We start from the raw sequence: 55909 nt of genomic DNA, 5'->3' as shown, positions 1-55909 counted from the left end.
CGTGGTGCTGGCGCTCGCGCTTTGGGTGGTCAACCGCGGACCCACGGCGCTGTGGATCGCCTGTTGCCTGGCATTGCCGTCGGTGGCGTTGTCGATCGCCGCGGCCCTGCTCGGCAATCCGGCGATGACCGCCTGGGCGCAACTGCTGGAAAGCCTGTTGTACTTCTATACCGCCGGCAGCCTGATCGCCTACATGCTGCAGGACCACGTGGTGACCCGCGACGAACTGTATGCCGCCGGCGCTACCTTCACGCTGCTGGCGTGGGCCTTCGCGTTCGTCTTCGCGGCGTGCCAGCAATGGTTGCCGGGCAGCTTCACTGCGGCGGTGGATGCGGCCTCGCCGCGGACCTGGATGGAATTGCTGTATCTGAGCTTCAGCGTGCTCTCGGGCGTGGGCTTGAGCGACGTGGTGCCGGTGCAGCCGTTCGCGCGGGCGCTGGTGATGATCGAACAGTTCGCCGGCGTGATGTATATCGCGCTGGTGGTCTCGCGCCTGATTGGATTGAGCGTCACACGAAATATGCAGCGCTGAACGGGATGTAAAAAAAGCGCGCCAAAAGGCGCGCAGTCATGGAGCGATTATGTGAATTTCGTCGGCGGAGAGAGAGCCTGAATGCGTCGTCGCGGTTGGCGGCGGCGATGACTAGAGTAGAATCCGGTGACATGTCGCGCTTGGCGGCATCCGCTGCCTCGTTTTGCCGAGTTTGCTCGTTGGCCCTCGTTGCAGAGCCACACGCGGCTGCGTCGTCGCCGCATTTGCGACACTTTCGTCACGGCATTTTCTTCGTTGTCCTACATGTCTTCTCCATCGTCCGCCACACCGACGCTTCCGCAACGGATGCAGGTCGGCGATTGCCTGGTGCTGCTGTCCTTGCGGGAAGTGCACGCGCCGCGCGCGCGCCGGCCGCCACGGCTCACGCCCAAGGCGATGGGCGTGCTGCGCGTGTTGTTGGCGCAACCGGGACAGGTGGTGGAACGCGAGGCGTTGCTGGCGCAGGTCTGGCCGGACACGCAGCCGACCAACGACGTGGTGACCCAGGCCATCACCCAGTTGCGCAAGGCCTTCGCGGCCGGCGTGCGTGGCGAGGCGCCGGTGTACATCGAGACCCTGGCCAAGAGCGGCTACCGCCTGGTGGCGCCGGTGCAGGCCTTGCCCGATGGCGAGGCCGAGGCGGGCACGACCTCGGCCTCGCTCGTGGCGACGGACGCCGCAGCGGAAACGCTCGTCACCGTTGCCCCGTCCGTCGCCCCTGCCGCGCGGCGGCGTCCGCCGTCGTGGCTGGCCGCGGCCGCCGGTGCGGCCGCGATGCTGGTGCTGGCGCTGGCCTGCTGGTGGTGGTTCGCGCGCGATCCGGCGACGCCCACCGACAGCGCCGAGCAGGAGCGCGTGCTGGGCAGCCCGAAACGCCCCTATCGGCTGATCACCGCGCTGTCCGGGTTCAAGCTGGAGCCGGCGCTGTCGCCGGACGGCGCGCAGGTGGCCTACGCTGCACGTACCACCGGCAGCGACGGCACGCAGTTGCTGGTGCAGCCGACCAGCGGCGCCGCCGGCAGCACGCCCCCGCGTTCGCTGGGCGTCCCGGCCCGCGGCGAGTCCGACCGCCTGCCGGCCTGGTCGCCCGACGGCACCCGCATCGCCTTCGCCCGGCTCGGTGCCGATCGGCAGTGCCGGGTCATGCTGGTGCAGGCCGGCGGGCGTGCGCCCGCGCAGGAGGTCGCGCGCTGCGACGACAGCGAATTGCTGAGCTTCGACTGGACGCCGGACGGCCATGGCCTGGTATTCGGCAGCATGAATGGGCGGCCGGCGGCACGCGGCATCCGCGTGCTGGATCTGGGCAGCGGGCGCTGGAGGGCGTTGGACTATCCGGTCGCTGCCGGCGATTTCGACTACGCGCCGCGCTACTCGCCGGACGGCAAGTGGATCGCCTTCGTGCGCAATCCGCAGATGGGCGGGCTGTGGCGGATGCCGGCCGCAGGCGGCACCGCCGAGCCGCTGACCCATGAATTCGCCGAGATCCGCGGCTGGGACTGGGCGCGCGACGGGCGCGGCATCGTGTTCGGACGCCGGGTCGATGGCGAGACCCGGCTGTATCGGCTGGACACCCAGACCCGGCGCTTGCGCGACCTGGGCCTGAGCGACGCGCAGGCGCCACGCCTGGCCCGCGACGGCGGCAGCCTGGCGTTCGTGCACCGGCGCCCGCAGTTCGCCGTGTACCGCATCCCGGCCGGCGCGGCGGATGTGCGCCGCGAGCGCCAGCGGTTGTTCGCGTCCACCGGCCGCGACGGCCAGCCGAGCATCGCGCCCGATGGGCGCCAGCTCGCCTTCACCTCCGATCGCGACGGCAGCTACGCACTGTGGTGGGGCGATGTGAGCCAGCCGACGTCGTTGCGGCTGATCGAGGGCGTGCGGCCGGAGACCCGGCAGCCGCTGTCGTGGTCGGCCGACAGCCAGGCCTTGCTGGTCAGTGGGCGCGACGCGCAGGGGCGATCGGCGATCTACGAAGTGCGTCCGCAGTCGGGCAGCGTGACGGCCTTGCCGGTGCCGGCTGGCGAACCGCTGCAGGCGTCGTACACCGCCGATCCCGGTCAGTTGCTGGTGCTGCTGGGCGAGAACGGGCGCACCCGCCTGCAGTTGTACGACCGGCGCGCGGTGCCCTGGCGGCCCTTGGCGACCTTGCCGGACGTGTCCCAGGTCCGCACCGATCCGACCAGTGGGCAGATCCTGTTCACCCGGCTCGCGAGAAGCGGCCTGTGGCGCGCCGATGCCAGCCTGGACCTGGTCAGCGTGCGTGCCGTGGATGACAACCTGCCGTCGTTGTGGCGCTACCGCAGTTGGGCGCTCGGCCCCGATGGCGCGGTGCATTACCTGTTCCAGACTGGCGAATGCGCCAGCCGGATGGCACGGATCGGCGGTGGCCTCGACGCCAGCGTGTGCCTGGACCGCGATCACTTCAGCGCGGTCAACGGCTTCAGCATCGACCCGCGCAGCGGCGACGCCTACGTCGCCCTGGCGGTCGAGGACGGCAGCGAGATCGGCTTCATCCGCATCCACGATCAGCCCGAGTGGTTCTCCACGATCTCGCACAACTGGTTGTTCAAAAAGGAGAATTAGGCTTCGTAAGTTGTTCGTGATGGCATCGTGGCGAATTCGGACAAATATCGCCAAGTCTTCCTGACCTGCCGCCACATTCGGCAAAGACTGCGCACCGGTTTACGTCAAGCAGGTGCTCGGATGCGGCAATCTTTTCTGGTCGATCATGGACAACAACTGGTGCTGGACGCTGACGACGCGCCGGCGGGTCCCGCCTGCCTGGGCGCGGCACGCCTGGCCAGCGTGCAGGCGTCGGCGAATGCGTTCACGGTCTGGCTGCAGTTGCGCGGCAGTGCCTGGATCGAGGCCAAGGAGGGACGCTTCGCCCTGCGCCGCGGCCAGTGGTTGGCCTTCGAACGCGATTCGCGGCCGCTGCTGCAGACCGACCGCGATGGCCTGTGCATCGGCCTGAGCCTGGACAGCGAGGCGCTGAAGGCCTTGGGGCGGATGGCCGACGAGACCTTGTATGCGGGGCGCGGCGAACTGTCCTTGCGCGAGACGCGGACCGCCCTGCGCCTGTGGCGGCAGGCGGCAGCGCGGCCCGGCGATGCGTTGGCGATGCGGCCGGTATTGCTGCATCTGGCGTCCATGCAAGGCGAGTTGTCGCGCCGCGTGCAGCGCTGTCCCGGGCGCTCGCGGATGCGCAAGCGCCAGGTGTTCGGGCGCATGCAGCGCGCGCGGCTGTACCTGGACGGCCATCGCGACCGCGTGGTGCGGATCAGCGAACTGGCCGAACTGACCAACTTCTCCGGTTGGTATCTGTCCAAGACGTTCCAGAGCCTGTACGAGGAAAGCCCACAGGCGCTGTCGGCGCGCCTGCGCCTGGAACGCGCGGCGGACCTGCTGCGCGAGACCACGATGATGATCGGCGAGGTGGCCGCCGCCAGCGGATTCGACAACTGCTGCAGCTTCGCGCGGGCGTTTCGCGCGCGCTTCGGTGTCTCCGCCTCGCAATATCGGCATGGCAGTCCCGTGCCGCCAGAATCGGCAAAGTCTGCAGGCGACAGCGGCAAAGCAGCCGCGCTCACCGGAACGTAACGTGCCGAGGGCGTCTTAACACGCCCCTAACGTTACCCTGGAGAGATTGATGAACCTTCGCACTCCCGCAGTGCGGCTGGGCTTGCTGCCCGCCAGCATCGCGATCGCGTTGACGCCGGCGATTGCCGGCGCGCAAGAAGCCGCCGCCTCGTCCACCACCACGCTGGACCGGATCGAGATCACCGGTTCGCGCATCCGCAGCGCCGACGTCGAAACCCAGCAGCCGATCCTGACCCTGGACCGCCAGGCGCTGGAGCGCCAGGGCTACACCTCGGTCGCCGACGTGCTGCAGAACCTGACCTCGGCCGGCTCCCCGGCCATTTCGCGCGCCGATGCGCTGGCCTCTGGCGAAAACGTCGGCGGCTACTACGTCGACCTGCGCAACCTCGGTGCCGAACGCACCCTGGTGCTGCTGAACGGCAAGCGCCTGGGCGCCACCACCTCGGGCCTGCAGGACCTGAGCCAGGTGCCGATGGCGGCGATCGAGCGCGTCGAAGTGCTGAAGGACGGCGCCTCGTCGATCTACGGCTCCGACGCCATCGCCGGCGTGGTCAACATCATCACCCGCAAGCGCTTCGACGGCGCCGAGGTCTCGGCCGAGTTCGGCCAGTTCGGCGAAGGCGACGGCAAGACCTCGCAGTACTCCTTCACCATCGGCACCCAGGGCGAGCGCGGTGGCGTGGCGCTGACCGCCGAGTATTCCAAGCAGGATCCGGTGTTCGCCAAGAACCGTTGGTTCAGCCGCGACGGCAGCCGTGGCCCGAACTCCACCCCGGGCAGCTGGAGCCCGATCAGCCAGAACGGCAGCTGGTGCAACCCGCTGACCGTGGACTGCTCGGATCCGGACGTGGCGGTGTGGCAGACCCTGAACCAGGGCGGCAACCCGAACAACCCGGCCGACTACCACCCGCTGACGGCGGCCGAGCGCGCCAACTCCAACCAGCAGATGATGGTGCAGACCGGCATCGAGCGTAAGTCGGTGTTCGCCAACGCGAACTACGACCTGACCGACTCGATCGTCTTCAACGCCGACGTGCTCTACAACGAGCGCACTACCGACCAGCAGATCGCCGGCTATCCGTACCAGTCCGCCGCGTTCGGCACCCCGCTGGCCGGCGACAGCGCGTTCAACCCGATCGGCCAGGACATCGACTTCCGCCGCCGACTGTGGGAAGTGCCGCGCACCACCGAAAGCAAGCTGAAGACCACGCGCTTCGCGCCGACCATCAGCGGCTCCTTCGAGTTCGCCGACAAGACCTGGGACTGGGACGTCGGTGCGCTGTGGAACCGCAACGAGAGCACCAAGACCGGTCACGGCGACATGAGCCTGATCGCAGCGCGCCAGGCGCTGGGTTCGTCCTTCATCAACGCCAGCGGCGTCGCCCAGTGCGGCACCGCCGCCGCGCCGGTGTCGCTGAGCGCCTGCCGTCCGTGGAACCCGCTGCTGCCGTTCGGCGTGGCCGGCCCGGGCTCGCTGGCCGACCCGGAAACCCAGGCCTTCCTGTTCCCGTACTTCACCGACACGGGCCTGACCAAGACCACCAGCTACACCGCCAACCTGAGCGGCACGCTGGCGACGCTGCCGGCGGGCGACCTCGGCATCGCGGTCGGCTACGAGCACCGCAAGGAAGAAGGCCGCTTCTCGCCGGACGCCTTCGCGCAGTCGGGTGAGAGCACCGGCCTGGGCGCCAAGACCACCGCCGGCAACTACGATCTGGACGAGTTCTACCTCGAGTTGAACGTGCCGATCCTGGCCGACATGGCGTTCGCCAAGCAGCTGACCCTGAACCTGGCCAGCCGCTATTCGGACTACAGCAACTTCGGCGATACGGTGAACTCCAAGTTCGGCTTCACCTGGAAGCCGATCGACGAACTGCTGGTCCGCGGCACCTACGCCGAGGGCTTCCGCGCCCCGACGATCAGCGATCTGTACGGCGGCCTGAGCAGCAGCTTCGAGTCGTACGTCGATCCGTGCGGCGTGGGCGCCCCGAACAGCGTCAACGGCAATGCGGCATGCACCGCGGCCGGCGTGCCGGTCGGCTACACCCAGCTGGGCCAGGGCTACGTGCCGTGCACCACCTATCCGTGCCAGACCCCGGACGAGTTCATCAGCGGCTCCAACCCGAACCTGCGTCCGGAAACCTCCACCAGCAAGACCGCCGGTCTGGTGTGGAGCCCGCGCTGGGTGCAGGGCCTGGACATCTCGCTGGATTGGTACCGCTACGAGATCAAGGACATGATCATCGCCGATAGCGTGGACCGCATCCTGCGCGACTGCTACGTGCTGGGCAATGCCGAGCGCTGCGCCGGCGTGACCCGCGCCGCCGACGGCCACATCTCGGCGATGACCTACGGCGTGGCCAACCTCGGCCAGATGGAGACCGAAGGCTACGATCTGGGCATCCGCTACCGTCTGCCGGAAATGGCGTTCGGCAAGATCATGATCGACTGGCAGACCAGCTACGTCAGCAAGTACGACGAAGCCGGCCAGAACGCCGCGGGCGACAACATCACGATCGGCCGCGTCGGCGAGCCGGGCATCTTCCGCGTGCGCTCCAACCTGGGCGTGAACTGGACGATGGGCGACTTCGGTGTGAACTACACCCTGCGCTACTACTCCGGCATGAAGGAAAGCTGCATCTCGCTGGCCACGGACTACTGCGATGCGCCGGACCACTTCGCCAACGGCGAAGCCGATCCGCTGCGTCACACCGGTTCCAACACCTTCCACGACCTGCAGGTCAACTGGAAGGCGCCGTGGGACGCGACGATCGCCATCGGTGCGAACAACGTGTTCGACCACCGCGGTCCGCTGATGTACTCGGCCCCGGACAGCAGCTTCGCCTACTACGGCGGCTTCGACATCGGTCGCTACGTGTACATGAAGTACACCCAGCGCTTCTGATCGAGCTGTTCGCGTGACACGAAGACGGGCCGCAAGGCCCGTCTTTTTTTGTGTCTGCGCAGCGCTTGTGACGTGTCGTGCCGGGCGGCGGACAGGCGGTTGCCGTGGTATGGCCGGCGCATCCTCGCGTCCGCGGCCCGGCAACTGGTGGCGACGCGACGCCAGGTGTTGGCATCGAGCGCCTGCGGTCGCAGCGTTAGGGGCGCTTCGAGAACTTACTGTGCACACCAGCCGACCGAATGCAGTTGCCGCTCCTACCGCTGCGCGCTTCGCGTAGTTGCGAATGCCCCGAAGCCGTTGCTGTTGTTGCCGCTACGCGCTCGCCGGTGAGGGGCTCTCGGGGTGGCGCAGTCGTCGCGCCGCTGCAAGGGCGCGCGGCGGACCGTCGTGTGGATTGGGCGATGGGCGAGCCGCGATGCCGGCGCGAGATGCGCCGAAGACGTTTGCCAACGGCAGCGAGAAGGTCGGCGAAGTGCAAGCACTATTGATCGCGCACGGCGGCAGGCCGCGCGCGCCACGATGGACTTACGCCGACGTCAGCCCCATCAGGTTCTCGGCGTGCTCGCGCCAGGTCGGCAGTTTGCCGAGCATGCCGGTCTTGGAGAGATACTCCTCGTCGACCTCCGAGCCGCTGGCCAGGGCCATCGCCACGTGCACCGCGCCGGTGACCCAGAAGCTGCGGGTGCTGGAGCGCTGCGGCTGGCGATGGAAGGCCACCGCCTCGATGATCGGCATCGGCAGGCCCCACAGGCCCAGCAGGTAGGCGCCTGCTTCGGCGTGGCCCGGCCGGGTGTCGTCGGCATCGGTGGGCGGCTCGCGCTCGTCGCGCACGCCCGGCAGCAGCAGGCCGATGTCGGCCAGCAGTGCCGCGGTCGAGCCCAGCTCGACGCTGGAGGCCGGCAGCATCTTCGCGGCCAGCTTGGACGCCAGCAGCGAGCGCTGCTGCAGCGCGTTGCGCTCGGCGTTGGACAGCGCCTGCACCGAGAACACTTCGCTGGCCAGGACCAGGTCGCGCAGGGTAGCGGTGCCCAGGCGGGTCACGGCGGTGCGCAGGTCGGAAATGGTGCGGCCGTTGGAGAAGAACGCCGAATTGCACAGCTGCAGCACCTTGGCCGCGATCGCGGGGTCGGCCGAAACCAGCTTGGCCAGGTCGGCGGCGTTGCTGCCTTCGTCCTGCTCCAGCGCGTGCATCAGGCTCAGGTACAGATGCGGCGGCGAGGGCAGCTTCTCGATGCGGCCGATGCTGGAGCGCAGGCGCGGGTTGCCCAGCAGTTCCTGCAGTTCCTCTAGGCTGGTCACCGCTTCCAGCAGCATTTCCGGCGACAGCGGCAGCGGCAGGAACCGGTGCGCCACGCCGATGATCCGCGCCGGCGGCGCGCGGTTGCTCTGCTCGGCCTCGATCAGCGCGATGCGGATGGTTTCCGGGCTCAGCGTGCGGATCTGGCCGAGCAAGGTGGCGGTGGTCAGGTCCGGCAGCGTCGGCGCGGCGATCACCGCATCCAGGCGTACCGTGGCCGCCGCGGCGATCGCGGCATTGCCGTCGGCGACACTCTGGACCTGCCAGTCGTCGCCAAGATCGCGAATGTATTCAGTGACTTCGGACGGAAGGCTGGCTTCGTCGCCGACGAACAGGATGCGCAAGAGACTGTCCCCCAAGAAGAGCCGGGTCGCGGACGGACCGGGCTCGATGATGCCATGACGCAATGTACCGCAAACCCCGAAGCGCGGCGCCCCGGCAACGGCAAAACGTGAAACGGATCAGCCGCGGCGGGGCAGGCGCCCCGCCACGGCCGCGCGGCTCAGGCGCCGGCTTCGAAGCGGGCCACGGACTCGCGCAGGATGCGCTTGGCTTCCTCGGCGTTGCCCCAACCGTCGAGCTTGACCCACTTGCCCTTTTCCAGGTCCTTGTAGTGCTCGAAGAAGTGGCCGATGCGCTCCATCCAGTGGCCGGACACCTGGGCGATGTCCTCGATGTGGCCGTAGCCTTCGAACACCTTGGCCACCGGCACCGCCAGAATCTTCTCGTCGCTGCCGGCCTCGTCGCTCATCTTCAGCACGCCGACCGGGCGGCAGCGCACCACGCAGCCGGGCACCAGCGGCAGCGGCAGCAGCGCCAGCACGTCGGCCGGGTCGCCGTCGCCGCACAGGGTGTTGGGCACGTAGCCGTAGTTGCACGGGTAGCGCATCGGGGTGGAGAGGATGCGGTCGACGAAGATGGCGCCGCTGGCCTTGTCCACTTCGTACTTGACCGGCTCCGAATCCTTGGGGATTTCGATGACGACGTTGATTTCTTCCGGCAGGTTCTTGCCGGAGGTGACCAGTTCCAGACCCATGCGCTAGCTCCAGTGGAGTGGCTTCTAAAGAGGCAGGCATTCTAGTCGGTTGGCTGTTGCAATGCAGCGCACGGCGGTTCGGGGGATTCCTACAGCGGTTTCGGACTCCATACCGGCCCGCATGGGGCGCAATCCGATGGTACCGGCCGCGGGCGGCGGCGATCCTGTGCTCACTGTCCCCACCCAAGGAGCAAGACGATGAACGGAATCCGGCAATCGATGCTGCCGCTGCTGGCGGTACTGGTCCTGGCCTGCGGCACTGCGCAGGCGCAACAGGCGCAACCGGCCTACGTGGATGCGATGGACTATCCCGCCCCGGGCGAGGGCTGGGAGGCGTTCGCCGACCTGGAGCAACGGCTGGCGCACGACTTCGACCAACTCTGCGGCGACACCTTCTGCGAAGGCGACTACAGCGACTACCGGCCGCTGCGCTATCGCTGCTCGGTGCGCCAGCGCGACGGGGTGATCGGGGAGTGCATCTGGAGCTTCGGCGCCAGCGAGGCCAGCGTCGATCCGGACAGCGGCCGGGTCGTGGTCGATGCGCGGCTGTGGCACTGCCGGACCCCCCTGCAGCCGCAGACCCGACTGCACGCGCTGTATGCGGCGCTGTCGGGCGAGCGGCCGCTGTTCGCGCCGCTGCCGCGCAGCGAGCAAAGCATCAACGATGGCTTGATCGACTGCCTGTAGCGGCAGAGGACGCGCAGCAGGCGCCAGCATGTTGCCGACGCCTGCTGCACGTGTGGCTACAGCAGCGGCACCAGCAGCAGCGCCACGATGTTGATGATCTTGATCAGCGGATTGATCGCCGGGCCGGCGGTGTCCTTGTACGGGTCGCCGACGGTGTCGCCGGTCACCGCGGCCTTGTGCGCCTCGCTGCCCTTGCCGCCGAAATGGCCGTCCTCGATGTACTTCTTGGCGTTGTCCCAGGCGCCGCCGCCGGTGGTCATGGAGATCGCCACGAACAGCCCGGTGACGATGGTGCCGATCAGCAGTCCGCCGAGCGCGCGTGGGCCCAGCAACAGGCCGACCACGATCGGCACCGCCACCGGCAGCAGCGAGGGCACGATCATTTCGCGGATCGCCGAGCGGGTCAGCATGTCCACCGCGCGGTCGTACTGCGGCTTGCCGGTGCCCTGCATGATGCCGGGGATCTCGCGGAACTGTCGCCGCACTTCCTCCACCACCGCACCGGCGGCGCGGCCCACCGCTTCCATCGCCATCGCGCCGAACAGGTAGGGAATCAGGCCGCCGATCAGCAGGCCGATGATCACCGTGTGGTCGGACAGGTCGAAGGCGAAGGTGTCGGTGGGGTGTGCGGCGCGCAGGTTGTGGGTGTAGTCGGCGAACAGCACCAGCGCGGCCAGCGCCGCCGAGCCGATCGCATAGCCCTTGGTCACCGCCTTGGTGGTGTTGCCGACCGCGTCCAGCGGGTCGGTGACCGCGCGCACCTCCGGCGGCAGTTCCGCCATTTCGGCGATGCCGCCGGCGTTGTCGGTGATCGGGCCGTAGGCGTCCAGCGCCACGATCATGCCGGCCATCGACAGCATCGCGGTGGCGGCGATGGCGATGCCGTACAGTCCCGACAGCGCGAACGCGCCCCAGATCGCCGCGCACACCGCGATCACCGGCAGCGCGGTGGACTTCATCGAGATGCCGAGGCCGGCGATGATGTTGGTGCCGTGGCCGGTGGTACTGGCCGCGGCCACGTGCTGCACCGGCTTGTACTGGGTGCCGGTGTAGTACTCGGTGATCCACACGATCAGCCCGGTCAACGCTAGGCCGATCAGCGCGCAGCCGTAGAGCTTGCCGGCGCCGGCGGCGGTATCGCCCATCAGTTGCTGGGTCACCGGCCAGAATGCCAGCGCCGCCAGCACCGCCGAGACCACCACGCCCTTGTACAGCGCGCCCATGATCGAGCCACCCGGGCGCACGCGCACGAAGAAGGTGCCGACGATCGAGGCGACGATCGACACACCGCCCAGCACCAGCGGATACAGCACCGCGTTGCGTCCGGCCTCGGCGGCCATCAGCCCGCCCAGCAGCATCGTCGCGATCACCGTGACCGCGTAGGTCTCGAACAGGTCGGCGGCCATGCCGGCGCAGTCGCCGACGTTGTCGCCGACGTTGTCGGCGATCACCGCCGGATTGCGCGGGTCGTCCTCGGGGATGCCGGCCTCGACCTTGCCGACCAGGTCTGCGCCGACGTCCGCACCCTTGGTGAAGATGCCGCCGCCCAGGCGCGCGAAGATCGAGATCAGCGAACTGCCGAAGGCCAGGCCGACCAGCGCGTGCAGGGTGTCGGCGACGCTGTGCCCCAGCCACTGCAGCAGGCCGTAGTAGCCGGCCACGCCGATCAGGCCCAGCCCCACCACCAGCATGCCGGTGATCGCGCCGCCGCGGAATGCCACCGCCATCGCCGGCGCAAGCCCGCGCCGCGCCGCCTCGGCAGTGCGCACGTTGGCGCGCACCGACAGGTTCATGCCGATGTAGCCGGCGACGCCCGACAGCACCGCGCCGATCGCGAAGCCGCCGGCGGTGTACCAGCTCAGGAACACGCCGACCAGCACCAGCAGCACCACGCCGGCGATGGCGATGGTCAGGTATTGGCGGTTGAGGTAGGCGCGGGCGCCTTCCTGGATCGCATCGGCGATCTCCCGCATGCGTTCGTTGCCGGCGGGTTGCGCCAGGATCCAGCGCGTGGAGACGATGCCGTAGAGCACCGCCAGAGCCGCGCACGCCAATGCCACCGTGACTGCATATCGTTCCAGCATGACCCCTCCCAAGGATGTGGATGGCGCCCAAGCGCTGGACATACCCTGGGATCACACCGGAGGAGCTGAAGCATGCAACGACTCCGCGGCCACAACGCGCGCCGCTGGTGCGTATCGCAATGTCGACTGGCCTGAACGCGGCGAGTATGCGCCTGGCGCCGTGCTGCCGCCAGCGACCGGCACGCCATCGCACTTTTGGCGTGCGGTTCAGTCTTTGCGTGGCAGCGTGGCGCATCGCCTCCCAGGAGCCATTCGATGCACTCGACGATTTCCCCGCGGCTGCGCTTCCGCGCTTCGCTCCTTGCTCTCGGCCTGTGTGCGCTGGCGCCGCTGGCCGCCGCGGCCGCCGACCCGACCCCGGAACTGCAGCGCCCGGCCAGTGCGCCACAGGCGGTGGGCGTGGTGCATACCATCCGCCAGATCCCCGAGGCCTGCGTGCGTTTCGAAGGCGAGTACACCGGCGATGCGGCGCAGCCCTACCGATTCTCCGCGGTGCGCAGCAGCCCGACCTGCCAGCCGCGCGCCAAGCTGGTCGAGTTCGATCAGGCCAAGCCCAGCGAGGCCACCGGCTGGAAGTTCAACGATCTGATCCGCGTGCCCAGCGCCGCCTGTCCGTCGCAACAGGCGGTGGTGCGGGTGTGGCGCAAGCCGGTCGCGCTGAACACCGAGCGTGATGGCCAGGGCCAGTCGCGGATCTATCTGGAAGAGGCCAAGCAGCAGGCGGCCGCCGGCAAGGTCGCGCAGGTGCCGCAGTTCACCGCGCAGATGACGCTGGAAGGCAATGCCTGCCGTTGAGCCGGATGCGTAGCGACATTCCTTGCGGAATCAGCCGCTGAGCATGCCGCGTTGCCGATGCGGGGCAGTGACATCGGCTGGTCGGGCGAGTTTCCCTGACCGGCTCGATCGCTTGCACGCTCGTATCGGTCGCCATCATCGGCGCCGTTAGCGGCGTCGCCGAACGTAGGTTTCTCAGCCGCTGATGCACGTTGCCGTGGGCCGTCTCTGGTTCTCATCGAACGTATGCAGCATGCAGTTGCATGCAGACTTATCGAGTCGGTTCCGATCCTGTCTGCCGCCGGCGCAGCCATTCGTCGGCGACCTCGCCCATGTTCTTGGGCGCGCCGTTCTTGATCCACGCCATGAAGGCACGATCGAACGTGAAGTTGGCCGCGCATGCGCCGGCGAGGAAGCGGGGCACGGCCTGCGTATTGCGATAGCTGTCGTCCACCGGCGTTGCGCGGGTGATCGGGCCGTTGTGCCAATCGAAGCCCATTCTGTTTCCTTCTCGTTTCCTGCCAATCGTGTGCGCCGTTTCCGCTCTTGCCTTCCGCGAGGTTCCCCGCAATAGTGACGAACGCGCCAGAAGCCTGAGCATCCATCATGCGGTTTCAATCGATCGTCGGTAGCCTGCTCCTGATGACGGCGTCAGCCGCGAGTATGGCCGCGATGCCTTCCGCGGCGGCCTCGCCGGCGGCGGATGAGGCCGATGAAGCGAAGCGTGTTCAAGCCGCCAACGACCAATCCGTGCAGGATGCCATGCATGGCCGCTATCTGGATGCCTCGTTCGGCCTGCTGGCGCATCTCGGTGTCGCATCGGCGACCGACATCAAGGATGCGGACGTGTTCGACCAATGGACGCAGGTGATGTCGTGCATGACCGGTATGCCGACGTTCAATCCGGCCAAGACGGCGGATTTCCACGTGCCCAAGGAACAACTCGCCGACCTGCGTGGCGCGCACGGCGTTTCCGCGCTTGCGGAGATCGTCCGCCGCGCGCGCCGGACCAGCATCGTGATCCTCGACGAGAATCATCTCGATCCGCGCGGCCGCGCGTTCGCGCTGGAGGTCGCGCGCGCCTTGCGTCCGCTCGGCTACACGACGCTGGCGGTGGAGGCGTTGAAGCGCGATGCCGACGATGCCGTGTCGCGCGACAAGATGGCGGCGTTCTCGAAAGACGGCTATGTGCGGCAGCCGAGCGGCTATTACCTGCACGATCCGGTCTTTGCCGATTTCCTGCGCCAGTCGCTTGCACTGGGCTACCGCCCGGTGTCGTACGAAACCACGCGCACGGAGTATGCCGACGATCCCGGCCAGGCGCAGGCGCAGCGGGAACAGGATCAGGCCGACAATCTGGTCCGGCGCGCGCTCAAGCAGGCTCCCGCCGGCAAGATCCTGATCTATGCCGGCGAACACCATGTCGCGGAACGGCCGATCGCGGCCGAGGGCGGAAAGGTCGAGATGATGGCGCAGCGGCTCAAGCGCGCCACGGGAATCGACCCGTTGACCATCGACCAGGCGGGCTTGTCGCCGATCCCGATGAATCGGCCCGATGCCGACCTGTATGCCATCGCGGAGCCCAAGACCCATGGCCGGTCCGTGGTGCTGATGCGGCACGGCAAGCCGCTGACGGTAGGCCTGCTCGCGGGTTCGGTCGATCTGCAGGTGGTGCACCCGCGCACGACGCTCGTCGCCGGGCGTCCGCAATGGCTGGAGGGAATGGGCCGCAAGCCGAGTCCGATCCCGCAGGCGTTATTGCCGACGGCTAGCACGCGCCTGGTCCAGGCCTTCGTCCAGCGCGAGGGCGACGACGCGATCGCGGTGGACCAGGCGCTGGTCACGCCGGGCACCGCCGCCCCTGCGTTGATGCTGCCGTCGGTGCCGGTTCGCTATGCCGTCCAGGAACGCGACGCGCGCTAGGGCTGACGACCCGATTGGAATGGATCCATTGCATCCGCGTTAACCGGTGCCAGGCAGTCGCAAGGACGCGCGGCGCGGGCGCCCAGAACGGCATGGCGGGGACGGCAAGCGCGATGAAGTGAAGCCGCTGCGTTCGCTGCGGCGTTCGGCAACGGGTTCGCCGGCGGTGGCGTCATCCTCCATGCGCCACGCACGCCTCGGCTTGCGCCGCTGCGCCGCAGTGGCCGGTGCGCGCAGGCCGGGTCACCCCTCCCAGGCCGGCAGCTTCTTCTTCACCGCCACATTCTTCAGCGCCACGTACTTGGGCAGGCCATCGCTGCCGTACGGCAGCGGCGCCTCGCCGCGGATCAGCGGCTGCAGGTAGCGGCGCGCTTTCTCGGTGATGCCGAAGCCGTCCTTGCGCAGGAAGCCGGCCGGCATCTTTTTCTCGTGGTTGGCGACCTTGGCCAGCGGTGCGGCCTCGATCTTCCAGCGGTACGGTGCGTCGCTGCTGCGCACGATCGCCGGCATCACCGCGTTCATGCCCTTCAGCGCGAACTGCACCGCGGCCTTGCCGACCGCCTGCGCCTGCTCCCAGTCGGTGCGCGAGGCGAGGTGGCGGGCCGAACGCTGCAGGTAGTCGGGCAGGGTCCAGTGCACCTTGTAGCCGAGTTCGGCTTTGACCTTGCCGGCCAGGTAGGAGGCCACGCCGCCGAGCTGGCTGTGCCCGAACGCATCGGTGCCGCCGCCGGCATCGGCGACGAAGCGCCCGTCGGCGGTCTGGATGCCTTCGCTGGCTACGACCACGCACCAGCCGACCTTGTCCACCACCTTGCGCACCTGTGCCAGGAAGGCGGCTTCGTCGTAGGCGCGTTCGGGGAACAGGATGATCTGCGGCGCGTCGTCCGGCGATTGCGCAGCCAGCCCGGCGGCGGCGGCCAGCCAGCCGGCATGGCGGCCCATGGCTTCGTAGACAAATACCTTGGTCGAGGTCTCGGCCATCGCCGCCACGTCCAGCGCCGCCTCGCGCACCGACACCGCGGTGTACTTGGCCGCCGAGCCGAAGCCCGGGCAGGTGTCGGTGACCGCCAGGTCGTTGTCGATGGTCTTGGGTACGCCGATGCAGTGCAGCGGATAACCGAACGCCTGCGCCAGCTGCGAGACCTTCCACGCGGTGTCGGCCGAATCGTTGCCGCCGTTGTAGAGGAAGTAGCGCACGTCGTGCGCCTGCAGCACCTGCAGCAGACGCTCGTACTTGGCGCGGTCCGCTTCCAGCGACTTGAGCTTGTAGCGGCAGGAGCCGAATGCGCCGCCGGGGGTGTGGGCCAGCGCGGCGATCGCCGCCGCCGACTCCTTGGAGGTGTCGATCAGGTCCTCGCGCAGCGCGCCGAGGATACCGTTGCGCGCGGCCAGGACCTTGACCTTGCGCGCCCGCGCTTCGCCGATGACGGCGGCGGCGCTGGCGTTGATGACGGCGGTGACGCCGCCGGACTGGGCGTAAAGCAGGGTGCCTTGGGCCATGGTCGGGGTTCGCTCCTGGGGTGGGGACATTGCCGGGACATTGCCTGGATGCGGTAAGCTGGGGATCTTGCGGTGCAGCGCAGGCGTGGCCCCCGAGTCTAACGCCGCCGGCCGCGCACGGTACTTTCCTCGAGGAGTCAGGTTGATGCGATTGGTTCTGTTGGGACCGCCCGGATCGGGCAAGGGCACGCAGGCGGCCCGCCTGAAGGACAAGCTGCAGATTCCACACATCTCCACCGGCGATCTGCTGCGCGCCGAAGTCGCCGCCGGCCCCCCGCTGGGCGTGCAGGCCAAGGAAGTGATGGCGCGTGGCGACCTGGTTTCCGACGACATCCTGCTGGGCATGCTCGAATCGCGCCTCGGCCGCGACGACGTGCGCAACGGCTTCATCCTCGACGGCTACCCGCGCAACCTGGCCCAGGCCGGTGCGCTGGACGAACTGCTGGCCAAGCTCGGCCAGCCGCTGGACGCGGTGGTGCAACTGGACGTGGCCAACGAACTGCTGGTCGAGCGCATCGCCGGCCGCGCCAAGGCCGAAGGTCGCGAGGACGACAACCCCGAGTCGGTGCGCAAGCGCCTGCAGGTCTACACCGACTCGACCGCGCCGGTGATCGGTTTCTACGACAAGCGCGGCACCCTGGCGCGGGTCGACGGCGTCGGCTCGCAGGACGAGGTGCTCGCCCGCATCCTGGCGGCGATCGGCCGCTGACGCGGCACGGCACGCCGGCGCCCGCAGCGGCGCCGGACGTGCAGACGGCATGGCATCCCGGATGGTCGTGCGTCTCCAGTCACGACACCAAGCGCCCGTAGGAGCGGCTTCAGCCGCGACGGGCCTTCCCGGGAATGCCTGTCGCGGCTGAAGCCGCTCCTACGGCGGTAAAGAGACGTAAGGACATGTCCTGCTGCGCTGCGCACAGCGAGTGGCCGCCATGGGTGCGCGTCCCGCATGCCCTTGAGAGCCGGGATCAGGAAAAGAAGGTGCCAGCGAGCGGGCTTGCTCAGGGCCCCACGACATGAGCTCCCTTGGGGATGGTCTCTTGGGGAGTAGAACCACAGGGTGTCGAGGCTGGCCCGTTCATTTTCGGCGGCCGCTCCCGACTTGCCTATCGGGAACTTTCCCCAGCCCGTGTGGGGGATTCCCTACTTGACTGCGCAGTGGCGAGACGTGTCCAACTCCACCCCGTGCGGAGTCTGCCACGCCCAGCAGCCATGACGCCGCAGGTTTGCGTGCGCCGGGGGATCGGCGACAATCCGGCCATGAGCAAGATCCATATTCTCGGCATCGCCGGTACGTTCATGGGCGGTGTCGCCGCGCTGGCGCGCGAACTCGGCCATGCGGTCGAGGGCAGCGACCAGGCGATCTACCCGCCGATGTCCACGCAGTTGGAGCGCCTCGGCATCGCGCTGAAGCAAGGCTACCTGCCAGAACACATCGCCGCGGACTGCGACCAGGTGATCGTCGGCAACGCGCTGTCGCGCGGCAATGCCGCGGTGGAGGCGGTGCTCGACGCCGGGCGCGCCTACACCTCCGGCGCGCAATGGCTGAGCGAGCAGGTGCTGCCGGGGCGCGACACCCTGGCGGTGGCCGGCACCCACGGCAAGACCACCACCACCAGCATCCTGACCTGGCTGCTGCAGGCCGCCGGGCGCGAGCCGGGCTTTTTGATCGGCGGGGTGGCCGAGGATTTCGGCGTGTCCGCGCGGCTGGGGCGTGCGGCTGCCGAACCCTCATCCGGCGCTGCGCGCCACCTTCTCCCGGAGGGAGAAGGACATCAGGAGCCGGCCCTGGCGGGCCGGCCGCTGTTTGTGGTCGAGGCCGACGAGTACGACACCGCGTTCTTCGACAAGCGCAGCAAGTTCGTGCACTACCGGCCGCTGGTGGCGATCCTCAACAATCTCGAGTACGACCACGCCGACATCTTCCCGGACGTCGCCGCGATCCAGCGCCAGTTCCACCATCTGGTGCGGACCGTGCCGCGCCGCGGCCGGCTGATCGTCAACGGCGAGGATGCGCACCTGCGCGAGGTGCTGGCGATGGGCTGCTGGACGCCGGTGGAGCGCTTCGGCTTCGATCCGGCCTTCGAGTGGAGTGCACGCCTGCTTGCCGCCGACGGCAGCCGTTTCGTGGTGCTGCACCAGGGCCGCGAACTGGGCGAGGTGGAATGGCCGCTGCTCGGTCGCCACAACGTGATGAACGCGCTGGCCGCGCTGGCGGCGGCGCATGCGGTGGGCGTGGCGCCGGTGCAGGTGATGCCGGCGCTGGCGCGCTTCCGCAGCGTCAAGCGGCGCCTGGAACTGCTCGGCCAGGCGCAGGGCATCACCGTGTACGACGACTTCGCCCACCATCCCACCGCCATCCGCACCACGCTCGACGGGCTGCGCGCCAAGGTCGGCGCGGCGCGCATCGTGGTGGCGATGGAACCGCGCAGCAATTCGATGCGGCTGGGCGCGCATGCGCAGGCGCTGGCGCCGTCGCTGGACGCCGCCGACGCGGTGGTGTTCCTGCAGCGGCCGGAACTGGCCTGGGATGCGGGCAAGGTGATCGCTGCGGTGCGCGGCGATGCCTGTGCGGCGGCCGACGTCGACGCCCTGCTGGCGGCGCTGCAGGCGCAGGCGCGCGCTGGCGACCATGTGGTCTTCATGTCCAACGGCGGCTTCGACGGCGCACCCCGCCGCTTCCTGGCGGCGCTGCAATGAGGTTGGCCGCGCACGGCGGAGCCGGCGCGTGAGCGCGCAGCGGACCACGCTGCCGCTGTTCCCGCTGCACGCGGTGCTGCTGCCCGGCGCCTCGATCAAGCTGCGGGTGTTCGAGCGCCGCTATCTGGACTTGGTCCGCGAATGCGGGCGCACCGACAGCGGCTTCGGCGTCTGCCTGATCCTCGACGGCAGCGAGACCGGCGCCCCGGCGGTGCCGGCGGCGTTTGGCACGGAGGCGCGCATCGTCGATTTCGATGTCGGCGCCGATGGCGTGCTGGTGCTGAGCCTGCGCGGCGCGCGGCGCTTCCACGTGCTGCGCAGCCGGGTCCGCGACAACGGCCTGGTGGTCGGCGACGTGGAATGGCGCGAGGCTGACGGTGACGACGAACTGCGTCCGCAGCATGCGCTCCTGGCGACCGTGCTCGACAGCATCCTCGACCAGGCCGCCGCGGTGTATCCGCTGGCCGGTCCGCGCCAACTCGACCAGGCCGCCTGGGTCGGCTGGCGCATGGCCGAACTGCTGCCGCTGGACGAACGTCAGCGCCTGTCGCTGCTGCAGGAAGACGACCCGCACGCGCGGCTGGACCAGTTGCTGGCCTGGATTCCCTGATCGAGGCAGGCGAGGGCGGTGTCGCCGTCCTGGTCTGGCATAGAGCACGGCGGCCACTATCCGTGCGGCGCTGCGCCATCATCCGCCACGATCGCCGCGCGCGGTTCTCGATTGGTCACGCCCCATGCGGCCCACGCGCGTGCCGCAGACGGCATTCAGCGCGCCGCTAGCAGGCGCAGGCCACGCTTGGCAGTGATCGGCGGCCACGCCCGGCCGCCGGCAACGGCATCCCGCCACGGCGGCCTGACGTCCTATCCACGCACGATCGAGGACTTCGTATGAGGCGTTCCTTCCTGCTGTTGTTGCTGTCCGCCGGCGGCTGTCTGAGCCTGCCGGCCATCGCCGCCGAGACGGCACCCGCGCCCGCTGCCGCAGCCAGTCAGGCCGACTGCCCGCGCGGCTCCATCGCCCTGGTCACCGGCAATGCCGACCAAGTGTCGCCCAAGACCTGCCTGGCGCCGTCGATGAAGCCGTTCGCCCTGCAGCGCGGGCAACTGTTCGCGATCACCCTCTCGGAGAACGGGTCGACCGGCAGCGCCTGGGCATTGCGCAGCCTGCCCGCGCCACTGTCGCTGCTCGACATCGAGCATGCACCCGGCACGGCCTGCGCAACGGGCCGAATGGGCTGCCCCAGCAATGTCACCTACACCTTCAAGGCCACCGATCATGGCAGCGGCACGATCGATCTCGTCTACTCCCGGCATTGGGAGGATCGTGCCACCGACTCGCGTTCGATCCGGGTCGAGGTGAAATAACCGACATCGCTACCCGCCGGCGCCTGCATGAACGCTGCGCCGGCGCAGGGCCGATCGGTCCGAAGCGAAGGCGGGCCGCCGCCGCTCAGGGCGACGGCGGCGCGTCGCCGTCGCTGCGCACCAGCAGCACCGGGATCTCGCTGCGGCGGTGCATGTCCTTGCGCGTGGGCAGCGCGTGCAGCGCCTCGGTCACCGCGTTGAGCGCAGGATCGGCACCGCGCAGCGGCCGCCACAGCCCGATCAGGTTGAAGTGGCGTTCGTAGCGCAGGCTCTGCGCACTGCCCAGCCACAGCGGCACGTTGCCCGGCTGCAGGCGCGCCGGCGCCGGCCACAGGCGCAGCGCGTACAGCTCGTCCGGATTCGGGCCGGGGCGCAGCATCAGCAGCGATTCCACCCGCGTGTCCAGCGTCGCCGGCAGCACCGGCACCTGCGCGGGCTTGGCCTTGTAGTCGAGCAACTGCAGCGCCTGCTGCCACCCGGCCTGCGGCTGCACGCGCCAGCCAGCCGCTTCGAGCTGGCGCTGCAGCGGCGCCAGCGGCCCGGCCACCTGGATGTCCAGTGGCCAGCGCTGGTCGTCGTCGAACTCGTTGCGCCGCGACGGCAATTGCCGCCAGTCGCGCTGCCACCAGGCCGCGTCGGCCAGCTGCGTCACCTGCGGCGGCGGCGGTTCGAACTTGGCCAGCTTGCGTTCCAGCTGGCGCGGCGCGTACCACAGCGCGGCGATCGCGAAGCCGCCGTAGAACAGCCAGGCCAGCGGCTTCATCCAGAAGCCGCGGTTGAAGCGGCGGCGGTAGGCGATGCCCAGCACCAGCAGCCAGAAGATGCCGAACAGCATGCCGCCGACCACGTCGCTGAGCCAGTGCGCGCCCAGGTACAGGCGGGCGAAGCCGATCAGGGTCACCACCGCGCCGGACAGCAGGTACGGCCACACCCGCGAGCGCCCCGGCAGTTCGCGCGCGATCAGCACCGCGAAGAAACCGAAGCTGATGGTGGCCATGGTCACCGCCACCGAGGGGAAGCCGAAACCGCTGCTGGCCGCCGGCGGGCGCACCACGTGCACGGTGGCGCCGAGCAACTTGGTCAGGGCCAGGCCGAACGCCAGCGCCGCCAGCCAGTGCGTCGCGGCCATCCAGCGCCGGCGCCAGGCCAGGTAGAGCAGGCCCAGCGCGGTCGGCGGCACCAGCACCTGCCAGTTGCCGAGCGAGGCCAGCGCGGTCATCGGGTAGTCGGCCAGCGGGTTGCGCAGGGCCAGCATCAGATCGTGCACGGCCAGGTCCAGGCGCAGCGGCTCGCCGTGCGCGACCACCACCATCAACAGCGCGAACCAGCCCCAGCCCAGCGCCAACAGCATCACCGCCAGCATCGCCAGCGGCACCGACTCGCGCCGCTGCGGGTCGAACACCGCGATCGAATAGCGGCCCAGCACCGGATGCCGGCGCGACCAGTCCAGCGCCCGCGCCAGCAATGCGTCCATGTGCCCGGCCGACCAGCGGTAGCCGTACAGCACGATCGCCCACACCAGGCCCAGCGCCAGCGCCAGCAGGCCCAGCACCAGGAACAGGCGCCCGGCGACCGCGGCGACTGCGTCGTAGGCCTGGCCCAGCAGCCAGCCCGGCCCCAGGAACAGCAGCGACCAGGTCACCGCGGCCACGCTGCTGGGCAGCAGATAGCGCCGCAGCGGCATCTTCATCATGCCCGCCACCGCCGGCACGAACGGACGGATGGCGCCGACGTAGCGTGCCACCAGGATGCTCTTGAACGCGTTGCGCCGGAACATCGCTTCGCCGCGGTCGAGCAACTGCGGATAGCGCTTGAACGGCCAGTAGTTGCGGAGCTGATGGCCCCAGCGGTAGCCGACCCAGTAGCTGAGCGCATCGCCGATCAGCGCGCCGAGCGCGGCGCTGACCACCGCGTACGGGCCGGAGATCTGGCCCAGGCCGATCAGCACGCCGATCGCGAACAGCAAGGGCAGCGCCGGCACCAGGGTACCGAGGATGATGACCGCATCGCAGAACGCGATGGCGAAGATGACCGCGCCGGCCAGGATGGGGTGTGCTGCGATCCACTCCAGCGTGGCATCGGTCCATGAGGCATTCATCGGACAAGTATAGAGGGAGCGTGATGACGGTCCGTTAGCGCCGGGGTGCCGTGTCGGGCGACCGGCCTTGCGCAACCGGGCTGTCGGGCAGACCTGGTCCGCCGTCGGCACCTCGTGGTCGCCGTCCTGTGCCGGTCATGTCGGCGCCGCCGCGCCAAGGCCTGTGCATGGCGCCGCCGCGTCCCAGGGCGGCGGCCGATCCGCTGGTGCAGCATTCTGTGGCGCCTGGCACGACGCCCAGGTGACCCGCACCGGACCAGGTGCCTGCCTGGAGGTGGCGGGCGACCGCACAGACCGGTCAAACCGCGTCGCACCCTCTACACTGGCCGGATGCCTGCCGCCGTTCCCCGCACCGTCCAGATCCTCAAGGCCGACAGCTTCGGCCGCATCCTGCTGCTGGGCGAGGGCGACGCGCGCTTCGTGCGCCGCGACCTCACCGCCTCGCCGTGGTGGCTGCGGCTGCCGGCGTGGTGGCTGGCGCGGCGCGAGGCGCTCGCCTTGCGGCAGCTGGACGGGATGCCGGCGACGCCGCAGTTGTGCGGCTGGGACGGCACCTTCCTGGACCGCAGCTACCTGGACGGTGCAGCCATGTACCAGCGGCCGCCGCGCGGCGACCTGGCCTATTTCCGCGCCGCGCGACGCCTGCTGCAGCAGGTGCATCGGCGCGGCGTGGCGCACAACGACCTGGCCAAGGAAGCGAACTGGCTGGTGCTGGCGGACGGCAGCCCGGCGCTGATCGATTTCCAGCTCGCCGTGCGCGGCGCACCACGCTCGCGCTGGATGCGCCTGCTGGCGCGCGAAGACCTTCGCCATCTGCTCAAGCACAAGCGCATGTACTGTGCGCACGCGCTGACCCCGGTCGAGCGGCGCCTGCTCAAGCGCCACTCCTGGGTGCGCGAACTCTGGTTCGCCAGCGGCAAGCCGGTGTACCGCTTCGTCACCCGGCGCCTACTCAAGTGGGAAGACAACGAGGGGCAGGGGCCGAAGCCCTGAAGAGCCGGGAGTGGGGATTCGGGATTGGGGATTCGTAGAAGCGGGCGGCGGGTGTCTGACGCTGTCATGGCGGGGACGGCAAGGCGCTAAGCTTTGGCGAATCCCCAATCCCGACTCCCCAATCCCGTGACTCTAAAAGGTAAAACCCTCCTCATCACCGGCGCCTCGCGCGGCATCGGACTGGCGATCGCGCTGCGTGCGGCGCGCGATGGGGCCAACGTGGCGATCGCGGCGAAGTCGGCGGTGCCCAATCCCAAGTTGCCCGGCACCATCCACAGCGCCGCGGCGGCGGTGGAGGCGGCCGGTGGGCGCGCGCTGGCGCTGAAGTGCGACATCCGCGAAGAGGAGCAGGTGCGTGCGGCGGTGGCGGCGACGGTGGAGGCCTTCGGCGGCATCGACATCCTGGTCAACAACGCCAGCGCGATCTGGCTGCGCGGCGCGCTGGAGACGCCGATGAAGCGTTTCGACCTGATGCAGCAGGTCAACGCGCGCGGCAGCTTCCTGTGCGCGCAGGCCTGCCTGCCGCATCTGCTGCGCAGCGCCAATCCGCACATCCTGACCCTGGCGCCGCCGCCGTCGCTGGATCCCAAGTGGTGGGCGCCGCATACCGGCTACACCCTGGCCAAGATGGGCATGAGCTTCGTCACCCTGGGCCTGGCCGGCGAGTTCGGCCCGCGGGGCGTCGCCGTCAATGCGCTGTGGCCGCGCACGCTGATCGCCACCGAGGCGCTGAACATGATCCCGGGGGTCGATGCCGGCAACGGCCGCCGCCCGGAGATCATGGCCGACGCCGCGCACGCCGTGCTGACCCGGCCGGCCGCCGGGTTCTACGGCCAGTTCCTGATCGATGACGTAGTGCTGGCCGAGGCCGGCGTGCACGAGTTGTCCGGGTATGCGCTGGATCCGTCGCAACCGCTGCTGCCGGACCTGTTCCTGGACTGAGGTCCGGCGTGGCCGGCTGCGGCAGTCCGCAATGCGGCTGCACGCCTGGTGCGAGGGCGGCATCGGTCGGACGGTTGCGGTTGCTGTGAGCACACACGGCGGCGCGTCGCGAAAACGCTCTGTTCCATCCGATCGCGGTTGGTGCCGCAATGACGGCGCGCGGCGCGGCTATGCTGCCGGGGTCTTCATGCCAGCACCGCCCATGCCCGCTCCAGTCGCCGTCGCCTTGCCGCGTCTTCCCGAGTCCCGCCACGCCGTCCATGCCGATCTCAGCGACAACGAGCGGCACATGCTCGATCGCCTGCGCCTGGCCGGCACGGCCACCCGCGCCGACCTCAGCCGCAGTACCGGGCTGACCGTGCAGTCGGCGGTGCGCCTGGTCGATGCGTTGGCCGAGCGCGGCCTGGTCGCGTTCGGCGCCTCGCTGGCGCACGCGGGCCGCGGCAAACCGGGTGCGGGCATCGCGCTCAATCCCGGCTACGGCCACACCGTCGGCTATGCGATCGCGACCGATGCGCTGTCGCTGGCGCTGCTGGATTTCAGCGGGCAGATCCGCGCCACCGCCGAGCATGCGCTGCGCTCGACCGAGCCGGCTGCACTGCTGGCGCAGCTGCGCGAGGCCGACGCCGCGCTGACGGCCGCGGCGGGTGCCGGGCTCGGTCCGCGCCTGGGCGCCGGCGTGGCGATGACCGGCTTCTTCGTCGAGGACGGCGTGCACATGAACCCGCCCGAGCCGCTGCGCGCGCTCGGCGAACTGTCGATCGGCGACTGGCTGGCCGAGGCATTGGGGCTGCCGGTGTGGGTGGACAACGACGGCACCGTGGCCGCGGCCGGAGAAAGTCTGCTTGGTATCGGCCGCCAGTATCGCGATTTCGCCTATCTGCATTTCAACTACGGCTTGGGTGGCGGTGTGGTGATCGACGGCACCTGCCTGCGCGGCGCGCACGGCAACGCCGGCGAGTTCGCCGGCATGCTGCCGCAGCAGGGCCTGGAGCGCGGCACGCTGGAACTGTTGCGGCAATTGCTGGCCGAGGACGGCATCGCGCTGCCCGACATCCGCGCGCTACTGGCGGCCTACGATCCGGCGTGGCCGGCGATCGAGCGCTGGATCGCGCGGGTGGCGCCTGGCCTGTCGCTGATCGTGTCGGCGATCGTGGCGATCTTCGATCCGCAGGCGGTGGTGTTCGGCGGGCGCATGCCGCGCGAGCTGGCCACGCGGCTCATTCCGCATGTACGCATCGACAACCAGCCGCGCCGCGGCCAGGCGCGGCCGTTGCCGCTGCTGCTGCCGGCCGCCGCCACCGCCGATGCCAGCGCGGTGGGCGCGGCGGCGCTGCCGTTGAAGGCCTGCTATTTCCGCTGAACCGGTCCGGATGCGGCGTCGCCATGCCTGCACGCCGCCGGCGCTACCCTATGCGCCCTTTCCGCGCGCCACCGCGGCACGGCGCGCGTCCCATCCCCCACCCTCGGAGCTGTCACGATGAAATACCTGCACGCCATGATCCGCGTCCACGACCTGGAGAAGACCAGCGCGTTCTTCACTGAAGGTCTGGGCCTGCACGAGACCCGTCGCATCGAGAACGAAGCCGGCAAGTTCACCCTGGTGTACTTCGGCGCCCCGGAGAACCCGGAAGCCGAGGTCGAGCTGACCTACAACTGGGGTTCGGACGAAGATTACGGCAGCGCCCGCAACTTCGGCCACCTGGCCTTCGAGGTCGACGACATCTATGCGCTCTGCGCGCACCTGCAGTCGCTCGGCGTGACCATCAACCGTCCGCCGCGCGACGGGCGCATGGCCTTCGTGCGCAGCCCCGACCTGATCTCGATCGAACTGCTGCAGAAGGGCGAAGCGCTGGCCCCGGCCGAGCCGTGGGCGTCGATGCCCAACACCGGCGTCTGGTGAGAGCTCAGGGCGCGGTCTCGGGCAATGCCTGGCCGCAGCCCCGGCAATAGCCGGCGTTGCGGTCGTGGCCGTGCAGGCCGCAGCGCGCGCAGGTGCGCCGATCCGGCGCGCGGCTGCGGTCGGCGTCGCGCAGGCTGTTGGCCAGTTCGGCGGTGTAGATGCCGGTGGGCACGGCGATGATGCTGTAGCCGATCAGGATCAGCACCGAGGTGATGGCGCGGCCCAGCGGCGTGAGCGGGGCAATGTCGCCGAAGCCGACCGTGGCCATCGTCACCACCGCCCAGTACATCGCGGTGGGGATGCTGGTGAAACCGTTGGCCGGGCCTTCGACCACGTACATCAACGCGCCGAAGATCACCACCAGGGTGATCACCGTGAACAGGAACACGAACACCTTGCGCCGGCTGCGCCACAAGGCGTCCACCAGCAGGCTGCTTTCCTCGACGTAGCGGGTCAGCTTGAGGATGCGGAACAGCCGCAGCACCCGCAGCACGCGCACCACCAGCAGCGTCTGCGCGCCGGGCAGCAGAAACGAGATGTAGGTGGGCAGGATCGACAACAGGTCGATCACGCCCCAGAAGCTCAGCGCGTAGCGCAGTGGCCGCTTGACCGTGGCCAGGCGCAATGCGTACTCGGTGGTGAACAGCGCGGTGAAGCCCCATTCGAGCACGTACAGGGTGCCTGCGTGGCGGGTGTGCAGCGCGGGCACGCTGTCGGCCAGGATCACCGCGACGCTGGCCAGGATCGCCGCGACCAGCAACAGGTCGAAGTTGCGCGAAGGCTTGGTGTCGTGCCGGTAGATGATGTCGAACCAGCGGCGCCGCCAGCCGTGTTCGGTCGCCGGGGCGAGCTGGGAATCGAGGAAAAATCGCATGCGCCCATGCTACCCGAGCCGCATGGCAGTCGCGGGCCCACCCGGCGCGGCAGGCGGCGCCCTGATCGGATGCGACGCAGCTGCTGGAGAAGCCCCTGTGGGAGGGGCTTCAGCCCCGACGCCGTAGCGCTGAAGCGTCGGGACTGAAGTCCCTCCCACATGTCGAGCAACGGCGTGGTGGGGTTACTGCGGCACGCGCGCGGGCGGCGGCGGTGTGGCGCAGCAGCAGGCCGACCCGTCGGTCCAGGCGGCGGCCAGCAGTCCCCGGCTGTGCGCTGCCGGCGGTCTTATAATCGGCGTTTTCCCCGCAGGACTGCCTCGATGACCGCTTCTTCCGCCGCGGAGCTGATCGCCCTCGGCCAACGCTACGCGCTGCCGATCTACCGTCCGCGCCAACTGGTGCTGGAGCGCGGCCAGGGCGCGCGGGTGTGGGACAGCGAGGGGCGCGACTACATCGACCTGTCCGCCGGCATCGCCGTGTGCGGGCTCGGCCACAACGATCCGGATCTGCATGCGGCGCTGCTCGAACAGGCCGGCAAGCTGTGGCACACCAGCAACGTGTTCTACAGCGAGCCGCCGCTGCGCCTGGTCGAGGAACTGGTGGTGGCCTCGCGCTTCGCCGACAAGGCGTACCTGTGCAATTCCGGCGCCGAGGCCAACGAGGCGGCGATCAAGCTGGTGCGCAAGTGGGCCAGCGCCCAGGGCCGGCCGCCGCAGCAGCGGGTGATCGTCACCTTCCGCGGCAGTTTCCATGGCCGCACCCTGGCCGCGGTGACCGCCACCGCGCAGCCCAAGTACCAGGAAGGCTACGAGCCGCTGCCTGGCGGTTTCCGTTACGTCGACTTCAACGACATCGTGCTGCTGGAAACGGCGATGGCCGGCGGCGACGTGGCCGCCGTGATGCTGGAGCCGGTGCAGGGCGAGGGCGGCGTGATGCCGGCGGCGCCGGGCTTCCTGGCGCAGGTACGGGCGTTGTGCGATCACCACGGCGCGCTGCTGGTGCTGGACGAGATCCAGTGCGGCATGGGCCGCACCGGCACCCTGTTTGCGCACTGGCAGGATCAGGTGACGCCGGACATCGTGACCCTGGCCAAGGCGCTGGGCGGCGGCTTCCCGATCGGCGCGCTGCTGGCCGGGCCCAAGGTCGCCGAGACCATGCAGTTCGGCGCGCACGGCACCACCTTCGGCGGCAACCCGCTGGCCGCGGCGGTGGCGCGGGTGGCGCTGCGCAAGCTGTCCTCGACAGCGATCGCTGCCAACGTGTCGCGGCAGTCGGCGGCGCTGCGCAAGGGCCTGGCGGCGCTCAACGACGAATTCGCGCTGTTCGCGCAGGTCCGCGGCCGCGGCCTGATGCTGGGCGCGGTGCTGGCGCCGGCGCATGCCGGCCAGGCCGGTGCGATCCTCGACCACGCCGCGGCGCATGGCCTGCTGACCCTGCAGGCCGGCCCGGACGTGCTGCGCTTCGTGCCCGCGCTGAACCTCACCGATGTCGAGCTGAGCGAAGGCCTGGCGCGCTTGCGCAGTGCGCTGCGCGCCTACCTCGCCGCACGCTGAAACCGCGGTTCATCCCAGCCCGTGCCGTGCCAGCGCGCGGCGCAGGGCACGCGCGCCGCTGGCGGTTTCCGCGGCCATGCCGATCGCGCGGGCGCCGCGCACGTTGACGAACAGGTCGTCGATGAACAGCGCCTGCCGCGGCGCGACATCGAAGTGGGCCAGCGCCTGCCGGTACACCGCCGCATCCGGCTTGCGCCCGCCCAGGCGGCCGCTGCACAGCACGCGCCCGCGCAGCAGCGGAAACAGCGCCGGCACGATCTGCGGCATCGCCTGCGCCATCAGCGCGCCGTTGTTGGTCAGCACGCCGATGGCCACGCGCTCGGCCAGTGCCAGCACCTGCGCGACCACGCCCGCATCGGCGCGGCTGGCTGCGACGCGTGCGGCGATCCACGCGGCCGTGTCGACCGGGGCACCCAGGCCTGCGCTCAGCTGCTGCAGGTAGGTGGCGGTATCCAGTTCGCCGCCGTCGTAGGCGGTCTCCAGCCCGGAACCGAACAGCACTTCGCGCACTTGCGCCGCCTCGCAGCGGCAGTGCGCAGCCAGCGCTGCGATGCGGGCGGCGCGCGTGTAGTTCGCCAGCACGCCGTCGAAGTCGAGCAACAGCAGCGTCGGTCGAGCGCGGATCAGTGCAGACATGCGTGGGCCTGCGTGGACGGCGCCGAGTGCAGTGGGCATGGCGCGGGATCGGCGCCGATCGAGCAGCGTCTGGCCGTCATCGCCGCGCGCCTTGGCGCGTGCCGATGATGCAATGCGCCATCGCTTGTCGTTGACAAGCCATTGCGCGCGAGCGGACAGTCGGGACACCCCGCCGCGCGCGCGACCTGGCGCGGCGCAGTGTTGTCTTTCTTGTCGAGGAATCCATCTTGAACACCAAGTTTCCGTCCCTGCTGCTCGTCCTTGCCGGTCTCGCGTTCGCGCCCGCCGCCTGGGCCAAGACCTGCGCGGTGACCATCACCGGCACCGACCAGATGTCCTTCGACCAGAAGGAGATCAAGGTCGCGGCCGATTGCACCGAGGTGGCGGTGACGCTCAAGCACAGCGGCAAGCTCGCCGCCGCGGTGATGGGCCACAACTGGGTGCTGACCAAGACCTCGGATTTCCAGGCGGTGGCCAATGCCGGCACCAGTTCCAGCCTGGCCGACAACTATCTGCCCAAGAACGATCCGCGGATCATCGCCCACACCAAGGTGATCGGCGCCGGGCAGTCGGACACGGTCAAGTTCTCCACCGCCAAACTGAGCAAGGGCGGCGACTACACCTTCTTCTGCTCGTTCCCGGGGCACTGGGCGGTGATGAAGGGCAAGTTCGTGTTCGGTTGATCCAGCGTAGCGACGCGGCGCCAGCGATCGGTGCCGCGCGTTGTCGTCCTGCCATGGCCGCTGCGCCGGCATCTCAGCCGGCGGCGACCACCGCGAACGCCTCGCGCGCCGCGGCCAGGGTGGCCTCCAGCACGTCCTGGTCGTGCGCACTGGAGACGAAGCCGGCCTCGTAGGCCGAGGGCGCCAGGAACACGCCGCGCGCCAGCATCGCGTGGAAGAAGCGGTTGAACGCGGCAGTGTCGCAGGCGGTGGCCTGCGCATAGGTCTCGACTTTCTCGGTGGTGAAGAACAGCCCGAACATCGCCCCGACCTGGTTGGTGGTGACTGCGACGTCGGCCGCCGCGGCGGCGGCTTCCAGGCCGGTGCACAGCTGCGCGGTGGCCGCGTCCAGGCGCTGGTGGAAACCCGGTGCCTGGATCAGCTCCAGCATCGCCAGTCCCGCGGCCATCGCCACCGGATTGCCGCTGAGCGTGCCGGCCTGGTAGATCGGCCCGGACGGGGCCACCTGCCGCATCAGTTCGGCGCGTCCGCCATAGGCGCCCACCGGCATGCCGCCGCCGATGATCTTGCCGAAGGTGGTCAGGTCCGGCACCACGCCGTAGTGCGCCTGCGCGCCGCCCAGGGCGACGCGGAATCCGGTCATCACCTCGTCGAAGATCAGCAGCGCGCCGTGCTGCGTGCACAGGTCGCGCAGATGCTGCAGATAGCCCGGACGCGGCGGAATGCAGTTGGCGTTGCCGACGACCGGTTCGATGATGACCGCGGCGATCTCGTGGCCGATCCGTTCGAACAGTTCGGTGGCGGCCTCGGCATCGTTGTAGGCCAGGGTGGCGGTGAGTTCGCTCAGGCCGGCCGGCACGCCCGGCGAGGTCGGCACGCCCAGGGTCAGCATGCCGCTGCCGGCCTTGACCAGGAACGAGTCGCCGTGGCCGTGGTAGCAGCCTTCGAACTTGACGATGCGGTTGCGCCCGGTGGCGCCGCGCGCCAGGCGCACCGCCGACAGCGTGGCTTCGGTACCGGAGTTGACCATGCGCACCATCTCGCAGGACGGCACCAGCCGGGTGATGGTCTGCGCCATCGTCACCTCGGCCGGGCACGGCGCGCCGAACGACAGCCCGTCGCCGATCGCGCGCTGCACCGCCTCGCGCACCGCCGGATGGTTGTGCCCGGCGATCATCGGCCCCCACGAGCCCACGTAGTCGATGTAGCGGTTGTCGTCGACGTCGTACAGGTAGGGGCCATCGGCGCGCTGCACGAAGAACGGCTCGCCGCCCACCGACTTGAAGGCGCGCACCGGCGAATTGACGCCGCCGGGAATCAGCGACTGCGCTTGGGCGAACAGGGCGTGCGAGCGGGAATGGGTCATGAGCGGAAATCCTTGGCGATGCTGGCCAGGCCGACCGGCCGGGCGCGGAGCGAGGCCGTCTATTGTCGCGGCTGCCGCCGGTGTGCGCCATGTTGCCTGCCTGCCATGGGCAACTGCCCGTCTTAGCCAGCGCCGCGCGGTATTTGGGGTGCATGACGCTGCGCCCGTACCCTCATCCGCCCCTGCGGGGCACCTTCTCCCGAGGGGAGAAGGGAGAAACTAAAGCCCCTCTCCCGCCGGGAGAGGGGTTGGGGTGAGGGTCCGGCGCGCAGCGGCTCGCGGTGGTTGGGTGCGCGAGGCTGCGCCCGTACCCTCATCCGCCCCTGCGGGGCACCTTCTCCCGATGGGAGAAGGAACGGCGCTGCCACCTCAGTCGAAGCAGGCGCGGTACGCCGCCAGCGCCACGCGCGGATCGGGCGCATCGAACACGCCACTGATCACCGCCAGCAGGTCGGCGCCGGCCGCGACCAGCGAACGCGCGTTGTCCGGCGTAAGGCCGCCGATCGCCACCCGCGGCAGGCCCAGTGTCGCCGCCTCGCGCAACAGCTCGGGCGCGGCGCGGCGCGTGGTGACCTTGCTGCGGGTGGGGAAGAACGCGCCGAAGGCGACGTAGCTGGCGCCGGCCGACGCGGCGCTGTGGGCCAGCGCCAGGTCGTCGTAGCAGGACGCGCCGATCAGCGCCTGCGGCCCCAATGCGGCGCGGGCCGCGGCCACGTCGCCATCGTCCTCGCCCAGGTGCACGCCGGCCGCACCCACCGCCTGCGCCAGCGCGACGTCGTCGTTGACGATCAGCGGCACCCCGGCCTGCGCGCACAGCGCCTGCAGCGCCGTGGCCTGCTGCCGCCGCTGCGCTGCGTCGGCGCGCTTGTTGCGGTACTGCAGCCAGGTCACGCCCTGGTCCAGCAGCGGCGCCACCCGCGCCAGCAGGCGCGCGCCGTCGGCCTCGTCGGGAGTGATCAGGTACACGCCGCGCGGCGCCGGGGATGCGTTCATGGCCAAGCCTTCCGATGCGTCGACGGCGATGGGACAATGCCGTTCCGTCCGACTGTGACCTGCGATTATCCAATGAGCGACGCCACCGCCACCACCTATCGCACCTGGATGTGCGTCGTCTGCGGGTTCATCTACAACGAAGCCGACGGCCTGCCCGAAGAAGGCATCGCCCCCGGCACCCGCTGGGACGACGTGCCCGACACCTGGACCTGTCCGGACTGCGGCGTGACCAAGGACGATTTCGAGATGGTGGAGATGGAGTGAGGACCGGGAGTGGGGAGTCGGGATTGGGGATTCGCAAAAGCGGCTATCCGCAATGTGCAGACCCTCCTGGGCGACTTTAGCCCGGAAGCCCTTAAGAGAAATCAGCGTTGCTCAGCGACGCGTCAGGTCACGCCGCAGCCGCTCTTGCGAATCCCCAATCCCGACTCCCAAATCCCCGCCGTCAATGCATCCGCTGCGCACGGGCGCTCAGTTCCACCAGGCGCTCGCGGATCGGCAGGGCGTCGGAGGCCTCTGGGTTCAGTTGCAGGTAGCGGCCCAGGTCGCGGCGCGCGCCGGGCACGTAGTCCATCTGCAGGTAGGCCATGCCGCGGTCGCGCAGGGCTTCGGGCTGATCGGGCATCAGTTTGAGCACGCGGTCGGCGCTGCGTGCGGCGCGGTCCCACTCGTCGCGTTCGGCATACACGCCGTGCAGGTTGCGCAGCACCCGGGTCAGGATCGCGCGGTGCGGCGCCGGATCCAGGATCTGCAGCAGGGCGCGGTCGTCCGGGCTTTCGCCACCCATGTGCGGCCGCGCGCGTTCGCGCAGTTCCTCCACCGCCAGCGGACGCCCGCCGTTGAACGGGTCCATCACCAGCAGGCCGTCGTCCACCGGCAGGCGCACCAGGAAATGCCCGGGGAAGGACACGCCGTCGAGCGGGATGTCCAGGCGCCGCGCCACTTCCATCTGCACCAAGGCCAGCGAGATCGGGTTGCCCAGGCGCCGCTCGAACACCTGGTTCATGTAGCTGTTGCGCGGGTCGTAATACTCGTCGTGGTTGCCGCTATAGCCCAGTTCTTCGAACAGGTGGCGATTGATCGCCGCCATCTTCAGCGGCCAGGGCTCGATCATCGCCACCTCATGCCGCAGGTGGTCGGCGTGGCTCTGCGCCAGGGTGTCGTAATGGGCGGCATCCAGTTCCGGATACTCGTCGCGGGCGATCAGCAGCGCGGTCGCCAGCAGCGGCAGGGCATCGTCGTCCAGAGCGGCCAGGGTATTCCAGCTCGGCAATGTCAATCGGGCGGCCATGGCCCAAGACTGGCGGCAAAGCCGGGCCCGATCAAGTCCGGCCGTTCCCGACAACGGTGTCGGGTTCAGCGCCGTGGTGGCGAGGCGTTTCCCCGACCCCGGCCGGTGTTGCGGGCGATCAGCGGCCCTGCGGAATCCCCGGACCGAAGCGCAGTTCGGTGCCGTCCTGCAGCTTCAACTGCTCGGCCTGGCCGGCATTGAGTTCGAGCACGTAACGCGCCGGCGCGTTGCTGGGGTAGGGCGGGCAGGCATCGCCGGCCGAGCACGGCGGCACGTCGCGCTGCTGCGCCACCAGCTTGCGCTGGTTGTCGAAGTACAGGATGTCCAGCGGGATCTTGGTGTTCTTCATCCAGTACGCCTGCGGTTCCTCGCGGTCGTGGATGAACAGCATGCCGTGGTCGGCTTCCATCTGGTCGCGGAACATCAGCCCGCGCGCGCGCGTCGCATCGTTCTGCGCCAGTTCCACGTCGTAGCGGTGTCCGCCCAGTTCCACCCAATGGTCGCCGCCGGCACTGGCGCAGCCGCTGAGGGCGAGCAGGAGAAGGACGCACAGCGCGCGGATCAGAGACATGGCGAGGCCGGGGCAAGGAGGACAGCGCGCACCTTGTTGCATGGTGCGCGTGGCGTCAAGAGCGGGATTAGTGATTGGAGATTGGGGATTCGTAAAGCCGGGATCCACGCTTTTACGAATCCCCAATCCCGACTCCCCAATCCCCCGCGCGCGACAGCGCGCGCCCTACAGGACGCGCGGAGGCTCGCCACCGACGATCACCACGTCGGCCGGGCGGCGTGCGAACAGGCCGACGCAGACCACGCCCGGGATCTGGTTCAGTTCGCGCTCCAGCGCCACCGGATCGGTGATCGACAGGTGGTGCACGTCCAGCACCACGTTGCCGTTGTCGGTGATCACGCCGTCGCGCCACACCGGCTGGCCGCCGGTGCGCGCCAGGATCTCGCGGGCGACCAGGCTGCGCGCCATCGGGATCACCTCGATCGGCAGCGGGAACGCGCCCAGGGTCTGCACCTGCTTGCTCGGGTCGACGATGCAGATGAAACGCTCGCTGGCCTCGGCGATGATCTTCTCGCGGGTCAGCGCGGCGCCGCCGCCCTTGATCAGGCACTTGTTCGGATCGCACTCGTCGGCGCCGTCCACGTACAGCGACAGGTTGCCGGTGTGGTTCAGTTCCAGCACCTCGATGCCGTGCTGGCGCAGGCGCGCGGTGCTCTGCTCGGAACTGGACACGGCCCCCTTGATGCGGTGGCCGATGCGGCCCAGTGCGTCGATGAAGTAGGCGACGGTGGAACCGGTGCCGACGCCGACGATCATCCCGTCCTGGACGTAGTCGATGGCTTTCTCGGCGGCAAGACGTTTGGCTTCTGACATTGGGAGAGCTCGGGATTGGAGATTCGGGATTGGAGATTCGTGCAAAGCGGGTCGGCGGGCGGGAGCGGGCGAATCCCGAATCCCGAATCCCCAATCCCAGCTATTCGAGCGACAGCAGCAGCTTCCACTGTGCGGCGCTGACCGGAAACACCGACAGGCGGTTGCCGCGGGCGACCAGCGGGAAGCCCTCGCCCAGCGCGTCGGCGTGCTGCTTGATCTCGTCCAGGGCGATGGTGCGCGCCAGCTTGCGCTCGAACGCCACGTCCACCAGGTACCAGCGCGGCTGCTCCGGGGTGGCCTTGGGGTCGTGGTAGTCGGAAGACGGGTCGAACTGGGTGGCGTCCGGATAGGCCTGGCTGGCCACGCGGGCCACGCCGACGATGCCCGGCACCTTGCAGTTGGAGTGGTAGAACAGGATGCCGTCGCCGACCTTCATGCCGTCGCGCATGAAGTTGCGCGCCTGGTAGTTGCGCACGCCGTTCCAGGGTTCGGTGCCGACGCGCTGCAGGTCGTCGATCGAGAAAGCGTCCGGTTCGGACTTCATCAGCCAATAGCGGGTGCGTGCGGTCATGCGGGAGAATCGTGCGCGGTCGACAGGGTGAGGGATTCGGTGCAGACCGCGTCCAGCGCCACGTCCCAGGCCGCGAGCGGCAAGGCCGCGACCTGCTGTGCGTCGAAGGCGGCCCCGACCAGCCAGGGCGGCGGTGCCTGCCGCTGGCGGAAAGCGAAGCTGCGATCATACCAGCCGCCTCCCATGCCCAGGCGGCCGCCGGCGGCGTCGAAGCCGACCAGCGGCGCCACCACCAGCGCCATCTGCGCCGGCGCCAGGGTCGTGGCGGGGTCGACGTCGGGTTCGGGGATGCCGTAGCGGTTGGCGCGCAGCGGCTGCCCGGGGCGCCACGGCGCGAAACGCAAGGTGTCGCCGCTGAGCATCGGCAGGCAGTACTGCACCGCGTCCGGCAGCGACAGTTGCCAGCGATGCAGCGCGATCTCCCCATCCATCGCCCAGTAGCCGCCGACATGGCCCTGCTGCGGCGCGAACGGCAGCTCCAGCAAGCGCTGCGCCAGCGCATCGGCGGCGGCCAGGCGGACGGACGCCGAGAGCGCGCGGCGGCGCGCGCGCAGATCCTGGCGCAGGGAGTCGCGGTCGTCGGCGGTCATCGGGCAGGCGGGGCAAGGGAGGGCGCTATTGTCGGCGTCGGCGCGCGCACTGACCAGCGGGTGTCCTCCATCCCCCGAGTACGCCGCGTCGGGCACCCGACGGGCCGCGGTTGCACGCGCCCGTGGCCGCGTCATCGCTCGGGCGTGGACGCATGTCCACTTCCTCGCGCTTCCTTGGCTCGGGCACACGGAATCGCGGCGCGACCTGCCCGGGAATTGGTGGCGACAGGCCCTAGGGATGGAGGACACGCCCCGGGCCCGGTCGCTGCTGCGGCGATCACGCGTAGAGCGCTACCGTCTGCCGGCCCCACAGCACCAGCCGCCCGGCCGTGTCCCAGATCTGCATATCCTGCAGCGAGTAGCCGTCACCGGCATGGCGGCTGGCCGAGCGCAGCAGGAACCAGTCGCCGGCGCTGGCCGGTTGCGGGAAGTCCAGGGTCCAGGTCATCGAGCTGACCGGCGCCGGCTTGGTGAAGCAGGTCATCGCGGCCGGCGGCAGGCAGTCGCCCAGCGCGACCAGGACCACGCCCGGGTCCACGCCACCGGCGTCGCGATGGCGTGCCCAGACCAGCAATTCCGGGTCGGTCGCGGCGGACACCGGCAGCGCGCCGCCGGCTAGGCGCATGTCGAAGTTGGCGACGAAGGCCGGAGTTGCGGGACTGTCGGCGATCGGCGTCGCGTCGTCGGGGCCGACCACCGCCGGCCGCGCCGGCAGGAAGTCGTGGGCGATGCGGCTGGGGCGCGGCTGCGCGAACAGCAATGCCGCGCGCAGCGCGACCTGCCCGTCGGCCAGGCAGTCGACGCCCACGGAGGTGGCGGACTTGCCCTGGCGCAGCACCTGCGCATCGAAGCGCAGGCTGCCGTCGGCGGGGCCGATGAAGCCGATGTGCGCCGACTTCAGCGGCGGTAATGCGGACGGCGCCGTGCGCAGCGCGGTCTGCAGCGCCAGCGCCGCGGACAGCCCGCCGAACGCGGTGCGGCCTTGCCGCCAGCTGGCGGGCACGTCGAATCCCGCGGCGGGGTCGAAGCGGTCGAGGAGTTGGGCGAGCGTCGGCAATCCGGGATCTCCGTGGTGGGGGCACCAGTATCCCGGGTTTCGGCCGGTGCGAGAGCGCGTGGCGCCTGTGCTGCGCCGTCGACGACGGCGTGGGGCGCGCAAGTTGCGGACGCGCAAAAAGGAAACGGCGCCTTGCGGCGCCGCTTCCTGGAAAAATTGCATTCTCCGCCGTGACGATGCGTGCGAAACGACCTTGAACCCGGGGTTCAAGTGGGATGGCTGGAGAATCATCGGGCTTCCCGCTACGAGGCGGACCTGCACTCCCGATTCCGTCGCCACCCCGTGGTCGTCATTAAGGGACAAGGCGAATGTTTGCACACGCTGTCGTTCACAGCAGAGAACGCAGGTGGAGTATAGCGCCGTGATCGCGCTTGGCTAGTCCGTTCGTCGGTGTTTCGGTGCGGTGCAATTCACGTTGATGATCGCAGCGCCAATGACGGATTAGCGTGTCGTATCGACGACGCTGTCCAGGCGCCGGTTGAGATCTGCGAGTGTGCGCGCCATCTCGCGGTCGCGCTTTGCTTGTTCGTCGCGCAGTTGCTGCAACTCGTGCGCCAGGTTCAGCGCCGCCAGGACGGCGACGCGATCCACGGCGGCCATGCGGTTGCTGCCGCGCACCTCGCGCATCTTCGCGTCGAGCAGGCGCGCCGCGGCGAGCAGGCCGTCGCGCTCCTCGGCCTCGACGCCGACGGTGTATTCGCGGTCGAGGATGCGGACGCTGACCGGCTCGCTCACGTGTGCTGCTCCAGGGACTTCAGCCGGGCGATCATCGCTTCCACGCGCGAACGCGCCTGTTCGTTCTTGGTCAGCAACTGCGAGCGCTCGCCGATCAGGTGTTCCTGTTGCTGGCGCAGGCTGCGGTTCTCGTCGGACAGGCGCTGGCAGCGCTCGACCAGCGTTTCCACGCGCGCGGCAAGGGCGCGAAGCTCGGCGAGGGTGTCAGGGCTGTCCATGGCGCTCACGATAGGCATGCGCCCGAGGGGCGGTCAAGACGCCGCGTGGCGGCGCCATGGCCGGCGCTCAGGCAGGCAGCCGCAGCGGTTGCTGCAACAGGCGCAGGCAGGCGTCGGGCTCCAGCGCCGGCGCCACCAGATGGCCCTGGATCTCGTCGCAGCCATGCGCGCGCAGGAACGCCAACTGGCCGGCTTCTTCGACCCCTTCGGCCACTACCTTCAGCGCCAGCGAGTGGCCCATTGCGATGATCGTGCTGGTGATCGCCTCGTCGTCCGGGTCGCGGGTGAGGTCGCCGATGAATTCCTGATCGATCTTCAGGGTGTTGATCGGCAGCCGCTTCAGGTACGCCAGCGACGAATAACCGGTGCCGAAGTCGTCGATGGCCAGGGTCAGCCCCAGCGCGCGGCAGGCGCGCAGCAACTCGGCGTTCTTGCCGACCTGCGACATCACCACGCTTTCGGTCAATTCCAGTTCGATGTTGGCGGCGGGCACGCCGGTCTCGGCGAGGATGCCGGCCATCAATTCCGGCAGATTGCCGCGTTCGAGCTGGATCGCCGAGACGTTCACCGACATGCACAGGTCGGTCAGCCCCATCCGCCGCCAGTCGCGCAACGCGCCGCAGGCCTGTCGCAGCACCCACTCGCCGATCTCCAGGATCAGCCCGGTCTCCTCGGCCAGCGGAATGAACTGGCTGGGCGAGACCGGTCCGAAATCGGCGCTGTGCCAGCGCAGCAGCGCTTCCACGCCGACCACCCGCTGCGTGCGCAGCGAGTAGCGTGGCTGGTAGACCAGCTTCAGTTCCTGGTCCAGCGGGATCTTGCGCAGCGTGCTGGCCAGGGTGGCGCGGTGGCGGGTGGCCTCGTCCATGCGCGCCGAGTATACCTGCGCGTTGCGGCGCCCGGCGGCCTTGGCCTGGTACATCGCGGTGTCGGCGTGCTTGAGCAGTTCGCTCGGCAGCAGCGCGTGCTGCGGGAACAGGGAGATGCCGATGGAGGTGGACACCGCGACCTCGCGACGTTCGTCCAGCCGCAGCGGCGCCTCGAACGCGGCCAGCACGCGTGCGGCCACCGCCTCGGCCTCGCCCTGGCTGACGATGTCCTCGACCACCACGGTGAATTCGTCGCCGGCCAAACGCGCCACCGTGTGCTGCGGCCCCACCGCCTGCTGCAGGCGTTCGGCCACCGCGCGCAGCACGCGGTCGCCGACCGCGTGGCCGAGCGAGTCGTTGATGTCCTTGAAGCGGTCCAGGTCCAGGAACAGCACCGCGACCGAGCCGGCCTGGCGCCGCGCCCGCACGATCGCCCGCGCCAGGCGTTCGGACAGCAGTGCGCGGTTGGGCAGGCTGGTCAGCGTGTCGTAGTTGGCCAGGTAGCGCAGTTCCTGCTCGGCGCGCTTCTGTTCGGTGATGTCTTCCAGCACCACCACCTGGAAGCTCTGGCGGCCGTCGGCGTCGACCACGGTGTTGCGGCGCAGGTGGCAGAGGATCTCCTGGCCGTCCTTGCGCCGTTTCCAGGCCTCGCCGCGCCAATGCCGGCCGTGGTCGGCTACCGGCGCCGCCGGCGTTTCCGGTGCGTGGTCGATCAGGGTCATCGACTGGCCCAGCACCTCGCGCTCGCTGTAGCCGGTGATACGGGTGAAGGCCGGGTTGACCGAGATGAAGCGGCGGTCCTCGTCGAACACGGCCACCGCCTCGCCCATGCTGCGCAGTACCTCGGCGGCGATGCGCCGTTCCAGGTCGGCCTGGCGGTGCGAGGTGATGTCGCGTGCGGTGCCGGCGAGCCGGCGCGGTGCGCCGCTGGCGTCGTAGTCGACCACGCGGCCGCGCACGCGCGCCCAGTGCCAGACGCCGTCGCCGGCCAGATCCACCCGGTACTCGGCGGTGTAGATCGCGGTGAGGCCCTGCAGGTGTTCCTGCAGCACCTGCCGCGCCTGCGCCATGTCGTCGGGATGGATCCGCAGCGGCTCGTTCTCGCGGATCACCAGGCCGATGTCCTGCGCATGCGGCGTGGCCTCGTCGGCGCGCATCAGCCGCAGCGTGCGCTGTTGCAGGTCGTAATCCCAGAAGTGCTCGCCCGAGGCCCACAGCGCCAGCTTCAGGTGCTGGTCGCGCTGCTGCAGTTGCGCGTGCCGTTGCAACTGCTCGCGCAGGCGCCGACGGGAGCGCAGTGCGAACAGCGCCGCCGCCCCGCCGGCGGCCAGCGCGGCGAGCGCCACCAGCGGCCATGCGGCCAACAGCGTCTGGCCGAACAAGGCTAGGCCGGTCCCTTCCGCAGCTCCTGCAGCGACGTGCTCCAATGGCATGGCGGAAAGTGACTTCTGTCAAAGAACGGGTGGTGGAGTGTAGGCGCGTGCCGGAAGCCTCCACAAGCGGCGGCGCGCACGCGATTGCTACACTGCGCAGTCCCGATTCCGCTGCAGGCCTCGACAGGCCCGTGGCCAGCGCCCGACAGGCTTCGCTCCATGACCGAACTTCCCACTGCCGACCAGATCGCCGATGCCAGCCGGACGCTTGGCCTGGCTGCGTCGGCGGCCGAACTGCACGGCGCCCTGTGCGGCTGGCTGGCCGGCGGCGGCGCCGAGTTGCCGGCATGGCCGGCCGCCGTGCTGGCCGACGCCAGCGTCGCCACGCCCCGCCCCGGCGACGCGCTGGACCGCCTGCGCGAGGCCACGACTGCGCAACTGAACGACCGCGATTTCGGCTTCGACCTGGTGCTGGCCGATGCCGGCGCGCCGCTGCCCGAGCGCGCCGACGCGCTGTTCGACTGGTGCCGCGGCTTCCTCGGCGGCTTCGGCCTGGCTGCGCGTGCCGCGCCGCCGCTGTCCGAGGAAGGGCAGGAGGCGCTGCAGGACGTGGCGCGGCTGGCCCAGGCCAGCGCCGACGATTTCGACAGCGGCGACGAGGACGAGGACGCGCTGGCCGAGATCGAGGAGTTCGTGCGCGTGGCGGTGCTGCTGCTGCACAGCGACTGCGTGCTCGGTCCACGCCACCGGCAGCGCCTGAACTGATGAAGCGGCTCACCGGGATTTCCGCCGGCGAGTACGCGCGCCGGCGCCGGCAACTGATGGACATGGCCGGCGAGCAGGCCATCCTGGTGCTGCCGAGCGCGCCGGAGCGGGTGCGCAGCCACGACACGCATTACCCGTACCGGCAGGATTCGGACTTCTGGTACCTGTGCGGCTTTCCCGAGCCGGACGCGGTGCTGGTGCTGGTGCCCGGGCGCCGCCACGGCGAGGCGCTGCTGTTCTGCCGCGAACGCGACCCCGAACGCGAAGCCTGGGATGGCCCGCGGGCGGGCCAGGAAGGCGCGGTCGAGCGCTACGGCATGGACGATGCCTATCCGATCGACGACCTCGACGAGATCCTGCCCGGGCTGCTGGAAGGCCGCTCGCGGGTGTACTACCACTTCGGCCGCGACGTCGATTTCGACCTGAAACTGATCGGCTGGGTCAAGCGCGTGCGCGAGCAGGTGCGGCACGGCGCGCAGCCGCCGCACGAGTTCCTGGAACTGGGCCATCTGCTGCACGAACAGCGCCTGTTCAAGTCGCGCGACGAGATCGCGCTGATGCAGGTGGCCGCCGACCTGAGCGTGGCCGGGCACCGCGCGGCGATGCGGCTGGCGCGGCCGGGCGTGCACGAGTACCAACTGCAGGCCGAGATCGAGCGCGAATTCCGCGCCGGCGACGCCTGGCCGGCCTACGGCAGCATCGTCGGCAGCGGCCACAACGCCTGCGTGCTGCATTACCGCGCCAATGCCGCGCGCCTGCGCGATGGCGAGCTGGTGCTGGTCGATGCCGGCGCCGAGTACCGCGGCTATGCCGCCGACATCACCCGCACGTTCCCGGCCAACGGCCGCTTCAGCGCCGAACAGCGCGCGCTGCATGACCTGGTCGGCGCCGCTCACGCCGCGGCGCTGGCGCAGGCGCGCCCGGGCGTGGCCTACGAGGCCGGGCACCTGGCCGCGGTACGGACCCTGACCGAAGGCCTGCTGCGGCTGGGCCTGCTCAAGGGCAGCCTGGAGCAGAACCTGGCCAGCGGCGACTACCGACGCTTCTACCGGCACAAGACCGGGCACTGGCTGGGCCTGGACGTGCACGACGTCGGCGACTACCGGCTGGCCGGCGACTCGCGCCTGCTCGAGCCGGGCATGGTGTTCACCATCGAACCCGGCCTGTACGTGTCGCCGGACGACAAGGACGTGGACCCGAAGTGGCGCGGCATCGGCATCCGCACCGAGGACGACGTGCTGATCACCGACGACGGCCACCGCGTGCTCACCGATGCGCTGGCGCGCAGCGCAGAGGAGATCGAGGGTTTTATGGCTGGGAATGGGGAATAGGGAAACGGGAATCGGAAAGCGCTGCCCGCGCGCGGAAAGGTCAGCTAGCGGACCCGGCGCTTTTGCTGTTGCGAATCCCCAATCCCGACGGTGGCCATCAGGCCGCCGCGATACTGACGCCACCCCTTGCTTGCGCGTGGCCGGTTGCGCACAGTGACCGGCTGAAAAAGGGGGATTCATGAAGATGTGGATGCGATGCCTGCTGGCGGCAGGACTGTGCCTGGCCGTCGCGGTGCAGGCGGGTGCGCAGCAGGTGGCACCTGCCGCGGTGCCCACCGATGCGCCGCCGGTTCCTGCAGCGGCGGCAACGCCAGCTCCCGCACCGGCCGCGGTGCCGACACTGGCGCTGGATGATCTGCAGACCTTGCTGTCGCTGCGCTCGGCGCCGGAGGCGCGCGCGCAGATGCTGGCGCAGGTGGTCACGCTGGCAGGCAAAGGTGACGGCGCCTCGGCCTACGTACTGGGCGTGCTCTATCGCAATGGCGAGGCGCATCCTGCGCATCTGGTGCCGCGCGACCTGGACACGGCCCGCTACTGGCTGGAGCGCTGCCTGGGCATGCCGCGCTGCCCACTGCTGGCGTTGGCCTCGCTGGCCGAGCTGGAACTGTCCGCCGGCAATGCCAAGCCGGCGCTGCAATGGGCGCAGGGCTGGGTGGCGATGGACCGCGAGTTCACGGAGCGGGCGCGGGAGATCGAGGGCCGGCACGTGCGGCCCAGTCAGCGTGGAGCGCTGCTATGCGGCGATGCCGGGCGGCAACCGCGACGCGATCGGCCTGGCCTGGTTCAATGCGTTCCGTGTGCAATGGGGCCGGACACTGGACCGGATGCTGTTCGCGCAGCTCGATGCGCTGCAGGCGCAGGATGGCGACGATGCTGGCGGGCTGACTGCGCGTGCCGAGAATCAACGGCGCAAGACCGTGCTGGACAGCCCGATGGACCTGCCGGTCACGCCGGCGTTGAGCCTGTTCCTGATGCGCGGCGATCCGCAGGGTGGACGCCCCGAGTCCGCGCTGGTGCTGGAGGCGCTGCCCTCGCCGAACGCGGCACGTGGCCTCGAAGCGCTCGCACGCGATTTCAAGACCGCGCCGTATCCTGCGGCAGCCGGTCAACGCCGCTACGACCTGATCCCGATGAGCTTCAATCGCGGCCCCTATGCGCTGACCGGCAAGTGACCATAGCGGCGGCTCAGGCCGCCGCCGCAAACACCGGCCGCGTCAGGTTCTCGGGGGCGTCCTCGGTGCACACCACTTCGTCCTCGATGCGGATGCCGCCGTAGGGCTTGAACTGTTCCACCCGCGCCCAGTCGACGCTGCCGCCATGGCCGGCCTGCTTGAGGTCGTCTAGCAGCATGTCGATGAAGTACAGGCCGGGCTCGATCGTCACCACCATGCCCGGTTCCAGGGTGCGGGTCATGCGCAGGTAGGGGTGGCCGTCGGGGCGTTCGATGCGGCCGCCGCGGTCGCTGGCGGCGAAGCCGGCGACGTCGTGCACCTGCAGGCCGATCGGGTGGCCCAGGCCGTGCGGGAAGAACGCGGCGCTGACGCCGGTGGCGACCGCGGTTTCCGGCGACACGGTGAGCACGCCGGCGTCCTTCAGTACGCCCATCAGCGCCAGGTGCGCATCCAGGTGCAATTGCCGGTAGTCGACGCCGGCGCGTACCTGTTGACCCATGCGCTGCTGCGCGGCGTCCACCGCGTCGATCAGGGCCTGGAATTCGCTGCTGGGATCGGCGGCGTAGGTGCGGGTGATGTCGCTGGCGTAGCCGTGCGCGGAGGCGCCGGCGTCGATCAGGAAGCTGCGCAGCGGCGTCGGCGCCTGCCGCTGCAGTTCGGTGTAGTGCAGCACGGCGCCGTGTTCGTTCAATGCCACGATGTTGCCGTACGGCAGTTCGTTCGCGTCCTGCCCGACTGCCGCGCAGTAGGCCATGTGGATCTCGAACTCGCTGCGGCCGTCGCGGAACGCGGCCTCGGCGGCGCGATGGCCGCGCACTGCCGAGTGCTGCGCCTGGCGCATCAGCGCCAGCTCGTAGGGCGTCTTGTAGGCGCGGTAGTACTCCAGATACTGCAGCACGCTTTCCGGATTATTCGGCACGTAGGCGCCCAGCGCGCTCTGCGGCTCGCCCAGGATCGCGCTGCGCGCCGCATCCGGCAGCAGCGCCAGTGCCTCGTCCGGGGTGCGGATCAGGTGGATGTCGCAGTGCTCCGCCCACCAGCCGCTGGGCGCGTCCGGCACCACGTGCCAGTAGTCGCGCGGTTGGTGGAAGATCACCTGCGGCCGGCGCCCGGGCGTGTACACCAGCCAGCTGTTCGGCACCCGGGTCAGCGGCAGCCAGGCCTTGAACTGCGGGTTGACCGCGAACGGGTAGTCGCGGTCGTCGAACACCTGGTAGTGCAGACCGCCGCTCGGCACCACCAGGTGGTCGAAGCCGCCGCGCGCCAGCGCCTCGTCGGCGCGTTGCGTCAGCGTGCGCAGGTGGTCGGCATACAGGGCGCTCGGGTCGTGCTGGGACATGGCAGTGGCTCGTTCGGCGATGCGGAAACGGGGGCGCCAAGTGTGCCGGAAACGGTGTGGGCGTGCGGACGTGGTGCGCAGGGCACGCGGTGTCACGGCAGCCTTTGTAATCCCTCAGGGCCTTCTTCTTGGTCGGGGCGCGCGCCGGATGTTGATCGCTGCCGTAGGAGCGGCGTCAGCCGCGACGGGCACTCTCGGTAACGCCCGTCGCGGCTGACGCCGCTCCTACGAGGGCCACGACGTGTTCCTTCGAGAGGCCCTGAAGCCGCTCCTGCGGGATTGGCAGCGCTAGCCGCCGCTGGCGGCGTTGATCCACTGCCGCAGCAGCTCGCGATGCGCAGGGGAAATGGTCAGGAAGCGAAAGCCGGCCCAGGATTGGCCCGGTGCGTGCGAGGGTTCGCTCCACAACAGGTGTGCGCCGACGTCGATCTGCACCTCGCGGTCGGCGTGCGGCATCGCGAAGCGCAACTGGTACAGCGCGTCTTCGTGCAGCGGCGCCGAGGCCAGCAGCAGCATGCCCTGTTCGGAGACGTTGCCGAGGCGGCCGACCACGGCGTCTTCCATCAGGTCCAGCACCGGCACCATCTCCGGGACCTGGCGGCGCGGCGAACGGCGGGCGTCGACGCTCATGCGCCCTCCATCGCGTCGTCGGCCGCAGGCGCCCCGGCCAGGGTGCGCAGCGCGCGGACCGCGGCCTGCCAGGCGCGGTCGATCAGGCGGGCGCGGTCTTCGCTGACGATACGGGCCTGGCCCTGCGCCAGCAGCCGCGACAGCCCGTCGAGGGTGTGTTCTGCGGCCTTCTGTCCGCGCTGGTTGACGAACAGCGCGCGATCGGTGATCGGGCTGTACCAGGACAGGCGCTGCCGTTTCAGGTCGCCCTGCTGATTGACGACGAATTCGAACCAGGTGCCGAACGGCAGCGTGCGCAGCCGCGCATAGGCGGCCTGTTCGGCATCGTTGCGCGGTGGCAGCGATGGCCGTTCGCCGTCTTCGCCCTGGTCGCCGAGCCGGCTGCGCGCCTTCAGCCGTACGCTGAGTTCGGTGCGCGAGGTGGTGGCGTCGGTGCCGCCGGGCGTGGACAGGCGGCGGGCGATGGCCTCGGCTTCCTGCTGGTGGTAGCCCACCTGCAGCAGCGCCTGGCACACGCGCTCGGCCAGGGCGGCATCGGAGGCGCCCTCGTTGCGGCAGGTGACTTCGGCGATGCGCTCGGCCAGGGCGATGCGCTCGCGCCAGGTCTCCGAGTCCTCGCCCTGGCGCAGCAGGGTCAGCACCAGCACGTCGGACCAGGCCTGCTGCAGCAGGGTCTGCACGAAGCCGGGCGGTTGCCGGGCGCTGCACAGCGCCTCCAGGGTGGCGTTCGCGGTCTGCTTGGCCAGTTCCAGCCGTTCCTTGCCGCGGGCGGCCTCGACATGCCGGCGCTCGGCGATCTCGGCCTTGTGCGCCAGGCTGCGCTGCTGCGCCTGGATATCCTGGTGAGCCTGTTCGAAGACGACCTCGTCGCCTTCGTATTCCTCGACCACGCGGTCCACGGCCTGGTTGAGCTTGAGCAGCAGCGTCGGATCGCTGTCCTCTTCGCCCAGCCAGGTCGCGCCCGATTCGGCGACGGCGTTGAGCAGTTCCCGCGCCGGGTGTCTGCTGCGCGCGAAGAACGCCGGATCCTGCAGCGCGGCGCGCACCAGCGGCACCTGCAGGCGTTCCAGCAGCGCTGCGGCGGGCGCATCGGGACGCACCTCGCGTTCGATCTCGCCGTCCAGCAGGCCGAGCAGGTCGAAGGTGTCGGCCTGCTGCGCTGCCAGCGTCGCCTGCGCACCATGGGTGGCGCGCAGCGCCTGCAGCAGGGCGGTCTGCACGTCGCGCATGTGGCGGCGTCCGCGCAACCCGCCGAGCGTGCTGTGCGCCGGCGGCTGCGCCTGCAGTTCGCCCAGGGCCTCCAGCAGGCTGGCGGTCGGGACTGGGGCCGTGCCGGCGTTCGCCGGCAGCGGCGGGAGCGTGGCGGTACCGGCGGTCGTGGCGGCGGGTGTGGCATGCGCGCGCGCGGCCGTGAGCAACTGGCGCAGCGTGGCCAGATCCGGGCCGCTGGCGGCTGGCTCGGCAGCGGCCGCCGCCGCCGCACCCAATGGCGGTAGCGGCGGCGCGGCGGCCGGCGCCGACGCGCTGCCCATCGCGGGCATGGCCTGGCCGGGGGCGGTGCCGTGATCCCTGGGCCCGTTTGCGGCAGCGGCTGGATCGGCTCCTGCGGGCATGCGCGCGACGCGGCGCGCGCCCGGTTCCACGCTGGTGCTGCGCGCCACGTAGGGCAGGTAGATCAGGCCCGGCAGCACCCCGGCGTGGGTGAGCATGACGTTGGCCCGTTCCACGATCTCGCCGTAGCGCGACAGCGCCTGGCGTTCGAAGGCGCGGTACAGCGCCAGTTGCGTGTCCAGGCCCAGGCCCAGTATTTCGCCGGCATCGCGCAGCAGCCGGCACAGCGTGTGCGGCCCCAGCGGCAACTGCTCGATCTCGAAGGCCGGCCGCGCCGCCAGCACGCCGAAGCGCTGGCCGAGCAGTTGCAGCGGGATATTGCAGCGGGTGGCTTCGCGGCGGGCGATTTCGTGCAGCACGATGTCGCGGTCGATATCCACGTCGGCGACCAGGGTCAGCATCTGCGCGGCGGCACCGGCTCTGGCCGCGCGCGGCGCGGCGGCGGCCGCTGCCGGGCTGCGGATGCCGGCCAACTCGGCCTCCAGGTGCGCCTGATAGAACGGCGCGAAGCGCGCGCGCTGCGCACGCAAGCGCTGCGCTTCCTGGTAGATGTCCTGCTGCACCTGGCCGTTGCGGGCACGCTGGGCCTGCTCGAACAGGGTCTGCTCCAGGTCGTCCAGGGTCGCCTGCAAGGGCGCCTCCAGGGCCTGCCACAGCAGGTCGTTCAGGGCCAGCAGGAGATCGCGCACGCGCGCCGGCAGGGCGGCGCTGGCAAGCGTCGCCGGTGGGGCCGACATGGTCGCAGACAGGGGCATCCTGTGATCGCCGTTATACTTTTCTGCGCGGTATGTAGCACGAACCGCCGCCGCAACCAAGGCGTGCGGCGTCGCCAGGGCGCGCCCTAGGCAAGGAACAGGGCGACCACGTCATTGGTGAAACGCCGCCCCAGCTCGGTCGGCACGGCGTGGCCGGCGTCCACCCGCAGCCAGTCGCGGGCCTGCGCGGCGTCCAGGGCAGGGGCGATCGCCTGCAGCGGCAGGCCGGTGCGGGCGCTGAAGTCGCGCAGCGCGAAGCCGTCGTTGAGGCGCAGCGCATTGAGCATGTACTCGAACGGGCGCCGCTCCGGCGCGATCCATTCGTCGCCGCCGATCGCCGCCGGCGTCCCCGCCGTGTCCAGGAACGCCTGCGGGTGCTTGTGCTTCCAGCGCCGCAGGATGTTCTGCTCGGCGCCGGAGCTGATCTTGCCGTGGGCGCCGGCGCCGATGCCGAGATAGTCGCCGAAGGTCCAGTAGTTGAGGTTGTGCGCGCAGCGGTAGCCGGCGCGCGCATAGGCGCTGACCTCGTACTGCGCGTAGCCGGCCTCGGCCAGCAGCGCCTGGCAGCGCTCCTGCATGTCCCAGGCGTCGTCATCCTCGGGAATGCCCTGCGGCGGCCGCGCGGCGAATACGGTGTTCGGTTCCAGGGTGAGCTGGTAATGGCTCATGTGGGTCGGCTGCAGCGCCAGTGCCCGCACGATGTCGCGCGCGGCCTCGGCCAGGGTCTGCTGCGGCAGTGCGTACATCAAGTCCAGGTTGAAGTTGGTGTAGCCGGCGTCCTGCGCCAGCTTCACCGCACGCTCGGCCTCGGCGCCGTCGTGGATGCGGCCCAGCCGCTGCAACGCCGCATCGTCGAAGCTCTGGATGCCGAAGCTCAGGCGATTCACCCCGGCCGCCAGGTAGCGGTCGAAGCGGCCGTGCTCGGCGGTGCCGGGATTGGTCTCCAGGGTGATTTCCAGGCCCGGCGCGAAGCGCAGCCGGGCGCTGGCCGCCTGCAGGAAGCGGTCGATCGCCTCGGGCGGAAACAGGCTGGGCGTGCCGCCGCCGAAGAACACGCTGTTGACCACCCGGCCCCAGACCAGCGGCAGGTCCTGGTCCAGGTCGCGGATCAACGCATCCACGTAGGCGTCGAAGGGCAGCGCGCCCTTGGCCGCGTGCGAGTTGAAATCGCAATACGGGCATTTGCGCACGCACCACGGCAGATGCACGTAGAGCGACAGCGGTGGCGGTACCAGCGACGCGCCGTCGGCGTGCGCGGACGGGTCCGGACAGGCGGTGCCGGGCGGATGCTGGCAATGGTCGTGGGCGTGCGGCATGGCGGGTGGGAATCTGGAAACGGAGATGCGGGCGGTGCGGGCGCTGGCGGGGTCAGGGCTTGGCGCAGCGGCGCAGGGCAGTCTGCGCGCGCAGCGGTGCCTGGACTGGCACGGTGCCTGCGCGTGGCGCGGTCACGCGGCGGGATGCGCCGCAAGATGGTCCGCCAGGCGCTGCTTGAGCTGCTGCAGGGCGAGGGCGCGATGGCTGATGCGGTTCTTCAGCGCCAGCGGCATCTCCGCCGCGGTCTGGCCGTGGTCCGGGTCCAGGAACACCGGGTCGTAACCATGCCCGCCGCTGCCGGCACGCGCATGCGCGATGCGGCCGCGCCAGCGGCCCTCCACCAGCAGCGGTTGCGGATCCTCGGCATGCCGCAGCAGCACCAGCACGCAGTAGAAGTGCGCGCCGCGCTGCGCGTCGGGCACATCGCGCAGCGCATCCAGCAGCTTGTCGATGTTGGCCTGCGCATTGCCGTGTTCGCCGGCGTAGCGTGCCGAGTACAACCCCGGCGCGCCGTGCAGCGCGTCCACGCAGATGCCGGAGTCGTCGGCCAGCGCGGGAAGGCCGGTGACGCGGGCGGCGTGGCGCGCCTTGAGCAGCGCGTTCTCGACGAAGGTCAGGCCGGTTTCGTCGGCATCGCTGACGCCGAGCGTGGATTGCGCGATCAGCTCGACGCCGACGTCGTCGAGCAGGGCGTGCAGTTCTTCGAGCTTGCCGGCGTTGCTGCTGGCCAGGACCAGTTTCATGCGGTGGGCTCCAGGAGATCCCAGGTGTTGCCGTACAGATCGCGGAACACCGCGACCGTGGCGTAAGGTTCGTGACGCGGGGCTTCCAGGAACTCCACGCCGGCGGCCAGCATCGCCGCGTGGTCGCGCTGGAAGTCGTCGGTGTGCAGGAAGAAGCCGACCCGACCGCCGGTCTGGTCGCCGATGCGGCTGCGCTGGGCGTCGTCGCTGGCGCGCGCCAGCAGTAACGCCGCGCCGCGCGCATCGCCAGGCCCGACCACGACCCAGCGCTTGTGGCCCTGGTCCACGTCCTCCAGCACCTGGAAGCCCAGCTTGCCGGTGTACCAGGCGATGGCCTCGTCGTAGTCGGCCACCACCAGGGTGACCAGGGCCAGGCGCTGCTTCATTGCGCCAGGGCCGCGCGCTGCGCCGCCAGCAACTCGCCGATGCCGCGCTCGGCAAGGCCGAGCAGTGCGTCCAGTTCGTCGCGGCGGAAGGCGTGGCCCTCGGCGGTGCCCTGCAGCTCGATGAAGCCGCCACCGTCGTTCATCACCACGTTCATGTCGGTATCGCAGTCGCTGTCCTCGGCGTAGTCCAGGTCCAGCACCGGGGTGCCGCGATACACGCCCACCGAGACCGCCGCGACCGCGCCCAGCACCACCGGCTTCTTCAGGTCGCCGCGCTTCTGCAGCCAGTTCACCGCATCCACCAGCGCCACGTAGGCGCCGGTGATGGCGGCGGTGCGGGTGCCGCCGTCGGCCTGCAGCACGTCGCAGTCCAGGGTGATGGTGCGTTCGCCCAGCGCGGTGCGGTCCACGCACGCGCGCAGCGCGCGGCCGATCAGGCGCTGGATCTCCAGGGTGCGTCCGCCCTGCTTGCCGCGCGCGGCCTCGCGATCGGAGCGCGAATGGGTGGCACGTGGCAGCATGCCGTATTCGGCAGTCACCCAGCCTTCCCCCTTGCCGCGCAGGAAGCCCGGCACGCGGTTCTCGACGCTGGCGTTGCACAGCACGCGGGTGTCGCCGAAGCTGACCAGGACCGAACCTTCGGCATGGCGGGTGAAGGCGCGTTCGATGCGGACCGGGCGCAACTGATCGGCCGTGCGGCCGCTGGGACGGGAAAAGGACATGCAGGGTTCCGGAAAGGACAGGGCCGTGCGCGGCATGTGACCGCGTTCGGCAAGGCAGGAAAGGGCGCTAGGTTAACATCCGCCCCTTGCCCGCACTGGAACACCGCATGATCCGCAGCATGACCGCCTACGCCGGCGCCGAGCGCATCACTCCCTGGGGCACGCTGGGGTGCGAGCTGCGCTCGGTCAACCACCGTTTCCTGGAAGTGGGCGTGCGCCTGCCGGAAGAGCTGCGCGCGCTGGAGCCGCAACTGCGCGAACGCGTGGCCGCGCGCATCAGCCGCGGCAAGCTCGACCTGATGCTGCGCCTGCGCGCGCCGGAGGCGGCGCAGACCCTGGCGGTGAACGAGGCCCTGGTCGAACAGCTGGGCGTGCTCGCGCAGCGACTGGGTGTGCGTTTCCCGCAGATGCAGGTGCAGTTCGTCGACCTGCTGCAGATGCCCGGCGTGCTGCAGGGGCAGAGCGCCGATCCGGCGGCGCTGCAGGCGCAGGCGCTGGAACTGCTGGACGAGGTGCTGGCCGAGTTCGTCGCCGCGCGCGAGCGCGAGGGCGGCAAACTGGCCGCGGCCATCGTCGAGCGGGTCGATGCGGTGGAACGCATCGCCGGCGAGGTGCGCACGCTGATCCCGGCCATCCGCGACGGCCAGCGTACCAAGCTGGCGGCGCGCCTGGCCGATCTGCCGCATCCGGTCGACCCCGGCCGTGCCGAGCAGGAACTGGTGCTGTGGCTGCAGAAGCTGGACGTGGACGAGGAACTGGACCGGCTCGGCAGCCACATCAAGGAATTGCGGCGGGTGCTGCGCCAGCCGGAACCGGCGGGCCGGCGCCTGGACTTCCTGCTGCAGGAATTCAACCGCGAGGCCAACACCCTGGGCTCGAAGTCGGTGGACAGCCGCACCTCCAACGCCGCAGTGGAACTGAAGGTGCTGATCGACCAGATCCGCGAGCAGGTGCAGAACCTGGAGTAGCCGGGATGGCGGGATTCGAGAGTGGGGATTGGCGCGGCGGACCCGGGCGCCGGGCGGGTCACGTCCATACCGGGTAGCATATCGACCCCGTGGGTATCGGCCCGCGGCTCCGTTCGCGAGTCCCGACTCCCCAATTCCGAATCCCTGATCCTATGCGCGGCACTCTCTACATCGTGGCGGCCCCCTCTGGCGCCGGCAAGAGCAGCATCGTCAACGCCACCCTGGCGCGCGACCCGCAGATCGCGCTGTCGATCTCGTTCACCTCGCGCGCGCCGCGCCCGGGCGAACGCCATGCCGAGCACTACCATTTCGTCTCCGCCGACGAGTTCCAGCGGATGATCGATGCCGGCGACTTCTTCGAGTACGCCCGCGTCCACGGCGACTGGAAGGGCACGGCGCGGCAGTCGGTGGAGCCGCAACTGGCCGCCGGCCTCGACGTGCTGCTGGAAATCGACTGGCAGGGCGCGCGCCAGGTGCGGGCCAAGGTGCCGGACGCGGTCAGCGTGTTCATCCTGCCGCCCTCGCGCGAGGCGCTGGAGCAGCGCATGCGCAAGCGCGGCCAGGACAGCGAGGCGGTGATCGCGCAGCGGCTGGCCGCTGCGCGCGAGGAAATGTCGCACTACGCCGACTTCGACTACGTGATCGTCAATGAGCATTTCGACACCGCGGTGGACGAGATGTGCGCGATCTTCGTCGCCAGCCGCCTGCGCCGGCTGCCGCAGCAGCAGCGCCACGCCGGGCTGATCGACACCCTCCTGCAGGAACAGCCAACTGGCTGATTCCAAAGGGAACTGAATGGGGTGGGGTTGCTCTCGGGCGGTTGCCGCCCTACAATCCCCGCCCTTTCCCTCATTCGAACGCGTGGCCGTCGCCGGCCCGCCGGGAGCCCGCATGGCCCGCATCACCGTAGAAGATTGCCTGGAAGTCGTTAACAACCGTTTCGAACTGGTCATGATGGCGTCCAAGCGCGCCCGCCAGCTCGCCAACGGCGTGCAGGCCACCCTCGACAACACCGAATCGGCTGACAAGCCGACCGTGCTGGCGCTGCGCGAGATCGCCGCGCGCAAGATCGACAACGCGTTGATCGACGAGGTCGAGAAGGCCGAGCGCGAACGCGCCGAGCGCGAGGCCCTGGAATGGGCCGCGGCCGAAGTCGTCGCCGACGAGGACATGTCCAAGAACGACGACTGATCGCGTCCTCGCGTCGCGATCGTCCTGCGAACAGCCCGCATCCGCGGGCTGTTTCGTTTTGCGGGTTTGCCGTCCACGCGCCGCTGGCATAGTCTTTCCGCATGAACCCAGGCCCTTCTGCCCAGGTCGCCCACGCCGCGCCGTCGTCGGCCGACGAGGCGGTCCCCGACTACGTCCTGCAACTCGAACGCAGCGCCAGCTATCTGCCCGCCGAGCAGATCCCGCTGCTGCGCCGCGCCTGGGAGGTCGGCGCGGCCGCGCACGCGGGGCAGACCCGCAAGTCCGGCGAGCCCTACATCACCCATCCGGTGGCGGTGGCCGGCGTGCTGGCCGAGCTCGGCCTGGACGTGGAAGCGCTGATCGCAGCGATCCTGCACGACACCATCGAGGACACCCCGCTGACCCGTGCCGAACTGGCCGCGGAGTTCGGCGAGGCGGTGGCGGAGCTGGTCGACGGCGTCACCAAGCTGGACAAGCTCAAGTTCCGTGATCGCCAGGAAGCGGCCGCCGAGAGCTTCCGCAAGATGCTGCTGGCGATGTCGCGCGACCTGCGCGTGATCATGATCAAGCTCGCCGATCGCCTGCACAACATGCGCACGCTGGGCGCGCAGAGCGCCGAGGCGCGCAGCCGCATCGCCCGCGAGACCCTGGAGATCTACGCGCCGATCGCCCAGCGCCTGGGCATGAGCCTGATGAAGTCCGAGCTGCAGAACCTCGGCTTCCGCGCGCTGCATCCGTGGCGCCACGCGATCATCGAAAAGCACATCCGCAGCCAGCCGGTGGTGCGCCGCGAGTCGATGGCGCAGGTGGAAGTGCAGTTGTCGCAGCGCCTGGCCAAGGAGGGGCTGGAGCACCGGCTGGTGAGCCGGATCAAGACGCCGTGGAGCATCTACAACAAGATGCGCGACGAGAACAAATCCTTCGACCAGGTGATGGACGTGTTCGGCTTCCGCCTGGTGGTACGCGGGGTGCCCGACTGCTACCACGCCCTCGGCGCGGTGCATGCCACCTTCAAGCCGCTGGATGCGCGCTTCCGCGACTTCATCGCCATTCCCAAGGCCAACGGCTACCAGTCGCTGCACACGGTGCTGTTCGGTCCCTACGGTTCGCCGATCGAAGTGCAGATCCGCACCGAGGAGATGGACCTGATCGCCGAACGCGGCGTCGCCGCGCACTGGACCTACAAGTTCGGCGGCGATTCGCCCAACAGCGCGCAGAGCCGCGCGCATGCGTGGATCGTCGAGCTGATCGAATCGCAGCGCGCCGCCGGCTCGTCGCTGGAGTTCCTGGACAACGTCAAGGTCGACCTGTTCCCGGACGAGGTCTACCTGTTCACGCCCAAGGGCAAGATCCTGGCGCTGCCGCGCAACTCCACCGCGCTGGACTTCGCCTATGCGGTGCACACCGACGTCGGCAACCGCGCGGTGGCCTCGCGCGTGGACAAGAAGCTGGTGCCGCTGCGCACCAAGCTGGTCAGCGGACAGACGGTGGAGGTGATCACCGCGCGCTCGGCCACGCCCAAGCCGCAGTGGCTGGAGTTCGTGGTCAGCAGCAAGGCGCGCACCGCGATCCGCCACCAGCTCAAGCAGCTCGAACACGAGGACGCGGTGCAGCTCGGCCATCGCATGCTCGATCGCGCGCTGGAGGCGATGGACAGTTCGCTGGAGCGGTTGCCCAAGGGGCGCCTGGATTCGTTCCTCAGCGAGCACCGTTATCCGCGCCTGGAGGCGCTGCTGGCCGACGTGGCGCTGGGCAATTGGATGCCCAACCAGGCCGCGCAGGCACTGATGGCCTATGCGGAACTACGCGGCGGCGGCCACTCCAAGCATTCGCAGGAAAAGATCCTGATCAACGGCACCGAGCGCGGCGTGGTCAGCTTCGCCAATTGCTGCCAGCCGATTCCCGGCGACGAGATCATGGGCTACCACACCGCCGGCAAGGGCATCGTGGTGCATCGCCTGGACTGCCCGAACCTGGCCGAACTGCGCAAGTCGCCCGAGCGCTGGGTGCCGATCGGTTGGGACAGCAGCGTCATCGGCGACTACGACACCGCGCTGGTGGTGGACGTGGAGAACCGTACCGGCGTGCTCGCGCAGCTGGCAGCGGCGATCGCGCAGAGCCAGTCCAACATCGAGCGCGTCGACTACCTGGACCGCGACTTCAACGCCGCGGTGCTGCGCTTCAACATCCAGGTGCGCGACCGCAACCACCTGGCCGAGGTGATGCGCCGGTTGCGGCGCCTGCATGCGGTGCAGAGCGTGCGGCGCCAATAAGGCGGGGATTCGGGATTGGGGATTCCACGCGGGGCTGGCGTTGGTTTTTCGTAGGAGCGGCTTCAGCCGCGACGCCTTACCGAAAGCGTCGCGGCTGAAGCCGCTCCTACGAAAAGCGGGCGAAGCGCATGGCCGGCATCCCCGGCGTGCACGCTGTTCCCCAATCCCCAATCCCCAAT

52 protein-coding genes and 1 other RNA gene (1 of these 53 cut by a window edge) are annotated in these 55909 nt (G+C 69.8%); 25 read left to right on the top strand and 28 right to left on the bottom strand.

The features are described from left to right. From ACP93_RS16695 to ACP93_RS16680, 4 genes are all read left to right on the top strand, one after another. Positions 1-532: the 3' portion of an ion channel gene (locus tag ACP93_RS16695; RefSeq protein WP_048491796.1), read on the top strand. The gene continues 134 nt to the left of window position 1, outside the view; the window shows 532 of its 666 coding nt (coding positions 135-666); the start codon falls outside the window, past its left edge; it ends in the stop codon at positions 530-532. Positions 533-796: 264 nt separating this feature from the next. Further along, positions 797-3112 (top strand): winged helix-turn-helix domain-containing protein, encoded by a 2316-nt coding sequence (locus ACP93_RS16690; RefSeq protein ID WP_048491795.1) that lies wholly within the window; start codon positions 797-799, stop codon positions 3110-3112. Between the two features lie 120 nt (positions 3113-3232). Further along, the gene (locus ACP93_RS16685) at positions 3233-4129 is read left to right on the top strand and encodes a helix-turn-helix transcriptional regulator (RefSeq protein ID WP_048491794.1); all 897 of its coding nucleotides are present in this window, start codon (positions 3233-3235) and stop codon (positions 4127-4129) included. Positions 4130-4178: 49 nt separating this feature from the next. Then, complete coding sequence (locus tag ACP93_RS16680; protein WP_048491793.1) at positions 4179-7034, top strand: TonB-dependent receptor; 2856 nt, start codon at positions 4179-4181, stop codon at positions 7032-7034. 525 nt (positions 7035-7559) lie between these two features. Here the strand turns inward: ACP93_RS16680 and ACP93_RS16675 are convergent. Together ACP93_RS16675 and ppa are read right to left on the bottom strand one after the other, a co-directional pair. Further along, positions 7560-8675, bottom strand: a complete 1116-nt coding sequence (locus tag ACP93_RS16675; RefSeq protein ID WP_048491792.1) for an HDOD domain-containing protein — start codon at positions 8673-8675, stop codon at positions 7560-7562. A gap of 158 nt (positions 8676-8833) precedes the next feature. Beyond that, positions 8834-9367, bottom strand: a complete 534-nt coding sequence (gene ppa / locus ACP93_RS16670) for an inorganic diphosphatase (protein ID WP_048491791.1) — start codon at positions 9365-9367, stop codon at positions 8834-8836. Between the two features lie 198 nt (positions 9368-9565). On the opposite strand from ppa, the gene ACP93_RS16665 reads away from it, so the two are divergent. After that, positions 9566-10054, top strand: coding sequence for a hypothetical protein (locus ACP93_RS16665; RefSeq protein WP_048491790.1), 489 nt, complete (start codon positions 9566-9568; stop codon positions 10052-10054). Between the two features lie 56 nt (positions 10055-10110). Here the strand turns inward: ACP93_RS16665 and ACP93_RS16660 are convergent, their stop codons facing one another. Continuing rightward, positions 10111-12138 carry a sodium-translocating pyrophosphatase gene (locus ACP93_RS16660; RefSeq protein WP_048491789.1) on the bottom strand — a complete coding sequence of 676 codons (2028 nt, stop codon included), beginning with the start codon at positions 12136-12138 and terminating at the stop codon, positions 10111-10113. Between the two features lie 255 nt (positions 12139-12393). On the opposite strand from ACP93_RS16660, the gene ACP93_RS16655 reads away from it, so the two are divergent. Then, positions 12394-12933 carry a hypothetical protein gene (locus tag ACP93_RS16655; protein ID WP_048491788.1) on the top strand — a complete coding sequence of 180 codons (540 nt, stop codon included), beginning with the start codon at positions 12394-12396 and terminating at the stop codon, positions 12931-12933. Between the two features lie 250 nt (positions 12934-13183). On the opposite strand, the gene ACP93_RS16650 is transcribed toward ACP93_RS16655, so the two are convergent. Further along, positions 13184-13411, bottom strand: a complete 228-nt coding sequence (locus ACP93_RS16650; RefSeq protein ID WP_048491787.1) for a DUF6434 domain-containing protein — start codon at positions 13409-13411, stop codon at positions 13184-13186. A gap of 107 nt (positions 13412-13518) precedes the next feature. On the opposite strand from ACP93_RS16650, the gene ACP93_RS16645 reads away from it, so the two are divergent. Continuing rightward, the gene (locus ACP93_RS16645) at positions 13519-14835 is read left to right on the top strand and encodes an energy-coupling factor ABC transporter ATP-binding protein (protein ID WP_131721665.1); all 1317 of its coding nucleotides are present in this window, start codon (positions 13519-13521) and stop codon (positions 14833-14835) included. A 243-nt stretch (positions 14836-15078) separates the two neighbouring features. Here the strand turns inward: ACP93_RS16645 and ACP93_RS16640 are convergent, their stop codons facing one another. Beyond that, on the bottom strand, positions 15079-16335 hold the full coding sequence (locus ACP93_RS16640) for a 6-phosphofructokinase (RefSeq protein ID WP_048491785.1): 1257 nt from the start codon (positions 16333-16335) through the stop codon (positions 15079-15081). Positions 16336-16480: 145 nt separating this feature from the next. Between ACP93_RS16640 and ACP93_RS16635 the strand changes: the two genes are divergently transcribed. The 4 genes from ACP93_RS16635 to ACP93_RS16620 all read left to right on the top strand — a co-directional run bounded on the left by ACP93_RS16635 (position 16481) and on the right by ACP93_RS16620 (position 20397). Beyond that, positions 16481-17044, top strand: a complete 564-nt coding sequence (locus ACP93_RS16635; protein WP_048491784.1) for an adenylate kinase — start codon at positions 16481-16483, stop codon at positions 17042-17044. A gap of 548 nt (positions 17045-17592) precedes the next feature. After that, a complete protein-coding gene (gene mpl / locus ACP93_RS16630; RefSeq protein ID WP_048491783.1) occupies positions 17593-19032 on the top strand; it encodes a UDP-N-acetylmuramate:L-alanyl-gamma-D-glutamyl-meso-diaminopimelate ligase in 1440 nt (479 codons plus the stop codon). A 28-nt stretch (positions 19033-19060) separates the two neighbouring features. Next, positions 19061-19642 (top strand): LON peptidase substrate-binding domain-containing protein, encoded by a 582-nt coding sequence (locus ACP93_RS16625; RefSeq protein ID WP_048491782.1) that lies wholly within the window; start codon positions 19061-19063, stop codon positions 19640-19642. A gap of 278 nt (positions 19643-19920) precedes the next feature. Further along, positions 19921-20397: a protease inhibitor I42 family protein gene (locus ACP93_RS16620; protein ID WP_048491781.1), complete on the top strand. Its 477-nt coding sequence runs from the start codon at positions 19921-19923 to the stop codon at positions 20395-20397. Positions 20398-20482: 85 nt separating this feature from the next. On the opposite strand, the gene ACP93_RS16615 is transcribed toward ACP93_RS16620, so the two are convergent. Further along, a complete protein-coding gene (locus ACP93_RS16615) occupies positions 20483-22495 on the bottom strand; it encodes a bifunctional DedA family/phosphatase PAP2 family protein (RefSeq protein WP_048491780.1) in 2013 nt (670 codons plus the stop codon). 330 nt (positions 22496-22825) lie between these two features. On the opposite strand from ACP93_RS16615, the gene ACP93_RS16610 reads away from it, so the two are divergent. From ACP93_RS16610 to ACP93_RS16595, 4 genes are all read left to right on the top strand, one after another. After that, on the top strand, positions 22826-23488 hold the full coding sequence (locus tag ACP93_RS16610; RefSeq protein ID WP_048491779.1) for a serine/threonine-protein kinase: 663 nt from the start codon (positions 22826-22828) through the stop codon (positions 23486-23488). Positions 23489-23614: 126 nt separating this feature from the next. After that, on the top strand, positions 23615-24430 hold the full coding sequence (locus tag ACP93_RS16605; RefSeq protein WP_048491778.1) for an SDR family oxidoreductase: 816 nt from the start codon (positions 23615-23617) through the stop codon (positions 24428-24430). A gap of 202 nt (positions 24431-24632) precedes the next feature. Then, positions 24633-25793 (top strand): ROK family transcriptional regulator, encoded by a 1161-nt coding sequence (locus tag ACP93_RS16600; RefSeq protein WP_048491777.1) that lies wholly within the window; start codon positions 24633-24635, stop codon positions 25791-25793. 117 nt (positions 25794-25910) lie between these two features. After that, entirely contained in the window at positions 25911-26333 is a 423-nt protein-coding gene (locus ACP93_RS16595) for a VOC family protein (protein WP_048491776.1), read from the top strand. Positions 26334-26337: 4 nt separating this feature from the next. Here the strand turns inward: ACP93_RS16595 and ACP93_RS16590 are convergent, their stop codons facing one another. Beyond that, on the bottom strand, positions 26338-27207 hold the full coding sequence (locus ACP93_RS16590) for an ion transporter (RefSeq protein ID WP_048491775.1): 870 nt from the start codon (positions 27205-27207) through the stop codon (positions 26338-26340). Between the two features lie 321 nt (positions 27208-27528). Here ACP93_RS16590 and ACP93_RS16585 point away from each other — a divergent pair, with 321 nt between their 5' ends. Beyond that, positions 27529-28761, top strand: coding sequence for an acetylornithine transaminase (locus ACP93_RS16585; RefSeq protein WP_048491774.1), 1233 nt, complete (start codon positions 27529-27531; stop codon positions 28759-28761). Positions 28762-28770: 9 nt separating this feature from the next. Here ACP93_RS16585 and ACP93_RS16580 read toward each other — a convergent pair whose 3' ends face one another. Further along, positions 28771-29388 (bottom strand): HAD-IA family hydrolase, encoded by a 618-nt coding sequence (locus ACP93_RS16580; protein WP_106407125.1) that lies wholly within the window; start codon positions 29386-29388, stop codon positions 28771-28773. A 236-nt stretch (positions 29389-29624) separates the two neighbouring features. On the opposite strand from ACP93_RS16580, the gene azu reads away from it, so the two are divergent. After that, positions 29625-30080 (top strand): azurin, encoded by a 456-nt coding sequence (azu, locus tag ACP93_RS16575; RefSeq protein WP_048491772.1) that lies wholly within the window; start codon positions 29625-29627, stop codon positions 30078-30080. Positions 30081-30153: 73 nt separating this feature from the next. Here the strand turns inward: azu and hemL are convergent, their stop codons facing one another. Together hemL and thiE are read right to left on the bottom strand one after the other, a co-directional pair. Beyond that, positions 30154-31446, bottom strand: a complete 1293-nt coding sequence (gene hemL / locus ACP93_RS16570; RefSeq protein ID WP_048491771.1) for a glutamate-1-semialdehyde 2,1-aminomutase — start codon at positions 31444-31446, stop codon at positions 30154-30156. A gap of 369 nt (positions 31447-31815) precedes the next feature. Next, entirely contained in the window at positions 31816-32439 is a 624-nt protein-coding gene (gene thiE, locus ACP93_RS16565; RefSeq protein WP_048491770.1) for a thiamine phosphate synthase, read from the bottom strand. Positions 32440-32511: 72 nt separating this feature from the next. Here thiE and ACP93_RS16560 point away from each other — a divergent pair, with 72 nt between their 5' ends. Next, a complete protein-coding gene (locus ACP93_RS16560; protein WP_048491769.1) occupies positions 32512-32703 on the top strand; it encodes a rubredoxin in 192 nt (63 codons plus the stop codon). A gap of 181 nt (positions 32704-32884) precedes the next feature. Here the strand turns inward: ACP93_RS16560 and ACP93_RS16555 are convergent, their stop codons facing one another. The 10 genes from ACP93_RS16555 to ACP93_RS16515 form a co-directional block, all read right to left on the bottom strand. After that, complete coding sequence (locus tag ACP93_RS16555; protein WP_048491768.1) at positions 32885-33730, bottom strand: SirB1 family protein; 846 nt, start codon at positions 33728-33730, stop codon at positions 32885-32887. A gap of 118 nt (positions 33731-33848) precedes the next feature. Next, on the bottom strand, positions 33849-34301 hold the full coding sequence (locus tag ACP93_RS16550; protein ID WP_048491767.1) for a DUF192 domain-containing protein: 453 nt from the start codon (positions 34299-34301) through the stop codon (positions 33849-33851). Between the two features lie 165 nt (positions 34302-34466). Then, on the bottom strand, positions 34467-35114 hold the full coding sequence (gene rpiA, locus ACP93_RS16545; RefSeq protein ID WP_048491766.1) for a ribose-5-phosphate isomerase RpiA: 648 nt from the start codon (positions 35112-35114) through the stop codon (positions 34467-34469). A gap of 100 nt (positions 35115-35214) precedes the next feature. Continuing rightward, the gene (locus ACP93_RS16540; protein WP_017915860.1) at positions 35215-35685 is read right to left on the bottom strand and encodes an EVE domain-containing protein; all 471 of its coding nucleotides are present in this window, start codon (positions 35683-35685) and stop codon (positions 35215-35217) included. Next, entirely contained in the window at positions 35682-36275 is a 594-nt protein-coding gene (locus tag ACP93_RS16535; protein ID WP_048491765.1) for a 5-formyltetrahydrofolate cyclo-ligase, read from the bottom strand. Before ACP93_RS16535 ends, ACP93_RS16540 begins: the two co-directional genes overlap by 4 nt. Before the next feature lie 277 nt (positions 36276-36552). Next, positions 36553-37332 (bottom strand): acyl-CoA thioesterase, encoded by a 780-nt coding sequence (locus ACP93_RS16530; protein WP_048491764.1) that lies wholly within the window; start codon positions 37330-37332, stop codon positions 36553-36555. 158 nt (positions 37333-37490) lie between these two features. After that, positions 37491-37675: non-coding RNA, 6S RNA (ssrS, locus tag ACP93_RS21320), on the bottom strand. Positions 37676-37773: 98 nt separating this feature from the next. After that, positions 37774-38067: a cell division protein ZapA gene (locus ACP93_RS16525; RefSeq protein ID WP_048491763.1), complete on the bottom strand. Its 294-nt coding sequence runs from the start codon at positions 38065-38067 to the stop codon at positions 37774-37776. Then, on the bottom strand, positions 38064-38285 hold the full coding sequence (locus ACP93_RS16520; protein WP_048491762.1) for a TIGR02449 family protein: 222 nt from the start codon (positions 38283-38285) through the stop codon (positions 38064-38066). Before ACP93_RS16520 ends, ACP93_RS16525 begins: the two co-directional genes overlap by 4 nt. Before the next feature lie 67 nt (positions 38286-38352). Further along, positions 38353-40536, bottom strand: coding sequence for a putative bifunctional diguanylate cyclase/phosphodiesterase (locus tag ACP93_RS16515; protein ID WP_082143515.1), 2184 nt, complete (start codon positions 40534-40536; stop codon positions 38353-38355). A gap of 210 nt (positions 40537-40746) precedes the next feature. Here ACP93_RS16515 and ACP93_RS16510 point away from each other — a divergent pair, with 210 nt between their 5' ends. Both ACP93_RS16510 and ACP93_RS16505 read left to right on the top strand, forming a co-directional pair. After that, complete coding sequence (locus ACP93_RS16510) at positions 40747-41292, top strand: YecA/YgfB family protein (RefSeq protein ID WP_048491760.1); 546 nt, start codon at positions 40747-40749, stop codon at positions 41290-41292. Beyond that, positions 41292-42623: an aminopeptidase P N-terminal domain-containing protein gene (locus ACP93_RS16505; protein WP_048491759.1), complete on the top strand. Its 1332-nt coding sequence runs from the start codon at positions 41292-41294 to the stop codon at positions 42621-42623. The genes ACP93_RS16510 and ACP93_RS16505 overlap by 1 nt, the downstream gene beginning before the upstream one ends. A 531-nt stretch (positions 42624-43154) precedes the next feature. Here the strand turns inward: ACP93_RS16505 and ACP93_RS22025 are convergent. Then, entirely contained in the window at positions 43155-43298 is a 144-nt protein-coding gene (locus ACP93_RS22025) for a hypothetical protein (RefSeq protein ID WP_157862437.1), read from the bottom strand. Positions 43299-43345: 47 nt separating this feature from the next. Here ACP93_RS22025 and ACP93_RS16500 point away from each other — a divergent pair, with 47 nt between their 5' ends. Next, positions 43346-43795 carry a hypothetical protein gene (locus ACP93_RS16500; RefSeq protein WP_048491758.1) on the top strand — a complete coding sequence of 150 codons (450 nt, stop codon included), beginning with the start codon at positions 43346-43348 and terminating at the stop codon, positions 43793-43795. Between the two features lie 13 nt (positions 43796-43808). Here the strand turns inward: ACP93_RS16500 and pepQ are convergent, their stop codons facing one another. From pepQ to rph, 7 genes are all read right to left on the bottom strand, one after another. Further along, positions 43809-45134 (bottom strand): Xaa-Pro dipeptidase, encoded by a 1326-nt coding sequence (gene pepQ / locus ACP93_RS16495; RefSeq protein ID WP_048491757.1) that lies wholly within the window; start codon positions 45132-45134, stop codon positions 43809-43811. Between the two features lie 288 nt (positions 45135-45422). Continuing rightward, positions 45423-45764 carry a PilZ domain-containing protein gene (locus tag ACP93_RS16490; protein ID WP_048491756.1) on the bottom strand — a complete coding sequence of 114 codons (342 nt, stop codon included), beginning with the start codon at positions 45762-45764 and terminating at the stop codon, positions 45423-45425. Further along, positions 45761-48130 carry a DUF1631 domain-containing protein gene (locus ACP93_RS16485; protein ID WP_048491755.1) on the bottom strand — a complete coding sequence of 790 codons (2370 nt, stop codon included), beginning with the start codon at positions 48128-48130 and terminating at the stop codon, positions 45761-45763. The genes ACP93_RS16490 and ACP93_RS16485 overlap by 4 nt, the downstream gene beginning before the upstream one ends. 86 nt (positions 48131-48216) lie before the next feature. Further along, positions 48217-49446 carry a radical SAM family heme chaperone HemW gene (gene hemW / locus ACP93_RS16480; protein ID WP_048491754.1) on the bottom strand — a complete coding sequence of 410 codons (1230 nt, stop codon included), beginning with the start codon at positions 49444-49446 and terminating at the stop codon, positions 48217-48219. 132 nt (positions 49447-49578) lie between these two features. Then, positions 49579-50190 carry an RdgB/HAM1 family non-canonical purine NTP pyrophosphatase gene (gene rdgB, locus ACP93_RS16475; RefSeq protein ID WP_048491753.1) on the bottom strand — a complete coding sequence of 204 codons (612 nt, stop codon included), beginning with the start codon at positions 50188-50190 and terminating at the stop codon, positions 49579-49581. Further along, positions 50187-50576 carry a VOC family protein gene (locus ACP93_RS16470; protein ID WP_048491752.1) on the bottom strand — a complete coding sequence of 130 codons (390 nt, stop codon included), beginning with the start codon at positions 50574-50576 and terminating at the stop codon, positions 50187-50189. Before ACP93_RS16470 ends, rdgB begins: the two co-directional genes overlap by 4 nt. After that, positions 50573-51298, bottom strand: a complete 726-nt coding sequence (rph, locus tag ACP93_RS16465; RefSeq protein ID WP_048491803.1) for a ribonuclease PH — start codon at positions 51296-51298, stop codon at positions 50573-50575. The genes ACP93_RS16470 and rph overlap by 4 nt, the downstream gene beginning before the upstream one ends. Positions 51299-51405: 107 nt before the next feature. Between rph and ACP93_RS16460 the strand changes: the two genes are divergently transcribed. From ACP93_RS16460 to ACP93_RS16445, 4 genes are all read left to right on the top strand, one after another. Beyond that, positions 51406-52266 carry a YicC/YloC family endoribonuclease gene (locus ACP93_RS16460; RefSeq protein ID WP_048491751.1) on the top strand — a complete coding sequence of 287 codons (861 nt, stop codon included), beginning with the start codon at positions 51406-51408 and terminating at the stop codon, positions 52264-52266. Between the two features lie 152 nt (positions 52267-52418). After that, positions 52419-53045, top strand: a complete 627-nt coding sequence (gmk, locus tag ACP93_RS16455) for a guanylate kinase (RefSeq protein WP_048491750.1) — start codon at positions 52419-52421, stop codon at positions 53043-53045. Between the two features lie 112 nt (positions 53046-53157). After that, entirely contained in the window at positions 53158-53457 is a 300-nt protein-coding gene (gene rpoZ / locus ACP93_RS16450) for a DNA-directed RNA polymerase subunit omega (protein ID WP_010343101.1), read from the top strand. A 101-nt stretch (positions 53458-53558) separates the two neighbouring features. Further along, entirely contained in the window at positions 53559-55730 is a 2172-nt protein-coding gene (locus tag ACP93_RS16445) for a RelA/SpoT family protein (RefSeq protein WP_048491749.1), read from the top strand. Positions 55731-55909: the final 179 nt, after the last annotated feature.

The sequence above is a fragment of the Xanthomonas sp. NCPPB 1128 genome (assembly GCF_001043115.1).
In the GTDB taxonomy this organism is placed as follows: domain Bacteria; phylum Pseudomonadota; class Gammaproteobacteria; order Xanthomonadales; family Xanthomonadaceae; genus Xanthomonas_A.
The sequence above is the reverse complement of the archived record's forward strand: the minus strand, read 5'-3'. Positions and strand labels throughout refer to the sequence as shown.

Bases quoted from the DNA above. Each gene is read 5' to 3' on its own strand.
- ACP93_RS16535 (WP_048491765.1), bottom strand. From the start codon at position 36,275: ATGACCGCCGACGACCGCGACTCCCTGCGCCAGGATCTGCGCGCGCGC.
- ACP93_RS16680 (WP_048491793.1), top strand. From the start codon at position 4,179: ATGAACCTTCGCACTCCCGCAGTGCGGCTGGGCTTGCTGCCCGCCAGC.
- pepQ (WP_048491757.1), bottom strand. From the start codon at position 45,134: ATGTCCCAGCACGACCCGAGCGCCCTGTATGCCGACCACCTGCGCACG.
- ACP93_RS16470 (WP_048491752.1), bottom strand. From the start codon at position 50,576: ATGAAGCAGCGCCTGGCCCTGGTCACCCTGGTGGTGGCCGACTACGAC.
- ACP93_RS16660 (WP_048491789.1), bottom strand. From the start codon at position 12,138: ATGCTGGAACGATATGCAGTCACGGTGGCATTGGCGTGCGCGGCTCTG.
- hemL (WP_048491771.1), bottom strand. From the start codon at position 31,446: ATGACCCATTCCCGCTCGCACGCCCTGTTCGCCCAAGCGCAGTCGCTG.
- ACP93_RS16560 (WP_048491769.1), top strand. From the start codon at position 32,512: ATGAGCGACGCCACCGCCACCACCTATCGCACCTGGATGTGCGTCGTC.
- ACP93_RS16460 (WP_048491751.1), top strand. From the start codon at position 51,406: ATGATCCGCAGCATGACCGCCTACGCCGGCGCCGAGCGCATCACTCCC.
- ACP93_RS16600 (WP_048491777.1), top strand. From the start codon at position 24,633: ATGCCCGCTCCAGTCGCCGTCGCCTTGCCGCGTCTTCCCGAGTCCCGC.
- ACP93_RS16690 (WP_048491795.1), top strand. From the start codon at position 797: ATGTCTTCTCCATCGTCCGCCACACCGACGCTTCCGCAACGGATGCAG.
- ACP93_RS16635 (WP_048491784.1), top strand. From the start codon at position 16,481: ATGCGATTGGTTCTGTTGGGACCGCCCGGATCGGGCAAGGGCACGCAG.
- ACP93_RS16510 (WP_048491760.1), top strand. From the start codon at position 40,747: ATGACCGAACTTCCCACTGCCGACCAGATCGCCGATGCCAGCCGGACG.
- ACP93_RS16540 (WP_017915860.1), bottom strand. From the start codon at position 35,685: ATGACCGCACGCACCCGCTATTGGCTGATGAAGTCCGAACCGGACGCT.
- ACP93_RS16645 (WP_131721665.1), top strand. From the start codon at position 13,519: ATGCGGTTTCAATCGATCGTCGGTAGCCTGCTCCTGATGACGGCGTCA.
- ACP93_RS16550 (WP_048491767.1), bottom strand. From the start codon at position 34,301: ATGTCTCTGATCCGCGCGCTGTGCGTCCTTCTCCTGCTCGCCCTCAGC.
- thiE (WP_048491770.1), bottom strand. From the start codon at position 32,439: ATGAACGCATCCCCGGCGCCGCGCGGCGTGTACCTGATCACTCCCGAC.
- rdgB (WP_048491753.1), bottom strand. From the start codon at position 50,190: ATGAAACTGGTCCTGGCCAGCAGCAACGCCGGCAAGCTCGAAGAACTG.
- ACP93_RS16585 (WP_048491774.1), top strand. From the start codon at position 27,529: ATGACCGCTTCTTCCGCCGCGGAGCTGATCGCCCTCGGCCAACGCTAC.
- ACP93_RS16640 (WP_048491785.1), bottom strand. From the start codon at position 16,335: ATGGCCCAAGGCACCCTGCTTTACGCCCAGTCCGGCGGCGTCACCGCC.
- hemW (WP_048491754.1), bottom strand. From the start codon at position 49,446: ATGCCGCACGCCCACGACCATTGCCAGCATCCGCCCGGCACCGCCTGT.
- ACP93_RS16505 (WP_048491759.1), top strand. From the start codon at position 41,292: ATGAAGCGGCTCACCGGGATTTCCGCCGGCGAGTACGCGCGCCGGCGC.
- ACP93_RS16655 (WP_048491788.1), top strand. From the start codon at position 12,394: ATGCACTCGACGATTTCCCCGCGGCTGCGCTTCCGCGCTTCGCTCCTT.
- gmk (WP_048491750.1), top strand. From the start codon at position 52,419: ATGCGCGGCACTCTCTACATCGTGGCGGCCCCCTCTGGCGCCGGCAAG.
- ACP93_RS16650 (WP_048491787.1), bottom strand. From the start codon at position 13,411: ATGGGCTTCGATTGGCACAACGGCCCGATCACCCGCGCAACGCCGGTG.
- ACP93_RS16485 (WP_048491755.1), bottom strand. From the start codon at position 48,130: ATGCCCCTGTCTGCGACCATGTCGGCCCCACCGGCGACGCTTGCCAGC.
- ACP93_RS16555 (WP_048491768.1), bottom strand. From the start codon at position 33,730: ATGGCCGCCCGATTGACATTGCCGAGCTGGAATACCCTGGCCGCTCTG.
- ACP93_RS16665 (WP_048491790.1), top strand. From the start codon at position 9,566: ATGAACGGAATCCGGCAATCGATGCTGCCGCTGCTGGCGGTACTGGTC.
- ACP93_RS16615 (WP_048491780.1), bottom strand. From the start codon at position 22,495: ATGAATGCCTCATGGACCGATGCCACGCTGGAGTGGATCGCAGCACAC.
- ACP93_RS16490 (WP_048491756.1), bottom strand. From the start codon at position 45,764: ATGAGCGTCGACGCCCGCCGTTCGCCGCGCCGCCAGGTCCCGGAGATG.
- mpl (WP_048491783.1), top strand. From the start codon at position 17,593: ATGAGCAAGATCCATATTCTCGGCATCGCCGGTACGTTCATGGGCGGT.
- rpiA (WP_048491766.1), bottom strand. From the start codon at position 35,114: ATGTCAGAAGCCAAACGTCTTGCCGCCGAGAAAGCCATCGACTACGTC.
- ACP93_RS16445 (WP_048491749.1), top strand. From the start codon at position 53,559: ATGAACCCAGGCCCTTCTGCCCAGGTCGCCCACGCCGCGCCGTCGTCG.
- ACP93_RS16620 (WP_048491781.1), top strand. From the start codon at position 19,921: ATGAGGCGTTCCTTCCTGCTGTTGTTGCTGTCCGCCGGCGGCTGTCTG.
- ACP93_RS16595 (WP_048491776.1), top strand. From the start codon at position 25,911: ATGAAATACCTGCACGCCATGATCCGCGTCCACGACCTGGAGAAGACC.
- ACP93_RS16520 (WP_048491762.1), bottom strand. From the start codon at position 38,285: ATGGACAGCCCTGACACCCTCGCCGAGCTTCGCGCCCTTGCCGCGCGC.
- ACP93_RS16685 (WP_048491794.1), top strand. From the start codon at position 3,233: ATGCGGCAATCTTTTCTGGTCGATCATGGACAACAACTGGTGCTGGAC.
- ppa (WP_048491791.1), bottom strand. From the start codon at position 9,367: ATGGGTCTGGAACTGGTCACCTCCGGCAAGAACCTGCCGGAAGAAATC.
- rph (WP_048491803.1), bottom strand. From the start codon at position 51,298: ATGTCCTTTTCCCGTCCCAGCGGCCGCACGGCCGATCAGTTGCGCCCG.
- ACP93_RS16590 (WP_048491775.1), bottom strand. From the start codon at position 27,207: ATGCGATTTTTCCTCGATTCCCAGCTCGCCCCGGCGACCGAACACGGC.
- rpoZ (WP_010343101.1), top strand. From the start codon at position 53,158: ATGGCCCGCATCACCGTAGAAGATTGCCTGGAAGTCGTTAACAACCGT.
- ACP93_RS16610 (WP_048491779.1), top strand. From the start codon at position 22,826: ATGCCTGCCGCCGTTCCCCGCACCGTCCAGATCCTCAAGGCCGACAGC.